Origin of the sequence: Burkholderia sp. WP42, assembly GCF_000745665.1 — a bacterium.
GTDB lineage: Bacteria > Pseudomonadota > Gammaproteobacteria > Burkholderiales > Burkholderiaceae > Burkholderia > Burkholderia vietnamiensis.
Map to the genome: position 1 here is coordinate 225,989 of NZ_JQJT01000006.1, position 57,005 is coordinate 282,993.

Genomic DNA, 57,005 nt, shown 5'->3' on the forward strand with positions numbered 1-57,005 from the left:
GTTGAACAGCGGGCCGCCCGAGTTGCCGGGGTTGACCGGCACGTCGGTCTGGATGAACGGCGTGTAGTTCTCGTCCGGCAGCGCGCGCGACTTCGCGCTGATGATGCCGGACGTGACCGTGTTGTCGAAGCCGTACGGCGAACCGATCGCGACGACCCACTGGCCGACCTTGCTGCGCGCCGGGTCGCCGATCTTCACGGTCGGCAGGCCGCTCGCGTCGATCTTCAGCACCGCGACGTCGGACTGCTTGTCGGAGCCGACGACCTTCGCCTTGTACTCGCGCTTGTCGGTCAGCTTGACGGTGACGACGTTCGCGCCGTCGATCACGTGCGCGTTGGTGAGGATGTAGCCGTCGGGACTGACGATGAACCCGGAGCCGAGGCTCGCGCTCGGCTGGTCGTCCGGCTGCGCGTCGCCGCCCATGCCCGGCACCTGGCCGTAGAAGTGCTTGAAGAACTGGTAGAACGGGTCGCTCGGATCCATAGGCAGCTGCGGCTGCTGCACGCGGCGCGACACCTGCTTGACCACGTGCTTCGCGCTGATGTTCACGACCGCCGGGCCGTAGGTTTCGACCAGCCCGGAGAAATCGGGAATGCCGGTCTTGGCCGCGGCCTCGGCCGGCATCAGCGCGGCGGCCTGCGCGGGCGTGATGATCTGCGGATCGGCATGGCGGGTGCCCGCGACGTAGCCGGCGGACAGCGCAGCAGCAACGGCGACCGCAACGGCGCCACGCGCAAGGAATCGGGTGTTCATCGTGAGACCTCCTCGTTGTTAGGTCGCAGCGTAACGACCCTGACTTAAAGGAGGCTTAATCGCCCTTAAGCGGGGCTTAAGCAGCCCCGCGCGAGAACGGTTACGCAGATGCCGACCGTGCCTGCGCCCCCGTGTCGGCCTCGCGGAACACGACGCTCACGAGCAGGCCGCCGGCGGCCGCATCGCCGAGCGACACCGTCGCGCGCTGCTGCGCCGCGACGCGCTTGACGATCGCGAGCCCGAGCCCGCTGCCCGACACGTCCGCCCGCGCGCGCGCCGAGCTGTCGCGATAGAAGCGGTCGAACACGCGCTCGCGCTCGTCGGCCGGGATGCCGGGGCCGCTGTCGGCGATCTGCACGCATGCGCGGCCGGCCGCGTCCTGCGTCAGCGACACGTCGATGCGCCCGCCGTCGGGCGTGTACTTCACCGCGTTGTCGAGCAGGTTGCCGAACATCACGCGCAATGCGCCGACGTCCGCGACGACGGTCGCCGCGCACGCCTCCTCGAAGCCGAGGTCGATGCCGCGCCGCTGCGCGAGCGGCGCGTGCGCGGCCACGCATTCGGCCAGCAGCGCGTGCAGGTCGATCGGCTCGCGCACCGACGCGCCGTCGGGCTCGGCGCGGGCGAGCGCGAGCAGCTGTTCGGTCAGGCGCGTCGCGCGCGTGACGCCGTCCTGCAGATCGGCGACCGCCTCGCGGCGCGCCGCATCGTCCTTCGCGCGCGCGACGAGCTGCGCCTGGATCTGCACGGCGGCGAGCGGTGTGCGCAGCTCGTGCGCGGCATCGGCGACGAACGCCTTCTGCGTGTCGAGCGCGGCCGACAGCCGCGCGAGCAGCCCGTTCAGCGCGCGCACCAGCGGCTGCACCTCGAGCGGCAGCCCCGCGTCGGGCAGCGGATCGAGCGCTTCCGGGCGGCGCGCCTCCACCGCGCGCGTCACGCGGCCGAGCGGCGCGAGGCCACGCCCGACGATCATCCAGACCGCCGCACCGAGGAACGGCAACAGCACGATCAGCGGCCACAGCGTGCGCAGCGCGACGTTCGCGGCGAGCCGGTTGCGCACCGACAGCGGCTGCGCGAGCTGCACGACGTTGTCGCCGACGATCGCGCCGTACACGCGCCATTCGCCGCGATCGGTGCGCTCGGTCGAGAAGCCGAGCTCCGCGCGCGGCGCGATCGGCGCGCGCGGATGCGAGAAGTACATCAGCACGCCGTTGCGATTCCAGATCTGGATCACGATGCCTTCGTCGCCGTTGGTGCGCGAGCCGAACACCTGCGAGAACGGTTCGGACGGCAGCGCCGCCGCGATTTCCTGCAGCTGGTAGTCGAACAGCTCGTTCGCTTCGGCGAGCGCCTGCCGGTAGATCAGCCAGCCGGCACTGCCCACGCCCGCGACGACGATCGCGAGCAGCCAGATCAGCAATTGATGACGAATCGACCTCACGCGTCAGCTTTCCTTGACGACCATGTAGCCGAGGCCGCGCACGTTGCGGATCAGGTCCGAACCGAGCTTCTTGCGCAACGCATGGATGTAGACCTCGACCGTGTTGCTGCCGATCTCTTCGCCCCAGCCGTACATCTTCTCCTCGAGCTGGCTTTTCGACAGCACCGCGCCGGGCCGCACGAGCAGCGCCTCGAGCAGCGCGAATTCCCGCGCGGACAGCGCGACGGGCGCGCCGTCGAGCGTCACCTGGTGAGACGCCGGATCGAGCGTGAGCGGGCCATGGCGAATCAGCGATTCGCTGCGGCCGGCCTGGCGGCGGATCAGCGCGCGCATGCGCGCGCCGAGTTCGTCGAGATCGAACGGCTTGACGAGGTAGTCGTCGGCGCCCGCGTCGAGGCCCTTCACGCGATCGGCGACCGCATCGCGCGCGGTGACGATCAGCACCGGCAGCGCCAGGCCGCGCGCGCGCAGCGTGCGCAGCACGTCGATGCCGTCGCGCTTGGGCAGGCCCAGGTCGAGCAGCAGCAGGTCGTACGTCTCGCCGCCGAGCGCCGTGAGCGCCGCGTCGCCGTCCTGCACCCAGTCGACCGCGAAGCCGTCGGCGCGCAGCGCCTTGCGCACGCCGTCGGCGATCATGCGGTCGTCTTCAACAAGCAGAATGCGCATCGGAACCGGAACCCATGGGACGAGTGAAACATGGCGACCATTGTAGCGCCGCGGCTCGCTTGCGCCGTCTGCAATGCAACAGTAAGGCGACACGCGTGTGGCGCATGCGCACTTGTCTCTACAATGTGCGCTCCGGCGCCGCGCGCCCCTGCTCGAAGCCTCGTGTCTTTCCCGTATTCGCCCATGCCGATTTCCGCTCTGTCCGCCCGGTTCGTCAGCCGCACCCGTCTGTGTGCGCGCACGGCCGCCGTCGTCGCCGCCTGCACCGCGCTTGCGTTCGCGCCGCCCGCGCATGCCCGCAAGAAACTCCACAAGGACGCACGCAAGACCGTCGTCGTGTCGCCCGCCGCGCGCGCGGCCGGCCTGCCGGCATCCGTGCTGGTCGCGCTGCAGCGCGCGAACGTGCCGGCGTCCGCGATCAGCGTCGTCGTCGAGCGCGTCGGCGACCCCGAGCCGCTGATCGCGTGGAACGGTAGCCGGCCGATGCTGCCGGCGTCGACGATGAAGCTGGTCACGACGTTCTCCGGCCTGTCGATCCTCGGCCCCGACTACCGCTGGCGCACCACCGCGTACGCGGACGGTCCGATCGACCCGGACGGCACGCTGCAGGGCAACCTGTACATCAAGGGCACCGGCGACCCGAAGCTCGTGCCCGAAGAGCTGATCGACCTCGTCGACAAGATCCGCAAGGCCGGCGTGCGGCGCGTGGCCGGCCGCCTCGTGCTCGACAAGAGCTATTTCGCGGCGTCGACGCGCGACCTGCCGTCGTTCGACGACGACGTGAGCGCGCCGTACAACGTCGGCCCCGATCCGCTGCTGTACGCGTTCAAGGCCGTGTCGTTCACGGTCACGCCGGGCGACGACGGCAAGGTGGCCGTCGACGTGCTGCCGCCGCTCGCGAACCTGTCGATCGACAACCAGCTCGTCGAAGGCGGCGGATCGTGCGGCGCGGCGGCCGCGGCCGCACGCCCGACGCTGTCGGGCGCGGGCACGGCGGGCGGGATCATGACCGCGTCGTTCTCCGGCGACTATCCGCTGCGCTGCGGCGCGCACACGACCAATCTCGCGATCCTCGACCACACGGCGTTCTTCGCGCGCGGCTTCCTCGCGCTGTGGCAGCAGGACGGCGGCACGATCGCGGGGCCGGTCGACGAAGGCAAGGTGCCGAACACCGCGCGGCCGCTCGCCGTGCACCACAGCCCCGTGCTCGGCAGCATCGTGTACGACATCAACAAGTTCAGCAACAACGTGATGGCGCGCAACCTGTTCCTCACGATCGGCGCGGTGGCCGGCAAGCCGCCCGCGACGCCCGAGCAGTCGAGCCGTGCGATTCACGCGTTCCTGCAGAGAAACGGGATCGCGATGCCCGAGCTCGAACTGGAGAACGGCTCGGGGCTGTCGCGCGACGAGCACGTGAGCGCGCTGTCGCTCGCCGCGCTGCTGCAGGCCGCGAACGCGAGCCCGGTCGCGCAGACGTTCATCGATTCGCTGCCGATCGCCGGCATCGACGGCACGATGAAGAACCGGCTCACCAACGCGGGCGTGCTCGGCAATGCCCACATCAAGACCGGCACGCTGCGCGACGTGCGCGCGATTGCCGGCTACGTCGCGGGCGCCGACGGACAGAGCTACGTCGTCGTGAGCTTCATCAACGACGAGCACGCGGAAGCCGCGCGCGCCGCGCACGATACGCTGCTCGAATGGATCTACGCGGGCGCGCATTGACGGTGTCATGCGGGGCGGTGCTGTAGCTTGGGTTCGGTTGAGCTGCGGCCTGCTCCGTTGATCCGTTGCTCGGCCTGCGGCGCTGCATGGGCGGCTGGCGGCATGTGGTGTCAGCCGGCGGCTACCGATGGCTGCCGGTGTCCTCTTTCTGCTACCTGAGTGCTCCCTCTGACGCGTGCTTCGTGCTGCCTGCTGTTGCCTACCGGCGCCCGCTGCACGCGCTAGTGCCGCACTAGCCGCCACGTACGAAAGCGCGCTGCGACACGCCTCACCCTCGCCCGCCAATAACCCCATCCCGCATCCTCCGCGCGACCGTCGAAAGCACCGGCCGCGGTTTGAAACGGCCACGGCCACAGGCACGCCGCGCACCGCCCGCACGCCATGCCGGCAAAACGGTGCCACACCGCCCGGCCCCGTGCGACGCGGCTTCCGTAGAAACCCTGTCCTCTGAGGGAACCCTCTACGCTGCCCCCTCGCCTAGCGCGTGGCGATTGCGTAGGCTGTTGGCCTGACGATATCTACAACGGGCCACGTGCCCGGCCTGACGGCCTGCAGGGGAAAGGAGGAGACACGCCCATGCGATTCGACGTCGAATTGCTTCTGCTCGCGCTGGCGCCCGTCTTCCTGCTGTGCATCGCGTGGGAAGCCTGGCACCTCGCCCGCACGCGCGCACAGGACCACGTCTATGCGTGGCGCGACACGCTGTGCAACGCGGCGCTCGCGCTGATGCACCAGGGCGCCGACAAGCTCGCATGGTTGTTCGTGATCCCCGTTTATGCGTACTGCTACGCACATTTCCGGCTGTTCACCTGGCACGACGGCTGGCTGTCGTTCGCCGTGCTGTTCGTCGGCCAGGACTTCCTCTACTACGTGTTCCATCGCGCGAGCCACCGCGTGCGCTGGCTGTGGGCCGCGCACGTCGTGCATCACTCGTCCGAACGGATGAACTTCTCGACCGCGTTCCGCCAGAGCCTGATGTATCCGGTCGCGGGCATGTGGGTGTTCTGGCTGCCGCTCGCGTTCGTCGGCTTTCCGCCGCAGCAGATCGTCGGCATCGTGCTGATCAACCTCGCGTTCCAGTTCTTCGTCCATACGCAGGCGATCGGCAAGCTCGGCTGGCTCGAATACGTGCTGAACACGCCGTCGATCCATCGCGCGCACCACGCGCGCAACCCGCGCTACATCGACCGCAATTACGCAGGTGTGCTGGTGATCTGGGATCGCCTGTTCGGCAGCTACGTCGACGAATCGGCCGACGATCCGCCGCAATACGGAATCGTCGAGCCGCTCGGCTCGAACAACCCGCTCGTCGCGACGTTTCACGAGTGGGTGTCGATGGCGGCCGACGCGTTGCGCGTACACGGATGGCGCAACCGGCTGCGCGCGATTTTCGGCCCGCCCGAATGGGCGAGCGCTTATCATGCGCAGATCGCCGAGGCCGCAAACCATGATCCGCGCACCGTGCCGCTTGCGGCCGTGCGCGACCAATAAACCGCTTCAGCCAACGGCCGCCGTGCCGCCCGAACCTGAGCGGGCACACGGCAGATGCACAACACATCGGGCCATATCTACGAGGAGATCCATCGATGCAGTCACGACAATCCACTCCGTCGCGCAACCGTCAACGCCTGCTGCGCACCGCCCAGGTCGCGATCGCGGGCGCCGCGCTCGCGCTGCTCGCCGCCTGCGGCGGCGGCGACGACAACAGCAGCAGCGCATCGAACACGCCGCCGTCCGGCGTGAAAATGCAGGTCGTGTCGTTCGGCGACAGCCTGTCGGACGTCGGCACCTACTCGCAGATCAAGCTCGGCTTCGGCGGCGGCCGCTTCACGACCAACCCGGGCCAGGTGTGGACGCAGAACGTCGCGCAGTACTACGGCGACACGCTGCAGCCGGCGAACCAGGGCGGCTTCGGCATCCCGTTGCAGGCGACCGGCGGTCTCGGCTACGCGCAGGGCGGCTCGCGCGTGACGCTGCAGCCCGGCATCGGCCATGCGGACGCCAGCGTGCCGAACCCCGACTATGCGCAGGCCACCACCACGCCGATCGCCGATCAGGTCAAGCAGTACCTGGCGCAGCACGGCAGCTTCAACGCCGGCCAGATCGTGCTGATCAACGGCGGCGCGAACGACATCTTCTATCAGGCGCAGGTCGCGCAGGCGCAAGGCAACACGCCGGCCGCGCAACTGGCGGCCGCGCAGGCGATCGGCCTCGCCGCGCAGCAGCTCGGCGGCCTCGTCCAGCAGATCGTCGCGGCCGGCGCGACGCACGTGTTCGTGTCGAACGTGCCGGACATCGGCGGCACGCCGCTTGCGCTGCAAGGCGGCACGCAGGCCGCGCTCACGCAACTGTCGGGCCTCTTCAACCAGACGCTGGCCGGCACGCTCGCCGCGCTGCAGGTCGATCCGACCAAGTACGCGTTGGTCGATACGTTCACGTGGCAGGACGGCATCGCGGCCAACTACCAGGCGAACGGCTTCAGCGTGAAGAACACCGACACCGCGTGCAACCTGAAGGCGATGGTCCAGGCGGCCACGCAGTACGGCGTCGCGAACGCGAACGCGTTCGGCTCGTCGCTGTTCTGCTCGCCGCAGACCTACACGGTCCCGAACGCGGACCAGACCTACATGTTCGCCGATACCGTGCACCCGACGACGCGCCTGCATGCGCTGTTCGCGCAGTACGTCGAGCAGCAGATCGCGAAGTCCGGCGTCGGCAAGTAACGCGCCCGCGGCACGCCGATACGAAAACGCCTGACCGGCGAGTCGCCGGTCAGGCGTTTTTCATTGCAGTGCGCGTCGAAGCGGCCGAAGCGAGCCGGGTCAGTCGGCCGCGTCCCCCGCATCGAACGCCGCGGCCGCGCGGCCGAGCCGGTCGTTGACCGCGATCCACTCGACGGTCTCGGGCAGCTTCTCGACGAGAATGCGTGCGACCTGCGCGCGATCGAGCGCGCGCAGCATCCCGTACAGATCGCGCGCATATGCGTGCGGATCTTCGGGCGCGGCGATGAAGTGCACGCCGTCCGCCTGCGCCCAGCGCCCCGCACGCGACGCGCGTGCGACGAGCGCGACGCGTTCGCCGTCCGCCTGCGCGGCCGCGAGCAACGGCTCGAGCGCGTCGAACGGCAGCAGCGCGAGCGGCGTGCGCGGCGCGTAATGCGCCTTCAGCGTGCCGGACGCGCGCGGCGCGGTCGCGTCGCTGCCGTCGGGCAGACGCGGCGCGCGGCCGAGCACGTCGGCGATCTGCTGCGGCGTCACGTGACCGGGCCGCAACAGCGCGGGAAAGCCGCGCGACAGATCGACGATCGTCGATTCGATCCCGACTTCGGACGCACCGCCGTCGAGCACGTGCACGGTGTCGCCGAATTCGTCGCGCACGTGCTGCGCCGTGGTCGGGCTCACGTGGCCGAAACGGTTCGCGGACGGTGCGGCCACGCCGCCGTGGCCGCCGCGGCGCGCGCTGAACGCGGCCAAGAGCGCCTGCGCGACCGGATGCGACGGACAGCGCAGACCGACCGAATCCTGGCCGCCGCTCACGGCATCCGGGATGCGCGGATGGCGCTTCAGGATCAGCGTCAGCGGGCCCGGCCAGAACGCGTCGATCAGTGCCCGCGCATCGGCCGGAACGTCGGCGGCCCAGTAGCCGGGATCGCCGCCGGGCGGCAGATGCACGATCACCGGATGGTTCGCCGGACGCCCTTTCGCCGCGTAGATGCGCGCGACGGCTTCCGGATTCGCCGCATCGCCGCCGAGCCCGTACACGGTTTCGGTCGGGAACGCGACGAGCTGCCCGGCGTCGAGCAGCGCCGCGGCCGCGTCGATCTGCGCGGGCGTCACCGTATTCGGGAGCGCGATGGACATCGGCCGGCGCCTCAGTCGAGCGGCACGCGCAGCAGCTGCGCACACGCGTTGGCGGCCGCGACCGCGTCGTCGCGCGTCTCGGCCGTGAAGTTCACGTGACCCATCTTGCGGCCGACGCGCGCCTCTTCCTTGCCGTACAGATGCAGATGCGCGGCCGGCATCGCCGCGACCGTGTCCCACGGCGGCGTGACCGGCTCGGCATCGGCGCCGTTCGGGAACCACACGTCGCCGAGGATGTTCAGCATCGCGGCCGGCGAATGCTGGCGCGGGTTGCCGAGCGGCATGCGCGTCATCGCGCGCACCTGCTGCTCGAACTGGCTGGTTGCGCACGCATCGACCGTGTAGTGGCCGGAGTTGTGCGGGCGCGGCGCCATTTCGTTCGCGACGAACGAGCCGTCTTCCAGCACGAAGAATTCGACGCACAGCACGCCGACGTAATCGAGCTTGTCGGCGATCCGGATCGCGGCCTGCTGCGCCTCTTCGACACGCGCGGCATCGGCGGCCGGCGCCGGCACCACCGTCAGTGCGAGGATGCCGTCGTGATGCACGTTCTGCGCGAGCGGGAACGCGGCCGAGCGGCCGTCCACGCCGCGCGCGATCAGCGCCGACACTTCGTATTTCAGCGGCAGGCGCTTTTCGAGCACGCACGGCACGCCGCCGAGCGCCGCGTGCGCGTCGCGCGCTTCGCGGGCGGTGCTCACGCGCACCTGCCCCTTGCCGTCGTAGCCGAGCCGCGCGGTCTTCAGGATGCCGGGCAGCACCGCATCGAGCGCGGCATCGTCGAGGGCGGCGAGCGCGGCCGGCGACTCGATCACGACGTGCGGCGCGACCGGCACGCCGGATGCCTCGATGAAACGCTTCTCCGCGATGCGGTCCTGCGCGACTGCCACGCAGCGGCCGGCCGGCGCGACGAACGTCGTGCGCGCGAGGAAATCGAGGCTCGCGGCCGGCACGTTCTCGAATTCCGTCGACACGGCTTCGCACAGCGCGGCCAGCTCGGCGAGCGCGGCTTCGTCGTCGTAGGCCGCGCGCAGATGGCGGTCGGCTACCGACCCGGCCGGGCTCGCCGGATCGGGATCGAGCACGGCGACGCGATAGCCCATCGACTGGGCGGCAAAGCAGAACATGCGGCCGAGCTGGCCGCCGCCGACCATGCCCAGCCACGCGCCGGGCAGGATCGGGGAAACGGAATCAGGAGTTGCGGTCATGTCAGTGATCGATCGCGGCGGGCGCGGCCCGCCGCAGTGGGGAAAGTCAGGCGGCGCGCGCGACGCGCGGCCGCCGGCGCGCCGTCAAGCGAGCGGCGGCAGCACCATCGCGTGCGCGGCTTCGTTCTGACGCACACGGAACGCGGCGAGCCGGTTCGCGTAGTCGACCGACGTGCCGGACAGGATCGACACCGCGAACAGCGCGGCGTTCGCGGCGCCGGCCTCGCCGATCGCGAACGTCGCGACCGGCACGCCCTTCGGCATCTGCACGATTGAGTGCAGCGAATCGACGCCCTTCAGGTACTTGCTGGCGACCGGCACGCCGAGCACCGGCACCGTGGTTTTCGCGGCCAGCATGCCGGGCAGATGCGCGGCGCCGCCGGCGCCCGCGATGATCGCACGCAGCCCGCGCTCGCGCGCCTTCTCCGCATAGTCGAACATCTCGTCGGGCATCCGGTGCGCGGACACGACCTTCGCTTCGTACGGCACGCCGAATTCCTGCAGGATCGCGACCGCGTTCTTCATCACGTCCCAGTCGGAACTCGAACCCATCAGCACGCCGACGAGCGGCGCGCTGTGCGTGTGGGCAGTCTGGACTTCAGTCATGTCGATGTGTCCTTGCTTACGCGAGCGGCTGGCCGGTGATGCGCTCGAGCGCTTCCTGGTACTTCGCGGCCGTCTTCGCGACGACGTCGGCCGGCAGCGCCGGCGCCGGCGCCGTCTTGCCCCACGGCTGCGCCTCGAGCCAGTCGCGCACGAACTGCTTGTCGAACGACGGCGGGTTGGTGCCGACCTGGTACTGGTCGGCCGGCCAGAAGCGCGACGAATCGGCGGTCAGCACTTCGTCCATCAGGTACAGCTTGCCGTGGTTGTCGAGGCCGAACTCGAACTTCGTGTCGGCGATGATGATGCCGCGCGTCGCCGCGTAGTCGGCCGCTTCCTTGTACAGGCGGATCGAGATGTCGCGGATCGTCGCGGCCAGCTCGGTGCCGATGCGGCGCTCGGTTTCCTCGAACGTGATGTTCTCGTCGTGCTCGCCGAGCTCGGCCTTCGCGGCCGGCGTGAAGATCGGCTCCGGCAGCTTCTGCGCGTTCTGCAGGCCGGCCGGCAGCGCCACGCCGCACACCGCGCCCGAGGCCAGGTATTCCTTCCAGCCGCTGCCGGCCAGATAACCGCGCACCACCGCTTCGATCATGATCGGCTCGAGACGCTTGACGACCGCCGCGCGGCCCTTGACCTGCTCGACTTCATCGGCCGCGACGACCGCTTCCGGCGCGTCGCCGGTCAGGTGGTTCGGCACGATGTGCGCGAGCTTGTCGAACCAGAAGTTCGCCATCTGGTTCAGCACGCGGCCCTTGTTCGGAATCGGCTCGCCCATGATCACGTCGAATGCCGACAGACGGTCGGTCGTGACGATCAGGAGCTTGTCGTTGCCGACCGCGTAGTTGTCGCGGACCTTGCCGCGACCGAGGAGCGGCAGCGAGCGGAGCGTGGATTCGTAAAGGGTAGACATCGTCTTTTCGCAGATAAGGAGCCAAACAAAAAGGGAAACGCCGTTCCCCGCGGCAGGCGGGAACGGCGGTCTTGCAATGCGTCGGCGAACCGCCGGCGCGAGCGCGCCGGGCGGTTGCCGGCCGGCCCTCGTTCGGCCGGACGGAACGGCTGCCGGGGCCGGATCAGGTCCGCCGCGGGCAGCCGCCGCGCCCGGCGACCACGCCGGGCAGGGCAATCGTACTACAGTCTCAGCGCACGACCTGCGCGAGCGCGCCGGACTTGTACTGTTCGGCGATCTTGTCGAGCGACACCGGCTTGATCTTCGCGGCCTGGCCTTCGCAGCCGAACGCGAGGTAGCGATCGACGCAGACCTTCTTCGCGGCTTCGCGCGCGGGCTTCAGGTAGTCGCGCGGATCGAACTTGCCCGGGTTCTCGAACAGGTAGCGGCGGATCGCGCCGGTGATCGCGAGACGCAGGTCGGTGTCGATGTTGACCTTGCGCACGCCGTGCTTGATGCCTTCCTGGATTTCCTCGACCGGCACGCCGTAGGTTTCCTTCATGTCGCCACCGAATTCGCGGATCTCGGCCAGCAGCTCCTGCGGCACCGACGACGAACCGTGCATCACGAGGTGCGTGTTCGGAATGCGTGCGTGGATTTCCTTGATGCGCTGGATCGACAGGATGTCGCCGGTCGGCTTCTTCGAGAACTTGTACGCGCCGTGCGACGTGCCGATCGCGATCGCGAGCGCGTCGCACTGCGTGAGCTTCACGAAATCGGCAGCCTGCTCCGGATCGGTCAGCAGCTGCTCGCGGGTCATCGTGCCTTCCGCGCCGTGGCCGTCTTCCTTGTCGCCCTTCATCGTCTCGAGCGAGCCGAGCACGCCGAGTTCCGCCTCGACCGTCACGCCGATCGAGTGCGCCATCTCGACGACCTTGCGCGACACGTCGACGTTGTACTCGTACGAGGCGACCGTCTTGCCGTCGGCTTCGAGCGAACCGTCCATCATCACGCTGGTGAAACCGCTGCGGATCGCGGCCATGCACACGGCCGGCGACTGGCCGTGGTCCTGGTGCATCACGACCGGGATGTGCGGATACGACTCGACCGCCGCTTCGATCAGGTGGCGCAGGAACGGCTCGCCCGCATACTTACGCGCGCCGGCCGATGCCTGCATGATCACGGGCGCGCCGACCTGGTCCGCCGCCGCCATGATCGCCTGGACCTGCTCCAGGTTGTTCACGTTGAAGGCCGGCAGGCCGTAACCGTGCTCTGCCGCGTGGTCCAGCAATTGACGCATTGATACGAGAGGCATTGTGGAACTCCTTGGAATGAAAACCGGTGCGCCCTGACGCCGGCGCGGCGCTCGCTCCCGCCTGAAACGGGGCGGCACGGCACGGCTGAGCGTCGAATAGCGGCATTTTATCGCGAAGCGCCGCCGATTCCGACCGCGCCGGCGCGCCCGCTCGCAATTTGTTACCTTCGCACGGCACAATCCGCCAAAAAACAGAAAAAAAGCCGCGCGGGGCATCCGACCCCACGCGGCTTTTCGGTCCAAACGGTGCCGGATCGACCGGGCCGACGGCCCGACGCAACCCGGCCGGCCCGGCGCTCAATAGTGCTCGCCGACCCGCACGATCTTCAGCGTATTGGTGCCGCCCGCCTGCCCCATCGGCTCGCCGACGGTCAGCACGACCATGTCGCCGTGCTGCACGTAGCCCTGCTTGACGATCATCTCGAGCGCCGCCTGCAGCGCGGCGTCGCGGTCGCTGTTGAAGTCGACGTGCAGCGGCGTCACGTTGCGGTACAGCGCCATCGTGCGCTCGCTGCCGACGCGCGGCGTCAGCGCGAAGATCGGCACGTGCGTGTAGTGGCGCGACATCCACAGCGCGGTCGCGCCCGATTCGGTCAGCGCGACGATCGCCTTCGCACCCAGGTGATACGCGGTGAACAGCGCGCCCATCGCGATCGACTGGTCGATACGCGTGAACGTGCGGTCGAGGAAATCCTTGTCGAGTTCGACGTGCTCCGATTTTTCCGCTTCGACGCACACCGCCGCCATCGTCTCGATCGTGACGACCGGATACTTGCCGGCGGCCGTTTCGGCCGACAGCATCACCGCGTCGGTGCCGTCGAGCACCGCGTTCGCGACGTCCGACACTTCGGCGCGCGTCGGCACCGGCGCGTGGATCATCGATTCCATCATCTGCGTCGCGGTGATCACGAGCTTGTTCGACTCGCGCGCCATCCGGATCATCCGCTTCTGCAGCGCCGGCACGGCCGCGTTGCCCACTTCGACCGCGAGGTCGCCGCGCGCGACCATGATCCCGTCGGACGCATCGAGGATGCTCTGCAGCGCCGGAATCGCCTCGGCGCGCTCGATCTTCGCGATCATCTTCGGCTTGATGCCGTACGGCGCGCCCGCGATGTTCGCGAGCTGGCGCGCCATTTCCATGTCGGTGGCATTCTTCGGGAACGACACGGCGACGAGATCCGCGCCGAGCGACATCGCGGTGCGGATGTCCTCCATGTCCTTCGCGGTCAGCGCGGGCGCCGACAGGCCGCCGCCCTGACGATTGATGCCCTTGTTGTTCGACAGCTCGCCGCCCACCTTGACGATCGTGTGGATCTCCTCGCCGAGCACGCGCTCGACGGTCAGCACGATCAGGCCGTCGTTCAGCAGCAGCAGGTCGCCCGGCTTCAGGTCGCGCGGCAGTTCCTTGTAGTCGAGGCCGACGCGCTCGTCGTTGCCGAGCTCGCAACCCGCGTCGAGGATGAACGCCTGGCCCGGCGCCAGCGTGGTCTTGCCGTTCTCGAACTTGCCGACGCGGATCTTCGGACCCTGCAGGTCGGCCATGATCGCGATCTCGCGGCCGACCTTGCGGGCGGCCTCGCGCACCATCTCGGCGCGCTGGCGATGATCGTCGGCCGTGCCGTGCGAAAAATTGAGCCGCACGACGTCGAGGCCCGCCTGCATCATCTGCAGCAGAATCTCCGGCGAACTGGAGGCCGGACCGATCGTGGCGACTATCTTGGTGGCGCGCTGCATGAAACTCCTCATCTGGATCAGGGTTGATGCGCTGGGTGAAACGCTGCGAGAGCCGGAATCGGCGAGCCCAGCGGCGGCCGTCCCGGGGAGCGTGCCGGTGCTTGCGCCCGGCATCGCTTTGTTCTGAATCTCATGGTGCTGCACGACCGCGTCGCCGGCGGCCGCCGCTGCGCGCGGGGTGGTGTCCGCCCGCGCGGGCGCGCGTTTGCGCTTGCCCGCGCCGGCCCGCTGCTCCGCTGTCGCGGAGCGCGCGGCCTTCGTCACCCCTGCGCGCACCGCCACGCTCAGGCCGCCCGCGTTTCCAGCACTTCCACCGCCGGCAGCTTCTTCCCTTCGAGGAACTCGAGGAATGCGCCGCCGCCCGTCGAGATGTAGCTGACCTGGTCGTGGATGCCGTACTTCGCGATGGCCGCCAGCGTGTCGCCGCCGCCCGCGATCGAGAACGCGGACGACTTGGCGATCGCGTCGGCAAGCGTCTTCGTGCCGTTGCCGAACTGGTCGAACTCGAACACGCCGACCGGGCCGTTCCACACGATCGTGCCGGCCTTCTCGAGCTGGCTCGCGAGCGCGCGGGCCGTATCGGGACCGATGTCGAGGATCATGTCGTCCGCTTCGATGTCGGCGACCTGCTTCACCGTGGCCGCGGCCGTCGGCGAGAATTCCTTGGCCGTCACGACGTCGGTCGGGATCGGCACCGACGCGCCGCGCTCGCGCGCCTCGTCGATGATCGCCTTCGCTTCGGCGACCAGATCGGCTTCCGCGAGCGACTTGCCGATCGACAGGCCGGCCGCGAGCATGAACGTGTTCGCGATGCCGCCGCCGACGATCAGCTGGTCGACCTTGCCGGCCAGCGACTTCAGGATGGTCAGCTTGGTCGACACCTTCGAGCCCGCGACGATCGCGACGAGCGGACGCGCGGGGTTGCCGAGCGCCTTGCCGAGCGCATCGAGTTCGGCAGCAAGCAGCGGGCCCGCGCAGGCGACCGGCGCGTACTTCGCGATCCCGTGGGTGGTGGCCTCGGCGCGGTGCGCGGTGCCGAACGCGTCGTTCACGTAGATATCGCAGAGCTTCGCCATTTTTTGCGCGAGCTCGTCCGAATTCTTCTTCTCGCCCTTGTTCACGCGGCAGTTCTCGAGCAGCACGACCTGGCCCGGCGCGACGTTCACGCCGTTCTCGACCCAGTTCGACACCAGCGGCACGTCGCGGCCGAGCAATTCGGCCAGACGCTTCGCGACCGGCGCGAGCGAGTCTTCCGGCTTGAATTCGCCTTCGGTCGGGCGGCCGAGGTGCGACGTGACCATCACGGCCGCGCCGGCGTCGAGCGCGGCGCGGATCGCCGGCACGGACGCGCGCACGCGCGTGTCTTCGGTGATGTTGCCGTGATCGTCCTGCGGGACGTTCAGGTCGGCGCGGATGAACACCCGCTTGCCGGCGAGCTGGCCGGCGGCGATCAGGTCGGTAAGACGCTTGACTTGGCTCATGGTGGACAGATTGAAGTAGTGGATGGGGAAAGGGGCTTCACGCTGGACGTGCGCGGGCTGCCGCGAAAGGGCGCCGGATGCGGCCGTGGCTGGCGGTTCGCATGACGCGCACGGGTAAAAATCTCGAACGGGCATTCTAGCCGATCCACCCGGCAGACTGACCGTGCGCGGCCGAATTCCGCCTATTTGGGAGCGCGGGCGGCCGGCGGCATGCTGCTGCAATGCAGCAATCCGCTGGCGCCGGCGCACCGGGCGCCGGCCGGCCGCCGCCGCGATTCATCAGAACAGGATCCGCAGCACGGTGAACACGAGCATGCCGCTGACGATCGTGCCGAGCATGCTGCGGCGCCACAGGAACCAGCCGAGGCCGGCGAGCGCCGCGTAAAACGGATGATTGGTCAGCGCGAACGACAGGCCGGCCGGCGTCTCCAGCACGTCGGGCAGCACCACGGCAACCAAGGCGGCGGCCGGCGCATAGCGCAGCGCGCGCTGCGCGCGCTCGGGCAGCACGGTGCGCTCGCCGCCGATCAGGAACAACGCGCGCGTGACGGCCGTGACGATGGTCATCCCGACGATCACGAGCCAGATTTCGGTCGCACTCACTCGCTCTCCTTCTCGTGCACGATTTCGGTACGGATGCGCCGCCAGTCGGCGCGCTCGACGAAGAAATCGGCGGTGCAGCCGGCGGCCAGCGCCGCGAGCACCGCGATCGGCAGCGCGAGCCGGTACGGCAGGTCGAACAGCACGAGCGACACGATGCCGGCCACCGCGACCGCCACGAGCGTCGAGCGGTTCGCGACCGCCGACACCATGATCGGAATCAGCGCGAGCGTGCCGGCCAGCTCGAGCCCCCAGCTCGCCGGAAAGAAGCTCGCGAGCAGGATGCCGGCGAGCGACGACGCCTGCCACGACGCCCAGCTCGCGAGCGCCATCCCCCAGAAGTACGCCTCCTTGCCCGGCACGTGGCCGTAGGCGAAGCCCTGCTTCTGGAACAGCAGGTAGATCACGTCGCCGTTGAAATAGCCGATCGCGACGCGCCGCCACAGCGGCAGGTAGGAGAAATGGGGAGCGAGGCCGGCGCTGAAGATCACGAAGCGCATGTTGACCATCGTGGCGGTGAGCAGGATCGTCCAGAGCGGCAGCTTCGCGACGAGCAGCGGCAGCACCGCGAGTTGCGACGAACCCGCGTACACCAGGATCGACATCGCGCTCGCCTGCCCGAGCGTCATCACCGACTTGCTCATCGCGATGCCGGTGACGAGCCCCCAGGAGAGGATCGCCATCAAGGTCGGGGAATAGTCGCGCGCGCCCTGGATCAGCGCGAAGCGGTCGGTGGCGGACAAGCGAGCGAGCATGGGGAGGCGGGCCGCAGCGGGCGGTTCGTCCGGGCTCCGGCGTCTCCTGCCGGCACGGCCCGTCGTCGTTGGAATCGGTACCGGACGATTATAGCCCCGGCCCCATGGCGACCGACCGGATCGGCGCCAAATGACGCTAAAATAAGCGTCTTTCCGGTTCAACGCTGCACAACCACCGCAGCACCCCACTGCTTCCAGGAGAATCCTATGTCAATGGCCGACCGCGACGGCAAGATCTGGATGGACGGCAAGCTGATCGACTGGCGCGACGCCAAGATCCACGTCCTGACCCATACGCTGCACTACGGCATGGGCGTCTTCGAGGGCGTGCGCGCATACAAGACGGCCGACGGCAGCACCGCGATCTTCCGCCTGCGCGAGCACACGAAGCGGCTGCTGAATTCGGCGAAGATCTTCCAGATGGACGTGCCGTTCGACCGGGAAACGCTCGAAGCCGCGCAGCTCGAAGTCGTGCGCGAAAACAAGCTCGAATCGTGCTACCTGCGCCCGATCATCTGGGTCGGCTCGGAAAAGCTCGGCGTGTCCGCGAAGGGCAACACGATCCACGTCGCGATCGCGGCCTGGCCGTGGGGCGCCTACCTCGGCGAGGACGGCCTCGCGAAGGGGATTCGCGTGAAGACGTCGTCGTTCACGCGCCACCACGTCAACGTGTCGATGGTGCGGGCAAAGGCGTCGGGCTGGTACGTGAACTCGATTCTCGCGAATCAGGAAGCCACGGCCGACGGCTACGACGAAGCGCTGCTGCTCGACGTCGACGGCTACGTGTCGGAAGGCTCCGGCGAAAACTTCTTCCTGGTCAACCACGGCAAGCTCTACACGCCCGACCTGTCGTCGTGCCTCGACGGCATCACGCGCGACACGATCATCACGCTCGCGAAGGACGCCGGCATCGAGGTGATCGAGAAGCGCATCACGCGCGACGAGGTCTACACGGCCGACGAAGCGTTCTTCACGGGCACGGCCGCCGAAGTCACGCCGATCCGCGAGCTCGACAACCGCACGATCGGCAGCGGCGCACGCGGCCCGGTCACGGAAAAGCTCCAGTCGGCGTTTTTCGATATCGTGTCGGGCAAGAACGCGAAGTACGCGCACTGGCTGTCCAAGGTCTGAGCGCGCCGCGCCGCCGACCGCCCACAAAAAGAGTGATTAGAGAAAGTCTCATGAGCGAAATCAAGGAAATGCCGCTGGTCGAACTGACGGCCAAGGACCTCCCCGCGTATTGCCCGAACCCGGCCATGGCGCGCTGGAGCGCGCACCCGCGCGTGTTCATCGACGTCTCGCACGGCGAGGCACGCTGCCCGTACTGCGGCACGCGCTACAAGCTGCGCGACGGCGAGGTGGTCAAGGGCCACTGAGCCCGGCCGCGGGCCTGCGGGCCCGTCGCACGCGAGGCGGCGCCGCCGGAGTTTCCGGCGCGCCGCCCTTTTCCCTTTCTGACAACCCGAACGCGGTGCATGCGCGCCGTGCTTCATTACGACATCGGAAGTCGACCTGATGCGTCGAGCGCTGGTTATCGCACCGAACTGGATCGGTGACGCATTGATGGCGCAGCCGCTTTTTGCGCTGCTGAAGAAGCTCCATCCCCGCATCGCGATCGATGCCGTCGCACCCAGCTGGGTGGCGCCGGTGCTCGAGCGGATGCCGGAGATCCACGATGTCCACGCGACCGATCTCACCCACGGCAAGTTACAGCTGCTGCGCCGCTGGCAACTCGCGAGCGACCTGCGCGACGTCGGCTACGACGCGGCGTACGTGCTGCCGAATTCGTTGAAGTCGGCCGTGATCCCGTGGCTCGCGAACATCCCGCTGCGGATCGGCTACACGGGCGAGCACCGCTACGGCTTGCTGAACGTGCGGCACGCGAACCCCGACAAGTCGGCCGAGCGGCCGCCGATGACGACCCACTACGCGGCGCTCGCCTATGCGCCGGGCGCGAAGCTGCCCGAGTCGATGAAGACGCTGCCCGCGCCGCGCCTCGACGCCGATCTGAACGAGACGGCGCGCGTGTCGGCGCGTTTCAATCTCGATACGCGCAAGCCGCTCGTCGTGTTCTGCCCGGGCGCCGAATACGGCCCGGCCAAGCGTTGGCCGCCCGAGCATTTCGCGACGCTGGCGACGATCGTCCACCAGTCGTTCCCGTATACGCAGATCGTCGCGCTCGGCTCGCAGAAGGACGCCGCGGCCGCGCAGGCGATCGCCGACCACGCGCCGAACGTGCGCAACCTGTGCGGGCAGACGTCGCTGTCCGAGGCATGCGCGCTGATCGCGCGCGCGAACGCCGTCGTCACCAACGATTCCGGGCTGATGCACGTGGCCGCGGCGCTGCGCCGGCCGCTCGTCGCGCTGTACGGGTCGACGGATCCGCGCCACACCCCTCCGCTGTCGGAGCTGGCGAAGGTACAATGGCTGCATCTCGAATGCAGTCCCTGCTTCGAACGCGAATGCCCGCTCGGCCATCTGAACTGCCTGCGCGAGCTCGGCCCGGAGCAGGTATTCGGCGACTTGCGCGGCATGCTCGTCGGGCAGCGCTGACCCTGGCCGGCGGCGTCGCACGACGCGCCGGGCAATCCGATTCACCGGTGTACGGCGGCCTCATCCGGGCCGCCGTGCTGAATACGGCGCGCGACGCGCGCGAGAGATAACCCCGATGCCACGTTTTGCCCGCCTTTTCGAAGCCGCCGCCGATACGCTGAACGCTTACTACCAGGCCGTCGCCGACGCCAATCTCGACGCGCTGCTGGGGTTGTGGATCGACGAGGACTTCGCCAGCTGCGTGTGGGCCGACGGCGAGCATCTGCACGGCCTCGACCAGATCCGCAGCGGCCTCGCGAACCGGCTCGCCACCCGCCCGGTGACGATCGAGCCGCTCGACATCCGCGTGTACGACAGTCTCGGCACCGTCGTCTATACGATCGCCGAGGCCCATCAGCAGGCCGACCTGACGGCCGAACCCGACATGGTGTTCGCGACGTACGTGATGATTCACGAGCGTGGCGAGTGGCGCATCGCGCATATCCACGCGAGCCCGATTCCCGAACAGGCGGCCGGACAATTCGCCGCGAAGATCCGTCACGGGCAGGGTCCGCTGCACTGACGAAGCAACGTAGCAACGCACTAGCAGGGCGATCATGAGTACGGCCTCCCCGCCTACCTCGCCGCTGACCGGGGCCTCGGCCCCCGCCGACGACCTACTGCGCTATCGCGCACCGCGCTGGCTGCCGAACAGCCATGTCCAGACCATCGTGCCCGCGCTGTTCGCGCGGCGTCCGGCCGTCGCGTACCGACGCGAGCGCTGGGAAACCCCCGACCACGACTTCATCGATCTCGACTGGGTCGCGCACCTCGACAGCGCGGCGCCGGCGCCCGATGCGCCGCTGTTCGTGCTGTTCCACGGCCTCGAGGGCAGCTCCGGCTCGCACTATGCGCTCGCGATGATGGCCGCCGCGCAGGCGAACGGCTGGCACGCGGTCGTCCCGCACTTTCGCAGCTGCAGCGGCGAGCTGAATCGCCAGCCGCGCTTTTATCATCTCGCCGACAGCGCCGAAGTCGACTGGATCCTGCGCCGGCTCGCCGCGCAGCATCGCGGGCCGATCGTCGCGGCCGGCGTGTCGCTCGGCGGCAACGTGCTGCTGCGCTGGCTCGGCGAGCATCGCAGCGACACGTCGATCGTGCACGCGGCCGCGGCGATCTCGACGCCGATCGACGTGCATGCGGGCGGCCGCGCGCTGTCGCAGGGCTTCGCGATGGTCTATACGCGCAGCTTTCTCAAGACGCTCAAGCGCAAGGCACTCGCGAAGCTCGATCAATATCCGGGGCTGTTCGACCGCGACGCGATGCTGCGCGCCGTCACGATGCGCGACTTCGACGAAGTCGTCACCGCGCCGCTGCACGGCTTCGCGAACGCCGACGACTACTGGACCCAAGCCACCACGCGCCCGCTGCTGCGCGCGATCGACGTGCCGACGTTGATCCTCAATGCACGCAACGATCCGTTCCTGCCCGAATCCGCGCTGCCGAGCGCCGCCGACGTGTCGCCGGCCGTCGAGCTCGATCAGCCGGCGCACGGCGGTCACGCGGGATTCATGACCGGGCCGTTCCCCGGCCGACTCGACTGGCTGTCGGCGCGCGTGTTCGGCTATTGCTCGAAATTCGTCGACCATGGATGACATCGTCCGACAGGCCATCGCCAAATGGCCGAACGTTCCGCACTGCACTGGCTGGCTGCTGCTCGACCGGCGCGGCGCATGGCGGCTGCGCGACGACGCCGCGCAGGCCGCCGGCGAGCTCGGCTCGCCCGTGCGGCATGACGCGCTGAACGCATTCATCTCCCGCAACTACGCATGCGACGCGCATGGCCAGTGGTTCTTCCAGAACGGCCCGCAGCGCGTCTATGTCGAGCTCGCCTATACGCCGTGGGTCGTGCGCCTCGTCGAACGCGACGGGCAGCTCGAGCTCGTCGATCACACCGGCGCGCCGTTCGAGCCCGAGGCCGCGTGGCTCGACGATGCGGGCGGCGTGCTGTTTCGTGCGGCGGGTGCGGCGGGCGCTGCGAACGCGCCGCCGCGCGTCGCGGTGCTGCACGATCACGATCTCGGCCTCTTTGCCGATCACGCCGATTTCGACGCGACGCCGCCCGTGCTGCGCTGGCGCGACGGCCGCACGCTGCCGCTCGGCAGCATCGCTCGCGCCGACGTGCCCGCGACCTTCGGCTTCGTCGCGAGCCCCGCGCAGCGCGCACGCGACACCCCAGCCGCCGCTGCAGCGGATCCGGGCGGCGGCGAAGGCTGAAGCACGGTCGCCACATATGTGTGAAGGCCGTCAGCCGCGGCCGTTCTTCTCGTCTTCGCGCTCTTCCTTGTAGCGCGCCTCGAATTCCAGCAGCCGCGCGCCGATGATCGACTGATCGTAGAACGACACGTCCTTCGCGTCGCGCGCCTCCTTCAACTGGCGAATCGCCGACGGCCACGCGCCGTCGAGCGCCAGCTTCTCCGCGAGCGCGCGGCGCCGCGTGAGCACGTCGCCCTTGCCGTCGCTCGCCTTCGCGAGGTAGTCCCACCAGTCCGGCTGCTCGGGGTCCGCGTCCGCCTGCGTGCGGGCCAGCGTCTGCGCTTCGGCGAAGCGGCGCGCCGCGATCAGCGCCTGCAGGTGCGCGACGATCGCCGCATGCGACGCGGGCCAGCGGCGTTGCGCGAGCGCCGCCAGCCGCACCGCGTCGTCGTTACGACCCGCGCGGCGCGCGAGATCCGCGGCCAGCACGTCGAGGCTCGGCGAACTCGTCGTCGGATCGTCGGCGCGCCGTTCGCCGGCTTCGAATGCGCCGCGCGCCGCCGCGAGCGCGCGGTCCGCGGCGTCGTACTGGCCGAGCAGCGTGTTCGCGAGCGCGATGCCGTAGTGGTTCGCCGCGACGTTCGGCGCGGTGCGATCGTCGATCTCGAGCTGCATCCGGTGCGCCTCGGCGGCGATGTCGGTCGGCGCGCGGTTCTGCAGGACCCGCAGCCGCGCGCGCACGAAGCCGTATTCGGCCGACTGACGCGGTTGCCGGTACGGCGCGCGGCGGGCGCGATCTTCCATGTCGGCGATCCGCTCGCCCGTCAGCGGGTGCGTGCGCGCGTAGGCCGGCACGCCCGCGTCGCCCATCGACGCGCGATCGAGCCGCTCGAAGAAGCCCGGCATCCCGTACGGATCGTAGCCGGCGCCCGCGAGCAGCTGGAAGCCGACGCGATCGGCCTCGCGCTCGGCCGAGCGCGAGAAACGCAGCTGGTTGTCGACCGCGTATGCCTGGCCGCCCATCGCGATCGCGCTGCCGAGATCGCCGCTGCGCGCGAGCACGCCGGCCAGCACGCCGAGCAGCATCGTCGCGAGCGCCGTGTAGCCGGTCTTTTCGTTCGCGCCGATCATGCGGGCGATGTGCCGCTGCAGCACGTGGCCCATCTCGTGGCCGACCACCGACGCGAGTTCGGATTCCGTCTGCGTCGCGACGACCAGGCCGCTGTTGACGCCGATGAAGCCGCCCGGCATCGAGAACGCGTTGATCTGCGGGTCGCGCACCGCGAACAGGTCGAAGTCGGGCATGTAGCCGCCGATGAAGCGCGCGGCCGCCGCGGCCGCGAGCCGCGCCGCCATCGCGTTCAGGTAGTCGCGCACGAGCCAGTCGTCGAGATAGTCGGGGTCGCGCCGCACCTCGCGCATCACGCGCTCGCCGAGACGGCGCTCGGCCTGCGGCGTGAGCGAGCCGCCGGAGCCGTCGCCGAGATCGGGCAGTTCCAGTGCGCGCAACGGCGCGCGCAGGTTCGCGACGGGCGCGGAGGCGCCGTCGGCGCCGGAGAACCGGCTTTCCGCGCCGCCGTAGGTGCCGAACACGCCGGTCGCGATGCCGGACGGGACGGTGGAGATCGACGGCGACGCGCCGGCCGCCGACTCGAGCGGCGGCGCCGACGCGCGCTGCGCATAGCCGTTCGGCGGCAGCACGAGCGCCGCCGACAGCAACACGGCAAGCAACTGTTTGACACGCATGGCAGAGTGAAAGCGGCGCCTTCCGCGCGCCCGGCGCGCATCGCGGCGTGTGGTCCGAATAATCGGGTCATTGTACCGGGGCGATCGCGACGGTTCGTTGCGGCGCATCGGCCGCCGGTGCGCGCGGCGCCGTCGAGGGCGCTGAGGCCGCAGAGGCCGCAGAGGCCGCAGAGGCCGCTGCTATGATAGGCGCCCGTTGAAACGTTGGATCGGCGCGGAGAGCGGGAAGCGGATAGCGGATCGAACGCCCCGGCCGGTCGTGAAGCAGGATCGATGTACGCGCTCGCACGCGCGTGCGTTCCACTGGAGCCAGACATGTCAGGACTTACCCACTTCGACGCCGCCGGCCATGCGCATATGGTCGACGTCGGCGGCAAGCAGGAAACGCAGCGCGTCGCGGTTGCACGCGGCACGATCCGGATGTTGCCCGCGACGTTCGCGCTGATCCGCGACGGCAAGGCAAAGAAAGGCGACGTGCTCGGCGTCGCGCGGATCGCCGCGATTCAGGGCGCGAAACGCACGGCCGATCTGATTCCGCTGTGTCATCCGCTCGCGCTGACGCGCGTGGCGGTCGACTTCGAACTCGACGACGCGCTGCCCGGCGTGCATTGCGTCGCGCAGGTCGAGACGTTCGGGCGCACCGGCGTCGAGATGGAAGCGCTGACGGCCGTGCAGGTCGGGCTGCTGACCGTGTATGACATGTGCAAGGCCGTGGATCGCGGGATGGTGATCACCGATGTGAGCGTCAGGGAGAAGCGCGGCGGGAAGTCGGGCGATTGGACGGCGGAGGATGCGGGGGGTTGAGGGCGAGAAAGGCTGTCGGTCCGCGAGGGGAGATTCCAGCGCCTTTATCTCATACAATTGGTGGATTCCACACGAGAGAGCGTGTGACCAGCAGAACAAAAAGAGTGAGTCCTGGTAATGAATTCGAACATGTTGAGAAGCGCGATGCTGGGCAGGCCGGTCCAGCATGAGCGCCTTGTCAAACTAGATACGCCGCTTGGCCCCGACATACTGTTGCCGCACCGCGTCAAGGGGTGGTCGCGACTCGGGCGCCAATTCGAGTTTATCGTCGATGCGGTTTCCGTATCCGACAACATCGAGCTCAAGAAGCTGATCGCGCAGCCGGTGACGCTGTGGATACAGCAGAGCGATCAATCGTACGCGCCTCACCACGGCTACGTGCATTCCGCTCGCCGGCTCGGGTCGGACAGCGGTGTCACGTACTACCAGATTGCTTTTGCATCGTTCCTGCATTTCCTTAAGTTCCGCCGCGACCAGCGCATCTGGCAGGATCAGTCCGCGGAAGACATCATTGCCGACGTACTGAACCAGCATCCGCAGGCAAAGGGACGCTTCGCCTTCAGGCTCTACCAGCCGGTACCAATTCGCTCGTTCTGCATGCAGGACGAGGACGATTGGAATTTCGTGCACCGGCTGATGGAATCCGAAGGCCTGTACGGTTTCTGGGAACAGGACCGAGACGGCAAGTCGCACCGGTTCGTCATCGTCGACCGCCTCGACGCGCTGCCCGCGCTGTCGCCACGAGTAGTGCATTTTCATCGCGCGGGTACAAGCGACGAAGCCGACACACTCGTCCATTTCTCTGGCACTCGTACGCTGCGGAGCGTCGAGCGCGCCACGCGCACGTTCGACTACAAGCAGCCGCCCACCGCCGCGAATCCGAAGGCCACTCACACGCCGACGATCGCGAACCAGGGCGACCTCCCGCAGCAGCTGGAGGTCTATGAATACACGGGCGCGCATACGTATGCCGAGCAATCCCGCGGCGACCATCTGTCGAAGCTCTGGATGGAGGATCAGGAGTCGCGCGCGAAGCGTTTTCACGGCGTCGGCGGCGTGCGGCGCATGGACGCGGGGCGCACGTTCCAATTCGCCGATCACCCCGAACACGACAAGGACGATCCCGGCCAGCGCGAATTCGCCGTAATCGAGACGGCGTGGGTCATTGTCAACAACCTCCCCGTGGCGGACGAGCAGGCGGTTTTTCCTCATAGCCTGAAGGCGGAGATCGACAGCATCGTGCACGCGACAGATTCCGCCCTGTCGCGCGTCCGTCATTCCGATGGTAGCGAGGGCTTCTTTCAGATTCGCGTGGAAGCACAGCGCACGACCGTACCGTTTCGCAGCCCGTTCGAGCATGCGAAGCCGACGATGCATTTGCAATCGGCGATCGTCGTCGCACCGCAGGGCGAAGAGGTTCACACGGATGCACTAAACCGTGTCAAAGTCCGCTTTCATTGGGATCGCCTGAACGACGGTGACGAGAAGGCGTCGTGCTGGCTACGTGCCACGACGTCGGATTCCGGAAATGGCTACGGCGCCGTTCATCCACACCGCAGCGGCGAGGAGGTGCTGGTCGACTTCGTCGGCGGCGACTGCGATCGACCGATCATCGTAGGCAAGGTCTATAACGGCGCAACAAGTCCGCAATGGCACAGCAACGGCATCCTGTCCGGATATCGCTCCAAGGAATATGCGGGCGTCGGGTACAACCAGTTGGTCCTCGACGATGCGACGTCGCAGAATCGCGTACACCTGTATAGCAGCCAGACCAATGCGCATCTGCATCTCGGCTATTTGATCGAGCACGCAGGCAATAATCGCGGCAGCTATCTCGGCAGCGGCTTCGACCTGCGGTCGGACGCATATGGCGCAGTGCGCGCGAACCGCGGCCTGTACGTCACGACGCACGAGAAGCAGCCGGCAAGCCAACCGCTCGACGTTCAGGAAACGCAGCAACAGCTCGTTCGGGCGGAAGGCCTGATGGAAGCCATGTCGGATGTCAGCACGCAGCATCGAGCGGAGCCGCTCGAGTCCGGGCATTCGGCACTGAAGCAGTTCACCGATGCAACTCAACGCAGCGTGACCGGCAGCACGTCGGGCGGCAGAACCGCCGGCGGCGGCACGGGCATCGCCAATGCGTTCAAGGAACCTGTGATGCTGTTCGGCAGTCCGGCAGGCATCGGGATGTCGACACAACAATCTGTGCATGTTGCTGCGGACCGGCACATCAACGTCGTCAGCGGGCAAAGCACGCATGTCGCCGCGGGGAAATCGCTGGTCGCCAGCGTGATCGACCGCATCAGCCTGTTCGCCCAGAACGCCGGGATCAAGCTGTTCGCCGGCAAGGGCAGGGTTGAAGTGCAAGCACAGGCTGACAACATCGAGCTGACCGCCCAGAAAACGCTGAAGCTGATCGCGGCCACCGGGGCACTCGAAGGCGCTGCGGCGAACGAGATCCTCTTGACGTCCGGCGGCGCTTACATCCGGATCGCGGACGGCAACATTGAAGTCCATGCGCCCGGCAAGATCGACGTCAAGGGTGCGCAACACGCATTCAGCGGGCCCACGCATCTGGCGCAAACGATGCCGACACTGCCCAACTCGACGGGCAACTACGATCAGGCCTTCATCGCGCACTGGGCCGGCACCGACATCCCGGTTGCGAACACTCGGTATCAGATGTTTTCGAACGGGAAGTTGATCTCAGAAGGCGTCACCAACGCGGCCGGTGAGACGGGGCTCACGCAGAGCCACGTGCCGCACGACGTCGTCGTCAAGTTTTTGGGGAAATCGAATGGCTGACGGGCAACCGGACAAGAACGTACTCGGCACCGGCTCCGGGATGCTGACGCCGACGGGCTACAAGGATCGTCCAAAGGTGGCGATCAATATCTGCGACAAGTACGCACCACCGGCCGCAGATTCCATTGTCGGCACGTGTCCCTTCTACTACCAGCCGCTGCACGGCGAGTACTGGGAGACGGTCGAAAAGGTCAGCAAATCGAGTGCATGGGAAACCGTGAAGAAATTCGCGACCTCGTGGGATCCATGGAAAGACAAGGAAGTCGCGCGCCGCCTGCTACATCGACGGGAAAAGCTGATCGAACTGAAAAGTACAGATTCCGACTGGTCGCGCCACGGCAATTTCATGATGCGCCATATCGGTTGCGGGCACAAACCGCCCGATTACTACGTGAGTTACGGCTATTACTATTGTTCGGACTACGGCAAGAATCTTTATCCCACTCTAACGGCTCAAGGAAAGAAATGGCTGGAAAACGCCCGGTGGTGGCTTCAGCGCTACATCGAAATCGGGCTGCAGCAAAACATGCAGGGAGACCAGATCGCATTCAAGAGTGCGAAGCCGGGCAACGGTGAGCTTTCAATGCAAGTGGAACGATACGAACTCGAACTCGAAAACAACGGGGACACGTTCAAGACTTTCGCCTTTGTCACCCACCCGTTGGCTTATCTGGACGGTGGGCTGGCCGGTCTACCGGTCGCGGATCTAACCAAGATCGGCATGCGGCCGAATCTTCAGGAATGGGGCGATGGCCGGACGCTCAAGCAAGCGTGGGACGCGGGTATCCCGGTCGCCAAACAAAAGGCGCACGATTGGAGTTCGGAAGCGGCCGACCAGGCGCGAGAGTGGGGCTCAGACGTGGCCAGGAAAGCACGCGAATGGAGTTCGGACACGTCCGACGAAGTCAGCCGGGCGCTGGAACGTTTGCTAAACAAGTGACATGCTAAAACTCAAACGATGGAAATGGATCGCCGGGAGCCTCGTTGCCCTGGCCATTGCAACATACGGGTACGTAAATATGGCAACGAGCTGGGAAACGATCTCGACCAACTTCATGCGGAACGACACACCGTATGGCGGCGGCAGCTTCCGCATCAAGGGCAACGACGTGATGAGCGTCAAGCTCGCCAATCCCCAGGTGACATTCAAGCCCACCGCTGAATCGAACGAACCGCAGCGGCCCGAGCCGACCGAAGCCTGGATGAACGACACAGGCGAGCTGCTGAACCGCATGACGATCAGCTTCCTTCGCGGGACCATCGACGGCGGGATGAAACGCCAGTTCCAGCAAGTCGGCCAGAATGCCGCATGGTGGTATTCGCCAGACTGGTCGGTTCAGTTCATCAGCACCTCATGGATGAACTACAAGGCACCGGAGGCACATGGCGGCGATGCGCCTCAGACGACGAAGCTGTGGAAATCGCTCAACGGCGGCCAAACGTGGTCGCAACTGCAATGGCCCGAAAACCAGAACATCGGCCGCCTGCTGTTCGTCGATCCGCAGCGCGGCTACGCGATCGGCTGGGGCCCGCGAGTATGGCGCACCGCGGACGGCGGCAACACGTGGCAGGCGATCGACGTGCCGGTCGATGCGCGCGTCGCCGGCAAGACGCGCAAGAATTTCAATGCGGTGAGCCTCGGCCCTGACGGTGTGCTGCGTGTCGCCTACTCCATCGCTCCGACTGCAGAGACGCCGGCGCACAGCGTGATCGGCCGGCTCGACTGGGAGCAGCACGCCTTCGTGACCGAAACCGAACTGCCGGGCCAGGTCATCACTGCGCTCGATACCACGCCGGGACCGGCGCCACACTATTCGCTGTACGCGCTGTCACGTCTGGACAAGCCGCAGAACGGCGAGAGTCGCGACAACGGCCGCCGGGTGGGCGCCATTTCCATGTGGACGAACGACCATCCGGAGTCGGTGCACCAACTGCGCACGTTCGACGAGACGCTCAGGCTCGACAGCCTGAGCGTCGGCCGTGACGGCCTCCTGCTCGTCTATGCCACCGACCCGAACTCGGGCAGTCGCGGCGGTGCGCCGATCGACCTCACGTTCACCAGCACCGACGGCGGCAAGTCGTGGGATCAAACCGCCGACAAGGTTGCACAAGGCGGTTACTTCGACGCGCAGACCAACACGCTGTACTGGTTGCACGGATATACGCTGAAAAAGCGCACCTTCTGATCGCGCGAACGGCGCGCTCGCGCGCCGATAGAGCGAACCTGCTGCCGCGACACCGAGCGTAGGCCCACTCGACGAAGCGGCGAAGCGCGACGTGGCCGCGGCGCGCCGGCAGGCAGTCAACGACCACAACCGCCCGGTGCGCCACACCACGATCACCCGCACCAGCCCCCACTACTCCCCGCGCCGCGGCTCGAACACGAATGGTTGCGTGAGCAGGAACGGATTCGCGGTCGCGCCGGTCTGCGCGCAGCTCGCGTGCGTCATCGCGTCGACGGCCGCGCGATCCGCCGCCGCGTTGCGGCTGCTCGTCGTCACGGTCACGTTCTGCGCTTCGCCGGACGTCGTCATCAGCGCGCGTACGAGCACGGTGACTCGGCGCGTAAGCGGCTTCGCATTGTCCGGATAGACGGCGCGCGGAATGTGGCAGGTCAGCTTGCTTTCCTGCGACGACGACAGCATCGCGCAGCCGGAAAACAGCACGGCGACGGCCGGCAGGATCAGAAAGGTCGAGCGAAGGGCCATGGTCGAATATCGTTCTTCAGTACTGTTCCCGGCGAGCGTCGCGCCGGCGGACATCGTCCGCCGCACCGCCAGCATCGCCCCGCGCCGCGGCCATCGGACCGGCGCCCGCTACGGCCGCAGGCCGCGCGTGGCATCGGCCGCGATCGTTCCAGGCAGGCTCCCGGATCTGCGGACCTGCGCTCGCTCGTGCGGCCGACATCGCCGCGCGCACGCGAACGCTTCCGCGCATTGTGCACGTGCCGTCTTTCCCGTGGCGACGATTTGACAATGGTTGACGCGAATCGCGCGATTCCGTCGCTACCCGTTCGCGACGGGAAGCAATGTGCGCGCCGTCACGAGCCGCCACCGCACCGCCGCTTCACCGCGATCCAGCGCGCGCCGGGACTTCCCGCCCGGCGCGGCGCGCGTTATTCCGAATCGTCTTCGGAGTCGTCGTCTTCCGCGTCGGCCGGCACTTCACCGTACTTCGCGACGACGGCTGCCTTGAACGTCTTCAGCCCCGGCTGCTCGTCGCACAGCTTGTACAGCAACGCCAGTTGCTGCGGCCAGTCCTTCAATTCCTTCGCGAACACATGCAGCCGCTCGACCGTATCGAGCGCGTCGGCTTCGCGACCGGCCAGCGCCTGCAGCGCCGCATAACGGCGCAGCACCGTCTCGCCGGGCAGCAGCGCGATCGCCCGCTCGTGCGCGGCGAGCTTCAGCGGCAGGTTGTCCGGCGAAATCGTCAACAGCGTCGCCGCCCCGTAGTCGCCCCACGCGCCGAACAGCAACGACGGCGCATCGCGATACTGCACGGCCGGCTCGGTGCCGTAATACAGCACTTCGGCGCGCTGGTAGTCGCGCAGCACCGGCACCGCCGCCAGCACGCCGCCGACCGACAGCACCGCAAACAGCGCGAACGCCGCGCGGCCGGGCAGCCAGCGCAGCGGCTTCACGTCGAGCAGCCCGATCACGAACATCGCCGGCAGCAGGAAGAACATGTACTGCTGCGGATACTCGACGAGCGCGTGCATCAGCAGCACGCCGATCAGCGCGAAACCGAACACGCGCGTGCTCGACTGCGGCGCGCGCACCGCGCGCACGAACCACGCGACGAGCGCCAGGGCCAGCACGCCGAGGCCGACGAGGCCCGACTTCGCGAGCAGGTCGATGAAGATGTCGTGCGAGTTGTTCGCGATCTCGACGCCGCCGAGCGCGCGCGCAAGCGCGAACTGGTGCGACGGGAATTCGCCCCAGCCGACGCCGAGCAGCGGATGCTCGCGGAACATCGCGAGCCCGTACTTCCACAGCGCAAGGCGCGGCGCAATCTGGCCCGCGTCGCGCATGCGCTCGGCCGCCGATTCGGCGAGCCCCAGATGGAAATGCACGTTGGCCCAGCGCACCGCGACGTTCACCGCGACGAACGCCAGCGCCAGCACGACCGGGATCAGCCACGCACGGCGATTGCCCGGCGCACGGCGCGACTCGACCCATGCCATCCAGAAACCGGCGACGACCATCACCGCAACCTGCAGCCACGGCCCGCGCGACACGGTCAGCGCAAGCCCGGCCGACAGCACGATCGACAGCGCGAGCCATGCCCACACCGCGAGGCGGCGCGTCTGCACCAGATAAAGCGCGCCGGCGAGCGCGAACGCGATATAGGTCGCGAGGTGGTTCGCCTGCGCCATGTTGCCGTACGGCCGGCGGTCGTCCGCGATGTTGTACACCACGACGAACGGCGACAGCGCGGACTCGAAATGGAACAACTGGACGATCTGGGTCGCAACCGCGAACACCCCGCCCACGAGCAACGCGCCCGCCATCATCCGGGCGGTGGCTTCGGCGAGACCCTCGCGCGCGAGCGTGTAGCCGGCCTGCATCGCGACCAGCGCCGCGGCCAGATAGCCCAGCGCCAGCCAGTTCATCGACGGCACCTTCAGCGGCAACAGCGCGACCTGCGCGAGCAGCACCGCGCCAAACCCGAGCGGCGCGACGAATGCGGCCGGCGCCGCGAACGGTTCGGCCGGGCGGCCGGTGCGCGCGAGCAGCACGACGGAAACCCCGACCAGCAGATACAGCACCAGCGCGGCGAACTCGGAATAGAACGTCGGAATCGGATACGTATGGTTCGTGATCGAGTACGGCACGATCAGCGCGACAGCCAGCGCAACGAGCGACAACGAGCGGGAAAAAGTAGAAGGCATGAGCGAACCGGATGTCAGCAACCGGCGCACTATACAAAACTTTCCCCACTCTGTGCGGGAGCCGTCGCCCCGGCAGCCGCCATGTGCGGCCGGCCCGGGCCGGCCGGCACCCCGCGATGCGTGCCGCCCGCACCATCCCGCGCATGCCTGCCGTTACGCGCGGCATTCCGCCGGTGCATATTTCGCAGGCAAGGTCGCCGCCTCGGCCGGCATCGGGCCTGCGCCGGGCGCCGGCAGCGACGAAGCGTCCTTGCCGCCGGCAAAACACTCCCACGCGATCGCGCCGGCCTGCATCGTCCCCATTTTGAGCGGCACGCGTGCGGTCGGCGCGTCGGCCTTGTCCGGCGCCGACGGCACCAGCACCAGCGTATTCGCGCCCGCCGCGGCGACGCGGGCCGTGAACGCAACCGTGATCTGGCCGGTGTCGCCGTCGATCCGAACGGATTCGACGTTGCGGGTCGCGGCCGGCGCGCTGTAGCCGCCGTCGAGGGCCGCGCCGCTCGCGGCGTTGTCGGCCACCGCAAGGCGCGCGGACGACGCAAGGGCGAGCCCCTCGCCCACCCGCGAACGCGCGAGGTAATCCTGATAAGCGGGTATCGCGTAGGCGGCGATCACGCCGACGATCGCGAGCACGATCATCAGCTCGATCAGCGTGAAGCCGGCCGGATGCCAGCGCGGCACCGGCCGGCGCGCGCGCCGCATATCGGCGGCAAAGCGACGAAACAGGGAAACGGAAAAGGCTTCGAACATGACTGGCTCCAGAAACGAAAAACGCCTGCCGAATCGGGCAGGCGTTTCGATCGTAGCCAGCGGGCCGCGCGGCCGACACTCGGCCTGACGGCCAACCGTCAATGCGCTTGCGGGATGCCGCGGCGGCGCCGCAGCAGGAAGCCGGCGGCGACGACGAACAGCGCGCCGGCAATGCTCGCGCCGTAGATCGCGGCCGGCGTATCGAGCACCGGCCAGCCATCGCCGACCGGATCGTGGACCATCAAACCGCCCGCGATCCAGCCGAGCAGGCCGGCGCCGAACGCGACGATGATCGGGAAGCGATCGAGCAGCCGCAGCACCAGCGTGCTGCCCCACACGATGATCGGCACGCTCACGATCAGCCCGAAGATCACCAGCGCCAGCCGGTGCTGCGGATCGGCCTGCTCGGCCGCGCCCGCGATCGCGATCACATTGTCGAGGCTCATCACGGCGTCGGCGAGCACGATCGTCTTCACCGCGTCCCACAGCCGATCGGCCGGCTTGACGCTGTCGTGCGCGTCGGCGGCCGGCGCCATCAGCTTGATGCCGATCCACAGCAACAGCAGGCCGCCGCCGAATTTCAGGAACGGCACGTCGAGCAGTGTGACTGCAAATGCGATCAGCGCGACGCGCAGCATGATCGCGCCGGCCGTACCCCACACGACGCCGCGCAGCCGCTGATTGGCAGGCAGGTTGCGGCACGCGAGCGCGATCACGACCGCGTTGTCGCCGCCGAGCAGGATGTCGATGACGACGATCTGCAACACGGCGCCCCAGTGCAGCGACGTCAGGAATTCAGGCATGAGTGGCGGCAGGTGCAGGATGACGGCCGCCCGACGGGCGGCCCGGTTGGTCGTCGGCACACGCAGTGCGCATGCGCCCCGGCTTACAAATTAATTTCGCGAGCATAACAAAAAACGCCGGCTGGGCCGGCGTTTCTTGCAGGACGAACCACGCGGAACTTACAGCGCCTTCTTGAGCAGACGGCCCATTTCCGACGGGTTGCGCGTGACGGTGATGCCACACGCTTCCATGATTTCCAGCTTCGCTTCGGCCGTGTCCGCACCGCCCGAGATCAGCGCGCCGGCGTGGCCCATGCGCTTGCCCGGAGGCGCCGTGACGCCCGCGATGAAGCCGACCACCGGCTTCTTCATGTTGTCCTTGATCCACTGAGCGGCGTTGGCTTCGTCCGGACCGCCGATTTCGCCGATCATCACGACCGCATCCGTATCCGGATCGTCGTTGAACATCTGCATCACGTCGATGTGCTTCAGACCGTTGATCGGGTCGCCGCCGATACCGACCGCCGACGACTGGCCGAGGCCGAGTGCCGTCAGTTGCGCAACGGCTTCATACGTCAGCGTGCCCGAACGCGACACGACGCCGATGCGGCCCTTGCGGTGAATGTGGCCCGGCATGATGCCGATCTTGAGCTCGTCCGGCGTGATCGTGCCCGGGCAGTTCGGCCCGAGCAGCAGCGTCTTGCGGCCTTCGCGACGCATGCGGTCCTTCACTTCGATCATGTCGCGCACCGGAATGCCTTCGGTGATGCAGATCGCGAGATCGAGGTCGGCTTCGACCGCTTCCCAGATCGCTGCAGCTGCGCCTGCCGGCGGAACGTAGATGACCGACACGGTCGCGCCGGTTTCAGCCTTCGCTTCCTTGACGCTTGCGTAGATCGGAATGCCTTCGAAATCTTCGCCGGCCTTCTTCGGGTTCACGCCCGCGACGAACGCTTCGCGGCCGTTTGCATATTCACGGCAGGCGCGCGTATGGAACTGACCGGTCTTGCCGGTAATGCCCTGCGTGATGACCTTCGTGTCCTTGTTGATCAGAATCGACATGTATTTTGACCTCTGTTCGATTGGCGTCGCGTGCACACCGCGCCGCCATGCGTGTTCATTGAGCGCGCTTACTTGCCTGCCGCAGCCGCGACGACCTTCTGCGCAGCCTCTTCCATGCTGTCTGCCGAGATGATCGGCAGGCCCGAATCGGCCAGCATCTTCTTGCCGAGGTCCTCGTTCGTGCCCTTCATGCGCACGACGAGCGGCACGTTCAGGTTCACGGCCTTCGAACCGGCGATCACGCCTTCCGCGATCACGTCGCAGCGCATGATGCCGCCGAAGATGTTCACGAGGATCGCCTTCAGGCCCGGGTTCTTCAGCATCAGCTTGAACGCTTCGGTGACCTTCTCGGTCGTCGCGCCGCCGCCGACGTCCAGGAAGTTCGCCGGCTCGCCGCCGAACAGCTTGATCGTGTCCATCGTCGCCATCGCGAGGCCTGCGCCGTTCACGAGGCAGCCGATGTTGCCGTCGAGCGAGATGTACGCGAGATCGAACTTCGATGCTTCGATTTCAGCCGGATCTTCTTCGTCGAGATCGCGGTACGCGACGATTTCCGGGTGGCGGAACAGCGCGTTCGAGTCGAAGTTGAACTTCGCGTCGAGTGCGGTGACCTTGCCGTCGCCGGAAACGTTCAGCGGGTTGATTTCGGCGAGCGACGCGTCGGTTTCCCAGAATGCCTTGTACAGGCCTTGCAGGATCGTGCGCGCTTGCGGGATCGATGCAGCCGGCACGCCGATCTTCGCGGCGAGGTCGTCCGCCTGCGCGTCGAGCAGGCCCGTCGACGGCTCGACGATGACCTTGTGGATCAGTTCCGGATGCTTTTCCGCAACTTCCTCGATGTCCATGCCGCCTTCGCTCGAACCCATCAGAACGATCTTTTGCGACACGCGATCGACGACGAGGCTGACGTACAGCTCCTGCTTGATGTCGGCGCCTTCTTCGATCAGCAGACGGTTGACCTTCTGGCCTTCCGGACCCGTTTGGTGCGTAACGAGCTGCATGCCGAGGATCTGGTTCGCGTATTCGCGAACCTGCTCGATCGTCTTCGCAACTTTCACGCCGCCGCCCTTGCCGCGACCACCCGCGTGAATCTGAGCCTTCACGACCCACACCGGGCCGCCCAGCTCTTCTGCCACCTTGACGGCCTCGTCAACCGAGAACGCCGGCTTGCCGCGCGGTACCGCGACTCCGAATTTCCGCAGGATTTCCTTACCCTGGTACTCGTGAATCTTCATGCGTGATTCCCTTCAGTCTGAGAGATGGATGAAATGTCGCTTAAGACGCTTCTTCGAATGATTTCCGTTCATTCCTTCGTGCTGCCTTCAACGCGCATATCGGGCCGGATCGGACCATACCAGCGCGGGTAGTACTGCCGCACGACTTCGCCGTCGAACCGCAACGCCTGGCAGCGGCCGAGCTGGAACGGCGGCTCGACGTGCTCCACGCCGTGGCCCGGCCCTTCGCCGCCTTCCTCGCGCACGTTCCACACGTCACCGGCGAACGCCTGGATCGCCGCCGTCGGCAGCACGGCGCACAGTTCGGTGAGGTGGGAGCAGCCTGCGACGCCGGCGAGCAGCCGGTTCGCGTTACGGCGGAAATTGCGGAAGAGGTTGAGCCCGATGAGGGCCCGATAGGCGGGAGGAGCAGATTGGCAGTGACCGGGATAGGGAACCCATTCCGAGGACGCTTCGGCGTCGACGACATTGAGGTCACGATCGATGGTCACGCGCAGCCAGAGTTCGTGAATCGGCAAGCCCTGGGGCCGAATGCCCGACGCAAGCGCAACATCGCGCGGCTTGTGATCGGTCAGGCAGGCTTCGATGTCCCACAAGCCGTCGCCGCGCTCGTAGGCTTCCGCTCGGATTGCGCGTCGATGTCGCAACTGACGGGGCACGGGCTCGGATAGCGGCATGCTGGAGGTTGAGGCCGAAGAGGAAAACCCGTGGATTTTAGCATATTGGGTATCTGAGGCATGGGCGCGCGACGGCGGGTATTCCCGCCTGTCCGGAAGCGGTTGCGTTGCAGCAAAATCGCGCGCAGCGCGCGCGACGGAGCCCGTCAGTCGTCGATCGGGAGATCGTCGCCGGCCTTCAGCAACTTCACGATGGTCGCGCTCGAGAAGCCCCGCGCCGCGAGAAAGCGCGCCTGCTTCGCGCGCTCCGCCGGAGTTTGCGGCAGCGCACCGAATTTCTTGCGCCAGACGGCCTGCGCGCGGGTCAATTCGGTCTCGCGCAATTGAGCATTCACTTCTTCGACGAGCGTGTCGCCGACTGCATGGCGCTTCAGTTCGCTCACGATGCGCGCGACGCCGACACGCGATGCGCGACGATGCACGAGGCTCTCGGCAAAGCGCGCGTCGGACAGCCAGCCTTCCTGCTCCAGCGCATCGAGCACCGGCTCGACGGATTCGTCCTCGCCGACGTACGGTGCGAGCTTGCGGGCCAGCTCCGCGCGGCTGTACTCGCGCCGCGACAGATAGCCGAGCGCGCGGCCCTTCAGCGAGCGCGGCGGCTTCGACGATTTGCGCTCGGCGGTGGCGGAAGGCTCGCCGGCAGCACCGCCGGACGCGCGACGCGTGCGGCGCGGATGCTGACTGCTGCGCGTGTAGACATCTTCCGTGACCGGCGCCGCGGCATCGGCCGCGCGCGCGCCGAGGATGCCGATGCCCGACACGCGCCGACGCGACCGATCGTGCGCATCGAACGATTCGTCGTCGTCGAACGGATCGACCGGCGGCGCAATCTCAAACGAAACGAGGGCATCGTCGGATGCCCTCGTTTCGGTGCGATGCGCGGCACGACCGGCCGCGCTGCGCCGGTCGGTGCCCGAGGATGCGGCTCGCCGGCCGGAGCGCCCCGTCACGTCGGACGTGTCGCTCGCTTCCGGTTCGCCGGCCTGCCCTCGGCGCCCTGCCATCACTCTTCTTCGTCCATCGCCTCGGCTTCGTCGACCACGCCATCGGGCATCGCGACGACACCGAGCGACTCGCGAATGCGGTTCTCGATCTCGCGTGCGATTTCGGGATTCTCGCGCAGGAATTCACGCGCGTTGTCCTTGCCCTGACCGATCTTCTCGCCGTTGTAGCTGTACCAGGCGCCGGCCTTGTCGACGATTTTCGCCTGCACGCCGAGATCGATGATCTCGCCCTGACGCGAAATGCCTTCGCCGTAGAGGATGTCGAAGATCGCTTCGCGGAACGGCGGCGATACCTTGTTCTTGACGACCTTCACGCGGGTTTCGTTGCCGATCACCTCGTCGTTCTTCTTGATCGAGCCGATCCGGCGGATGTCCAGACGCACCGACGAATAGAACTTCAGTGCATTGCCGCCCGTCGTGGTTTCCGGGTTGCCGAACATCACGCCGATCTTCATCCGGATCTGGTTGATGAAGATCACGAGGCAGTTCGTGCGCTTGATCGTGCCCGTCAGCTTGCGCAGCGCCTGCGACATCAGACGCGCCTGCAGACCCGGCAGCGAATCGCCCATCTCGCCTTCGATTTCGGCCTTCGGCACCAGTGCCGCGACCGAGTCGATGACGATCATGTCGATCGAGCCCGAGCGCACGAGCGCGTCGGTGATTTCGAGCGCCTGTTCGCCGGTGTCCGGCTGCGAGATCAGCAGCTCAGGCACGTTCACGCCGAGCTTCGCCGCGTACTGGACGTCGAGCGCGTGCTCGGCGTCGATGAAGGCTGCCGTGCCGCCCAGCTTCTGCAGCTCGGCGATCACCTGCAGCGTGAGCGTGGTCTTGCCGGACGATTCCGGACCGTAGATTTCGACCACCCGGCCGCGCGGCAGGCCGCCGACGCCGAGCGCGATATCGAGGCCCAGCGAGCCCGTGGAGACGACCTGGATGTCTTCCTTCACGTCGCCGTCGCCCATCCGCATGATCGACCCTTTGCCGAACTGCTTCTCGATCTGCGCGAGTGCGGCCGCCAGCGCCTTGCTCTTCTCGGCGGTCATCCCGGAGCCCTTCTTGCTATCTTCCATGAATCGTCCTTTGCTATGATGAGCAGCGTCTGTCAGAGGCGCGCCCGCTTCAAGCGCTGCCCACGAATGCAGACACTGTATAAAAAAACAGTGTTTTATGCAAGCCCGCAATGCAGGCTGCGTTGTACACGGATCAGTTCGGAGACAGCCGCGCCGGCGCGCCCGCCCGCCGGCCATCGGTCAGCAACATGCGAATTCTCATCGCCGAAGACGACAGCATACTCGCGGACGGCCTCACCCGGTCACTCCGCCAATCGGGCTATGCGGTCGACCACGTGAAGACCGGCGTCGACGCCGATACCGCCCTGTCGATGCAAAGCTTCGACCTCCTGATCCTCGATCTCGGGTTGCCGAAAATGTCCGGGCTCGACGTGCTCAAGCGCCTGCGCGCGCGCAATTCCAACCTCCCCGTGCTGATCCTGACGGCCGCCGACAGCGTCGACGAGCGCGTGAAGGGGCTCGACCTCGGCGCCGACGACTACATGGCCAAGCCGTTCGCGCTCAACGAGCTCGAGGCGCGCGTGCGCGCGCTGACCCGGCGCGGCGCGGGCGGCGGCCCGACCGTCGTGCGCCACGGCTCGCTCGCGTTCGACCAGGTCGGCCGCATCGCGTATGCGAACGAGCGCGTGCTCGACCTGTCCGCGCGCGAGCTCGGGCTGCTCGAAGTGCTGCTGCAGCGCATCGGCCGGCTCGTGTCGAAAGAGCAGCTCGTCGACCATCTGTGCGAATGGGGCGAGGAAGTCAGCAACAACGCGATCGAAGTGTACGTACACCGGCTGCGCAAGAAGATCGAGCCGAGCGGCGTGCGCATCTCCACCGTGCGCGGCCTCGGCTACTGCCTCGAGAAAGCCGCGCCCGCGGCGCCGGCCGACCCGGCTGCCGCTGCGCCGCCCGCGGCGGCCGGCACGCCGCTGCGCTGAGCCCGGCCGTCGCCGCGATGGCCTCGCCGGTCCATTCCCGCCCTTCGGCCGGCGAGCAACCGTCCGCCGCCGACGCCGCGCGCGATGCGCGCTACGAGAACCCGTTCGCGCCGCCCGACGAAACCGAGACGCCCGACGCCGCGCGCCCGCGCTCGCTGTTCGGCGAGATCCTCGACTGGATGCTCGCGCCGCTCCTGTTGTTGTGGCCGATGAGCATCGCCGTCACCTATCTGGTCGCGAAGACGATCGCCAACGGCCCGTTCGATCGCGCGCTGGAGACCAACGCGTACGTGCTCGCGCGGCAGATCCACCCGGTCAACGGCGTCGCCGAGCTGACGCTGCCGCAGCAGACGCGCGACTTCCTGCGCGCGGACAACGTCGACAGCGTGTATTTCCAGGTGCTCGGCACGCGCGGCGAGCTGGTCGCGGGCGAGGCCGACATGCCGCTGCCGCGCGAAGAAGACCGGCCGCCGCCGGGCGTCGTCGTGTTCCGCGACGATCTGCTGCGCGGCAACGACGTGCGCGTCGCGTACACGACCGTCGCGTTGCCGACGCCGGGCGGCCCGCAGCCGATGCTCGTGCAGGTCGGCGAGACGCTCGACAAGCGCAACGCGCTCGCGAACGACATCATCAAGGGCGTGATCCTGCCGCAGTTCGTGATCCTGCCGCTCGCGATCCTGCTCGTCTGGTTCGGGCTGTCGCGCGGGCTCGCGCCGCTCAACGCGCTGCAGGCGCACATCCGCGCGCGGCGGCCCGACGACCTGTCGCCCGTCGAGGCGCAGCGCGCGCCGCCCGAGATCGAGCCGCTCGTCACGTCGTTCAACGATCTGCTGGCGCGCCTCGAACAGAACATGGCGCTGCAGAAGCGCTTCATCGCCGACGCCGCGCACCAGATGAAGACGCCGCTCGCCGGGCTGCGCACGCAGGCCGAATTCGCGCTGCGTCATCCGGTGCCGCCCGACGTGCAGCGCTCGCTCGAGCAGATCGCGACCAGTTCCGAACAGGCCGCGCGGCTCGTCACGCAACTGCTCGCGCTGGCGCGCGCCGAGAACCGCGCGAGCGGGCTGACGTTGGAGCCGGTCGAGATCGCCGAGCTCGCGCGCCGCACGGTGCGCGACTGGGTGCAGGCCGCGCTCGCGAAGGGGATGGATCTCGGCTACGAAGGCCCGGACGACGACGCGCCGCTCAACGTCGACGGCAACCCCATGATGCTGCGCGAAATGCTCGGCAACCTGGTGGACAACGCGATCCGCTACACGCCCGACGGCGGCCGCATCACGGTGCGCGTGCGCGCCGAGCGCGACGCGCAGCGCGTCCACCTCGAAGTGGAGGACACCGGCCCCGGCATCCCGGCGGCCGAACGCGGCCGCGTGGTCGAGCGCTTCTACCGGATCCTCGGCCGCGAAGGCGACGGCAGCGGCCTGGGGCTGTCGATCGTGCGCGAGATCGCCGAGCAGCACGGCGGCACGCTGACGCTCGACGATCACGTGTACCAGCAGACGCCGCGCCTCGCGGGCACGCTGGTGCGCATCAGCCTGCCGCTGTCAGGCAGCGCTGCGGATTAACCCTGACAGGCGCGTGACGAATCGCGGCGAAACCGGTGTTTTACCGCCTGTTTGCGGCACGATCGGGCCGCGAAACCACCGATTCGTCGCGGGTTAACGCGCAGTCAATTTGTGCATGCGAGTCAGTGCGCCGTAAGTTTCCGTGCCAATAATCGTCGTCAGGCCCGCCCTCCCAAAGCGGCCGCACATCTATATCAAGGGACTTGGAGACGATTCATGGCAACGCTAGGCGAGCAAATTTCGCACTCGCCGATGACGGGCGAAGAAAAGAAGGTGATCTTCGCGTCGTCGCTCGGCACCGTGTTCGAGTGGTACGACTTTTATCTGGCCGGATCACTCGCGGCCTACATCAGCAAGAGCTTCTTCTCCGGGGTCAACCCGACTGCCGCGTTCATCTTCACGCTGCTCGGCTTCGCGGCCGGCTTCGCGGTGCGCCCGTTCGGCGCGATCGTGTTCGGGCGCCTCGGTGACCTGGTCGGCCGCAAGCACACGTTCCTCGTGACGATCGTGCTCATGGGCATCTCGACCTTCGTGGTCGGCTTCCTGCCCGGCTACACGTCGATCGGCATTGCTGCGCCGGTGATCTTCATCGCGATGCGGCTGCTGCAGGGCCTTGCGCTCGGCGGCGAGTACGGCGGCGCGGCGACCTACGTCGCCGAGCATGCGCCGGCCAACCGCCGCGGCTTCTACACGGCGTGGATCCAGACCACCGCGACGCTCGGCCTGTTCCTGTCGTTGCTCGTGATCCTCGGCGTGCGCACCTTCATCGGCGAGGAAGCGTTCGGCAACTGGGGCTGGCGCGTGCCGTTCGTCGCGTCGATCCTGCTGCTCGCGGTGTCGGTGTGGATCCGGATGCAGCTGAACGAGTCGCCGGTGTTCCTGCGCATCAAGGCCGAGGGCAAGACGTCGAAGGCGCCGCTGACCGAAGCGTTCGGCCAGTGGAAGAACCTGAAGATCGTGATTCTGGCGCTCGTCGGGCTGACCGCCGGCCAGGCCGTCGTCTGGTACACGGGCCAGTTCTATGCGCTGTTCTTCCTCACGCAGACGCTGAAGGTGGACGGTGCAAGCGCGAACATCCTGATCGCGATCGCACTGCTGATCGGCACGCCGTTCTTCCTGTTCTTCGGCTCGCTGTCGGACAAGATCGGCCGCAAGCCGATCATCCTCGCCGGCTGCCTGATCGCGGCGCTCACGTACTTCCCGCTGTTCAAGGCGCTCACGCACTACGCGAACCCGCAGCTCGAACTCGCGACGCAGAAGGCGCCGATCACGGTGCTCGCCGATCCGGCCACCTGCTCGTTCCAGTTCAATCCGGTGGGGACGTCGAAGTTCACGAGCTCGTGCGACATCGCGAAGAGCGCGCTCGCGAAAGCCGGCCTGAACTACGAGAACGTCGCGGCGCCGGCCGGTACGATGGCGCAGATCAAGGTGGGCGACACGGTGATCCCGGCCTATGACGGCAAAGCCACCGATGCGAAGGCGCAAGGCGCGGCGTTCGACAAGACGCTCGCGTCGACGCTGAAGGGCGCCGGCTACCCGGCGAAGGCCGATCCGGCGCAACTGAACTGGCCGATGACCATCGTGATCCTGACGATCCTCGTGATCTACGTGACGATGGTGTACGGGCCGATCGCCGCGATGCTGGTCGAGATGTTCCCGACGCGGATCCGCTACACGTCGATGTCGCTGCCGTATCACATCGGCAACGGCTGGTTCGGCGGCTTCCTGCCCGCTACCGCGTTCGCGATCGTCGCGGCGAAGGGCGACATCTATTCGGGGCTCTGGTATCCGATCGTGATCGCGCTGGCGACGTTCGTGATCGGCGTGCTGTTCGTGAAGGACACGAAGAACTCGAACATCTACGCGCAGGATTGACGACGGGCGTGCGGGCGGTGTTTCGCCCGCGCGGTCGGCGCCGGCATGAGGCGGTCGGCAACTTTTTTCAGGGAAGATCGAAAAAGGTGTTGACAGCCGGGCGGTAGATCTACATAATTCAAGTCTTCGGCGAATTAGCTCAGTCGGTTAGAGCGACGGAATCATAATCCGCAGGTCCGGGGTTCGAGTCCCTGATTCGCCACCAAATGCGAAAGCCCTGTAAATCTTTGATTTACAGGGCTTTTTCACTAAGGGCTCTGCGGCTTCGCTGCGAGCCCTTTTCTTTTACCGGCCCCTCGCGGTGCAAATTCGGTGCAATACGCGGTGCAGACCTCACGGAAGGAGCACCATGGCAGCACTGACAAAAACCCCCTCTGGCACGTGGAAGGCAACCATCCGACGCGTTGGTTGGCCGACCGTCGCCAAGACATTCCGCACGAAGCGCGATGCCGAGGATTGGGCGCGGCGCACCGAGGACGAGATGGTACGCGGCGTGTTCATCCAGCGCGCGCCCTCGGAAAAAACCACGGTAGCGGACGCCCTCGACCGCTACGAGCGGGAAATCGTCCCCACCAAGAAAACCAGCACGCAGCGTCGGGAATCTCGCCAAGGGTGCAGGCGAAATCGCCAAGGGCAAAGCCGCGAACATCGCGGATATCGCCAAGGAACGAATCGCGCAGACGACGGGCAGCAAAATCGCATCGGCAATTTCGAGCAAGAGCGGCGCCGGCATCGACGCCGGACCGAGTTTCGCCGGCGACAGTCTCGGTGGGGGCCAGCAAAATGCGACGGCCGGCACTACCACGAACGACGAGGTAGCCGCGTTCGTGAACAGGCAACGCCCAACGCAAGACGATGCTTAGAAAGTGCACCGACCGGCGGCAATCTTCCTGGACGACGAAGGCCCTAGCCTCGACGTTCCCTTGTTCATTACGAAGACCAACGCTCGCGACCTATTCGGCCTTCGTCCCGGTGAGACGTTAGCCCAAGCAGTAGCGCGCAAGGCGTCGGAGGGCTAGATGCGTAGTTGGTTGACACTTGAGGGACCAGGCCTTGGCACTTACCACGGGTGCAAGTGCCCCGTCCCACCAGCGAGTCGCAACAGGAACCAAACAGGGCCCTACATCCCTCATCTGTCAACAACCCGAAGATGCGGACTTTATTCTTCAACTGCCGGCGTGGCAGCAGGGATTACAAGCAATAGTTCGGATTCGTCCACCAAGTTGAACGTCGGTCGCTTGCCGGATAGCCGCTCGCTGCTATCCAGGATGATCTGCACGCCCTCGCCACGCTTGTCCATCATCGCACTACGCCCACTCAGGTCTCGCTCATTGTCAGGCACCGAGCACTTGGCAAGCAGGCTTGTAATTGCCTCGTTACGAGCCGCTTGCCGATATGGCAGACTTTCCACTGTCATCGTATTTGGAATGGCTCCCGGTGAATAAAGCTCAAGTCGGTCTGAGAACAAGCGCAGCCTGATCTTCGCGCCATGAATAGAGTAGTCTCGGTGTGCAACCGCATTAACTAGCGCCTCGAATACCGCCGTCATGTCGTACTGGGGAAGGTCATGACGCCCCTCCTGCTTGCTTGCAAACACTTGCATATTCTTCTTGACGAAATGACAAGCTGTCAGGACCTGCGCGTCGAGCGGACCAGTGATATCTTGGGCGTCGAGTTGGTAGGCCGCATCGCCCTGCGGCAGCACCTCGGTTCCGCGATACGCCACGGCCTGAATGAATGCGTTGGGTAGCCAGTGACGTGGATCTGCGCTTGCCATCAAAACGCCTGCGACCGTGGGGCGTATCGCGCCGTCCGCATCCGGTCGGGCCATGGCGAGCTTGTCCAGCAAGACCTCGCGACGGTCCTGAACACGAGCGCTGGCAAAGCGCTGCCAGAGTTCAGTTGTCAAGTCATCTAAGGTGGCGCCGGGCACTGGCTGCTCGTCGAAGCGAATGATGCGAGCCTGGCTACGCTGCTGGAACAAGCGAGCCAAATAGTCGGGAGCCATCTCTCGTTTGGCGCTGCCTACACGATGCAGATATCCCCCTGGGCTACGATGCACAAATAGGCTGCTTGGCACCTCGATCTTCAATACCGGCAGTTGCTCTCCCGTGTTGCTCGGCAAAGTCAAACGCTCGATCACCGGTGCTAGCGGAGGATTAATGCTGTCCACGCACAGTTCCCGAACGAAGTGCTCTACCAAGTCTAAGCGCTCCAGTGGAATGCCTAGAACCTCTCGCGCGTCATCTACGCCGAGGACACATACGCCACCACGGCTGTTTGCAAACGCCGCTAGTTCATCTGCCATGGCATCACGATGAGGAGCCGTCACTCTCTGGCCAGCAAAGCGCACCTCTTTGAGTTCAAGGAAAGAGTCTTCGCCAAGGCGGATTTTTTCGAGCAATTCGGCAGCGTTGTCGAACATTTCATACCTCCCTTCCCAAACGTTGATAGCGACGCTCAAACGCCTCCTTGCCACCTTCCATCACCTGGCAAACTTCATCGCGCATCGTCTGGTCTTGCAGAGAGCCAGTTTGCTTGACGAAGCACTGGTTATTGAAGTCCAACACATGGATCAACTCGGCGTCGCCATTCACGACGATGTTCGGGTTGTGGGTCACGATGATGAGTTGCCGACGTAGCTTGTTCGAGCGGATTTGTTGAACCACCAATCCGTAGATCAGATGGTTGTCTAGATCGTCCTCGGGCTGGTCCAACACGAGTGGTTCGCTACCATGAGCCAGCAAGAAGGCGAGCATGGCAGCAGCGCGCTGACCCGCTGATGCCTGACCGATGGACTGAAAGTCACGGCCGTCCCCCTTACGGCTGTACTCGACTTGCAAACCGTCCTCGGGAAACCAGCACAGGATATGATCCAGGAACTCCGGTCGCTTGTCCGCCTCGGCCTTCAAGTACTTGTTGAACCAGCTACCGAAGTCACCTTGGCCCCGGCACGCCTTCGCAAGACGCTTCTTCATTTCTTGGATAGCACTCTCAAATACAGGGGTATCCCATTCGCCGGCCTTTTCAGTAAGTTCCGTTGGTAGCAAAAGGTCGGCTACCAGCCCTTTCGCCGGCGCCCCCCCTTCTGCTTCTTGGTAGAGATCATCCGTGTACTTACCTTCGGCCGCGCCCAGCAAATCTCTAAGCGAGCGCTCGATTGCACGCGCATCCCGGCTGTACGGAATAAGTGCCATCCGCACGTATGGGTTGCCTTCGAGAGAGGATTTCAGAAAATCATCGCGACGGGTGCTGATCGCCTTTCGGGCAGACTTGACTTCCTGCAGCTGGATTTGTGCCTTTTCTTTGAGCGCATCTCGCTGTTTTTGCAATGCGTCCAAGCGCTTGACCTCGTTTTCCAGCCGCTGCTTCTCCTGCACAAGACGCCCGTATTCGCTCGGGTCATTCACCCCTTGCTGCTGCAAATCCGTCTTCAGCTTGTCGTACGCCGACTTGGCGCCCGCCACTTGCTTCGCCCAACTGGAGCCTTCCAGTTCAGCATTGAATGCGCGGCTCTGCTCATCCAATTGCGTAGCAGCACGTTCAACTTCTGTCCGGGCCTTGCTGATCGCCGCCTGAAGCTTCTGTACGACCTGCAGAGCCGAGTCATCAGTAGTCGCATCGAACAAACCTTCGGGTAAGTCTTCTGCCAGCAGCTCTTGGGCAAAACCCTTCAAGCGTCTTGCCAACTCGGCGGCATTTTGAAATTGGCGCTCCAACTCTCGGCTCTGCCGATTGGTCCGCTGGAAATTTTTCAACACTGCCGCATGATCCGCTCCTTCGAATCGGGCCAGCTTGCGCTGAATATCTTGCAGGCTGAGATTCAGGGTATCGCGGCCTTGCAGCTTGCCATCGAGCTCGCGCGTTTGTGCGCGCGTCGCCAAGAAGCTACGCTTCGCCTCGTCGAAAGCTGCTTGCTGTGCACTTGTACCGGCCGCATCGTCGATAACCTTTAACAAAGCCTGTTGGCTGTCACCGGCAAGTGCCGCGATTTGCCCTTGGCTGAACAAACGGATCGGAAAACGCTGATCGTTGATGACCTGGCTGTGCGAAGGCTTGAATTCCTTTAGCGAGTCATCCCACTCCTCGACCACATGTCCTTGGCCATCTTGCCGCCAAATCAGGCGGTAGGACGTACCGTCCCGACTAACAAGGACGCAAATCTGCGTTTCAGCGCGCAAGCCACCTTCGTCATTACGGTTCCTCGCGGCCTTATTGAATCGAGCGAAGGTCTGACCAGCCTCTGAGCTTGGCGCCAGTTCCTTCTCGCGCCGGTAAGCGAGCCGCAATGCGTGTACGACCGTTGACTTTCCCGTACCACGCCCGCCGATCAGCGCATTGAAATAGGGGTTGAGCGCTATCATGGCCGGCTTACCGCGCCCCATAAATCGGGCGTCTGAAATCTCGATGGATTCGATAAAATGCTCGGGTTTGTCGAAAGGAGCGAAACCGTCACCATCGTCGCTGCGGCGGACTGACACCCCGTGTTGACCGTCCAGCAAAGCAAGACGCAAGCCTTCCAAGCTGGGCCTAGCCATCTTGACCCATGTATAGCGAGAGCCCGGAACGGCTGCGCCCTGAAAAGTGTGGCAATCGCTGCCGACGACCTTAGCAAACGAGAGCTTGAGCTCGTCTAGAACCATTGGCGCCAAGTGGGCCTGATCGCACCACTCCAAGGCAAGGATGCCGGGCTCCTGTAGCACCTGCTTCACCGTGGTCGGGTCGAGTTTGCATTTGCGCGTTCCTGGCTGGATCTGGAGCAAACCTTTGTCACTGTCGACATGAGCCGGTATCGCGACTCCGCCAGCCGCCAAAACTTCTTCGACGACTTTCGCGGCCCCTTCGCGGGTTACACCATCACTGTCGCCTCGCGTGCCGTCGTAACGCACGACCGCCAATAAGTCGCTGACTGTTTGGCTGCTGACAGATGGGTCAAAGATTGCCAGCAAATGGAAGCCACCCTGCACCGAGATTTCCACGCCAGGGAAGAGATGTAGTTCCCGGAATCCAACCGGAGCAGTTCCGGCATCCGCTTCACTCTTCATCCGCGTGTAGGTCGACAACAGCCTGTCGATCCACTCGCCGCTGTTGTGGTCTGTCACGGCCACACAGTCGATCTCAGCTCCCATGTACTTGAGCAGCCATTTCTCCGGCGTCATCTCATCCGGCGTGCCGATGGCCCGTTGCCATGCGTCTGTGTCTTTGGACGCCGGCGTATGCGTGTGGAAATCAAACTTCCACCACCGGGCGCCGGGATAAGCCCAGTTCTGAGTCATGAAGATTCCTCGTTTTTTGCCATCACTCTTCCGCTTGCGCCGTCAATATTCGCAAGAGAGCTTGTACTTCTGCATGGAAAACGCTGGCATCAAACTCGCCTAGCTCGCATGTGAAGCCCCTCCCTTTACCGAGTCGTTGTCTTTTCGATCGAGTTTCAGGTTGTGGGCCCGTGCATAGTCGAGGACCAGAATTTCAATCATCGAAGCTACCGAGCGTCGCTCGCGCTCGGCCGCCATGCGGAGCAATTGCTTGATGTCGGCAGAGGTACGGATGGAAAGGCTTTCATCCTTCAGGCGTGACATGGCGTGATCTCATCAATGAGGCAAGCAAATGTACTGCCTTTCGCTTTAATTTGCCAGTACAAGAAGCCGCAGCGTTTTGGCGACGCGCGAGGTGCATCGAGATACGGGTGCAGGCTCTATACCGCACCATCCCAACGAATGGTGGGGACTCTTCGTCGCTCTGCTCCGCCTGAGGAGCGGAAGCGGCGATCTGATCGCGAACCATCGGCAGTGCATCAGCGGTGCGATGCTCAGTTTTTCCCAGCTTCGATAAACTACGGTAAACTACTGACGGCAAACAACTTTTGATTGCGGTCGTTTACGGTCGAATTCTCTTAGTTTTCAGCAACTTACCGCGTCACACGCCGAATCATAATCCGCAGGTCCGGGGTTCGAGTCCCTGATTCGCCACCAAATGCGAAAAGCCGCTGTTCCTTTCGGAACAGCGGCTTTTTTCATTGCGCGCTACCGCCCCACCCGCATCCCCGCGCCGCCCACCACCATCACGGCGAGCGCGTCCCGCGCATCAAACCACCACCGCCCCCCTCTGCACCTCCGTCCCTCCGGCCCGCCCCTTCCCGCGCCAGTTCTCCCCGCCCTCCAGCGACGGCGTCGCCTCGAACAGCTCCGCGATCCAGTCAGCGAACACGCGTACCTTCTGCGACAGATGCCGGTTGTGCGGATAAACGATCGAGATCGGCTTGGGCTTCGGATTGCACTCGGGCAGCACCTCGACCAGCGAGCCGTCGCGCAGATGCGGCAGCACCATGAACAGCGTCGGCTGGATCATCCCGAACCCTTCGAGGCCGCTCGTCACGTACGCATCCGAATCGTTCACGGTGACGGTGCCGGCCATCCGCACCTCGACCGGCTTGCCGTCGATCATGAACACCCACGGAATCGGACGCGCGCCGTGGCTCGCCCGGAAATTCACCGCATGATGGTCGGCCAGATCGGCGATCTCCTGCGGCTCGCCATGACGCGCCAGATAGTCGGGCGACGCGCAGGTCACGCGCTTGAGCATGCCGATCCGTCGCGCGACCATCGACGAATCCTCCAGCGGACCGACGCGGATCATGCAGTCGATCCCCTCCTCCACCGGATCCACATAGCGGTCGGAGAGCCCGAGATCGAGCGCGATGTCGGGAAAGCGCTGCCGAAAGATCGACAGCGACGGCAACACCACACGCCGCCCGAGCGAGTTCGGCATATGCACGCGCAGCACGCCGCTCGGCTTGCGGTTGCCGGTCTGGAAGCTCGCGTCGACTTCGGCGATCTCCGCGATGATCTTCATGCAGTGCTCGTAGTACGCCGCACCTTCCGGCGTCAGCGACAGCCGGCGCGTCGTCCGATGCATCAGGCGCACGCCGAGCAGCGCCTCGAGATTCTGGATGATCGTCGTCACCGACGCGCGCGGCATCGCGAGCGTGTCCGCCGCGCGCGTGAAGCTGTTCGCGTCGACCACGCGGGTGAAAACTTCCATTGCCTGAATGCGGTCCATGCTGCGCCCCTGTACGAATCGCCAACAGGGCAGAATAGAGCGCCCACCGGCCGCGGCACAAGCCCCGGCCCATTGTTCTGCAAGCCCGAACAGTACGCGCCGCCTCGGCCTCAAAGTGCGCGACTTCCATGCGATTGCCTCGCATCGCACCCGACCACATCCGGTAATCGCATCGCGAGCATCCCGCCTCGCCCCATCACCGCACGAAGCGCTCCCGATACCCCTGCGGCGACACACCGAGCACACGCACGAAACTGCGCCGCAGCGTCTCCTCCGACCCGAAGCCGCAGCGCGTGGCGATCCGCTTGATCGGCCAGTCGGTCTCGCCAAGCAGCCGTTGCGCCGCTTCGATCCGGATCTGTTCCACCGCCCGCGCGGGCGTGCGGCCGGTGCCCGCGCGATAGTGACGCACGAAGCTGCGCTCGCTCATGCTGACGCGCTCGGCAAGCGCGGGCACCGACAGATCGGCCGCGAGGTGTTCGGCGATCCACGCATGCAGTTCGCCGAAGCGGTCGTCGGTGCGCTGCATCGACAACATCGCGCTGAACTGCGCCTGCCCGCCCGGCCGCTTCAGGAACACGACGAGTTCGCGCGCGGCGTCGAGTGCGATCGCGCGCCCGAGGTCCTCTTCGACGAGCGCAAGCGCGAGATCGATGCCGGCCGTCACGCCGGCCGACGTCCACAGCGCGCCGTCGCGGATGAAGATCGGATCGGGCTCGACGCGCACGTTCGGATAGCGCGCGGCGAATTCGTCGCAACGCGCCCAGTGCGTGACGGCGCGCCGCCCGTCGAGCAGGCCGGCCTCCGCCAGCAGGAACGCACCGGTGCATACGGACGCGACGCGTCGCGCGTGCTGCGCCTGCCGGCGCACCCAGCGCACCGTGCGCGCATCCCGCGACGCCGCATGCACGCCCTTGCCGCCGGCGACGATCACCGTATCCGGCCGTCCGGCCGAGCGCAGCGAATCGGCCATCACGACGAGCCCGGCGGACGTCTCCACCGGCCCGCCATCGGCCGCCACGACGCGCGGCGCGTAGGGCGCCGGTTGCCCGCGCTCCTGCGCGAGTTCGTTGACCGACGCGAACACCTGCAACGGCCCGCTCACATCCAGCAACTGCGCACGAGGGAACGCGAGGACGACGATCGAACGGGGAGCGGCATGCATGGCGATTGGCTGAAAACGTGGGCGATATGGCAATTTCGCCAAACACTACGCGCCTAGAATCGATCTGTCCATCGTGCGCCGGCAGCGGCGCTTGTCCTTCTCTTCCGGAGTGTTCGCATGACCCTGCATATCGGCCTTCTCGTGTTTCCGGGCGTCCAGCAACTCGATCTCACCGGCCCGCACGACGTGCTGGCGTCACTGCCCGATGCGGCCGTCCATCTGGTCTGGAAATCGCGCGACACCGTCGCATCGAGCAGCGGCCTCGCGCTCGCGCCGACCTGCACGTTCGACGATTGCCCGCCGCTCGACGTGATCTGCGTGCCGGGCGGGATCGGCATCAACGAGTTGCTGCTCGATGCGCAGACGATCGCGTTCGTGCGCCAACGCGCGGCCACCGCGCGCTACGTCACGTCGGTGTGCACCGGCGCGCTGCTGCTCGGCGTGGCGGGCTTGCTGAAAGGCCGCCGCGCGACGACGCACTGGGCGTTTCACTCGTTGCTCGAGCCGCTCGGCGCGGTGCCCGTGCGCGAGCGCGTGGTGCGCGACGGCAATCTGATCACCGGCGGCGGCGTGACGGCCGGCATCGATTTCGCGTTGACGATCGCGGCCGAACTCGCCGGCGTCGAAGAAGCGCAGTCGATTCAACTCGCGCTCGAATATGCGCCGGCGCCGCCGTTCGACGCGGGCTCGCCGGATACCGCGCCGGCGTCGGTCCTCGAGCGCGTGACGCAGCGCTCGGCGGCCGGCCTCGAAAAACGCCGGCAGACGATCGACGCGGCATTGCGCGCGATGGCGCGATAGTGCGATAACGCGTCGAATCCACGACGTCCTGATCCGAGGCCGCACGGCCTCGTCGCTCCCTGCGAAATTCCAACCGCACCTGCGAACCCGTCGATGAACATCATCCGCAGCACGACCTTCACCGCTGCGCGCCCGTGGGGCGCGCTCGACATCGCGAACCTGAACGGCATCACGGTCCGGCTGCACTGGACCGATCGGCCGTATCGCTGGCACGTGAACGACGGCGAAGAAGTATTCGCCGTGCTCGACGGCCGCGTCGAGATGCGCTATCGCGAAGCCGGCATCGAACGCGCGACGGTGCTCGAAACGGGCGACCTGTTCCACGCGACGATCGGCACCGAGCACGTCGCGCATCCGCTCGGCGAAGCGCGCATCCTCGTGATCGAATCCGCAGGCAGCGTTTGACCGCGCGCGCCACGCCGGTTCGTCGGTCGCGGCTGGCCGGTTCAGATTGCGACGTGCCGCCACGGCGAGCGCATTCGCACGCAGCGTGCTGTAACACGCACGCGCGCTGCACCGAACACCCATCACCGGCGCCGCGTTCGCGCCGCCGCGCGCTCGCTCAGAAGAACAACGATACGCACAGCGCCGCGCCGCACAGATACGTACCGAACGCGCCGGTGAAGCGCACCGGATTGGGTCTGGCCATCGTCGGCCAGACAATCAATCCGACCACCAGCAGGCAGCGGCACACGGTCGCCGCGACGATCAGCGACAGGATCGCGCGAGACGGCGCATGCGCGCCGACATACAGGAACAGCACCGCGAGGAACGGCGCGTATTCGGCCGTGTTGCCGTGCGCGCGCACGACCTTGTGCAACCGGTCGGTCGGATCGGGCAGACATCCCGAACCCGTGGTGTGAAGAAAGCGCGACACCGACACGACGAGCCCGAGCCCGAACAACAGCAGCCCGAGAATCGCCGTACAAAAGAGCGCGACGGGATGGATCGACATGGTGGTCCTCGCCAATGCGGGCACGGCGGCACGGCGCCGCGGTCCGCCGATCGTACCGCAGCGGCGCCGCGCCACCCTTGCCGCAACCCGTAGTACCGTCGCGCGGCAACGGGATCGAACCCGATTTGTCGCCCGCGCCCCACGCACGGACGCGGTGCAGCGCGCCCGGCCGACGGCCCGCGCCGGGCACGTGCGTTGCATCCGCGCATCTCGGTAGTGAACACCCTTGGCAGCCCGCTGCGGAGGACTACACTAGTCCTTTATGAGGTGCGGCCGGAGCCTGCGCCTTCAGGGAGACGCCGCCATGAATCGGCCGCTGAATCGCATCCTGCCGCGCATGACCGGGAGTGCATCGGTCTGGACGTGGGTCAAGTGGTCTTTGCTGGCCGCGCTGCTGATCGCGATCGCGATCGTCGCCCGGCTGGTGATAACCGAGATCCAGACGTCGCGCCTGCAAGCGCACTACCTGTCGGAACTCACCCGCGACCTCAGCTACACGGTCGAGGCCGGCCCGAGCGACCACATCCGCTTCCCCGCCAACGGCCCGTACGACGAGCGCCTCGGCTACTCGATGATTCCCGCGTTTCAGCAACGGCTGCTCGCCCGCGGCTTCGTCGTCGGCAAGCAGGCCCGCGACTCGCAGCGGATGCTGTCGCTCGCCGATCGCGGGCTGTTCCTCCCGTATGAAGAGAAGGACCAGTCCGGGCTGATGCTGTTCGATTCGACCGGCGCGCCGCTGTTCGCGACCGTGTTCCCGCAACGCGTGTACGCAGATTTCGACGCGGTGCCGCGCGTGGTCGCCGACGCGCTGATGTTCATCGAGGATCGTTATCTGCTCGACCCGAACCAGCCGAACCGCAACCCGGCGATCGACTGGGGCCGCTTCAGCCGCGCGCTGGCGGACCAGGCGATGCACGTGGTCAACCGTCATCAGGCGCGCCCGGGCGGCAGCACGCTCGCGACGCAGATCGAGAAGTTCCGCCATTCGCCCGACGGCCGCACCGCGACGCCGCCCGAGAAGCTGCGGCAGATCGCGTCTGCGTCGGTGCTCGCGTACCTGAACGGCCCGCAGACGATGCTCGCGCGCCGCGCGATCCTGGTGCGCTATCTGAATTCGGTGCCGCTCGCGGCGCGCGCGCACGTGGGCGAAATCACCGGCATCGGCGACGGCCTCGCCGCGTGGTACGGCCGCGACTTCAACGACGTGAACCGGATCCTGTCCGCGCCGACCACCGGCGACAACGTCGACGCACAGGGCAAGGCGTTCCGCGAGGTGCTATCGCTGATCATCGCGCAACGCGCACCGTCGTTCTTCCTGAATCGCGGCTATCCGGCGCTGCAGAAGCTGACCGACAGCTACCTGAGGCTGCTCGCGAACGGCGGCGTGATCTCGCCCGCGCTGCGCGATGCGGCGCTCGCCGCGTCGATCGAGCGCAGCGCGCCGCCGCCGGCCGCGCGCGTGCGGTCGTTCGTGTCGCGCAAGGCGGTGTCGTCGGCGCGCGCGTCGCTGTTGTCCGCGCTCGGCATCAGCGACCTGTACCAGCTCGATCAGCTCGACCTCGAAGCGACCAGCACGCTCGACAACGGCGTGCAGCAGGCGGTCGCCGAACGCCTCGCGCAGGCGTCGACGCGCGACGGCGCGCAGGCCGCCGGCCTGTACGGCTTCGAGATGCTCGCGCCGAAGGACGATCCGTCACACCTGACGTACAGCTTCACGCTGTACGAGCATCGCAACGGCGCGAACCTGCTGCGCGTGCAGACCGACAGCGTGAACCAGCCGTTCGACGTGAATCGCGGCGGCCGCATCAACCTCGGCTCGACGGCGAAGCTGCGCACGCTGATCACCTACCTGCAGATCGTGACCGAGCTGCATGCGCGCTACGGCGGCCTGTCGAACGCGCAGCTCGCGCAGGTGAAGCTCGATTCGCTCGACGGCTTGTCGCGCTGGGCCGTCGACTACCTGTCGCATACGCGCGAGCGCTCGCTGCAGGCGATGCTCGACGCGGCGGTCGAGCGCAAGTATTCGGCGAGCCCCGACGTGTTCTACACGGGCGGCGGCGCGCAGGTGTTCTCGAACTTCGAGAAGTCCGACAACGGCCGCATCCTCACGCTGCATACGGCGTTCGAGCATTCGGTGAACCTCGTGTTCGTGCGGCTGATGCGCGACATCGTGCACTACGAGATGCTGAAGGCGGCCGGCCCGTCGTCGTCGTGGCTCGGCGACCCCGAGCAGCGCAAGCACTACCTCGCGCAATTCGTCGACGGCGAAAGCAAGGTCTACGTGAAGCGCTACTACACCCGCTATGCGGGCAAGGCGCCCGACGACGCGCTCGCGCTGATGTTGCGCGACGTGCGCAAGTCGCCGGCGAAGATCGCGACGGTGCTGCGCAGCGTCGCGCCGAACGAGCCGCGCGCGTGGTTCGATGCGCAGATGCGCGCGCAGTTGAAGGGCACGCCGGCCGCGACGCTGTCCGACGACGATCTCGCCGCGCTCTACGCGAAGTACGCGATCGACCGCTTCAACCTGAACGACCGCGGCTACATCGCGAGCGTCCATCCGCTCGCGCTGTGGACGCTCAACTATCTGCGCGCGCACCCGAACGCCTCGCTCGGTGACGTGCAGCGCGACAGCCGCGACGCACGCGTCTACACCTACTCGTGGCTCTACAAGACGCGCTACCACGCGACCCAGGACCGGCGCATCCGCCACATGGTCGAGCTGCGCGCGTACGAAGAGATCACGAAGGCGTGGCGCGCGCTCGGCTACCCGTTCGCCGAAGTCACGCCGTCGTACGCGGCCGCGATCGGGGCATCGGGCGACCAGCCCGACGCGCTCGCGAAGCTGATCGGGCTGATCGCGAACGGCGGCCAAAACGCGCCGACCGAGACGATCACGCGCCTCGATTTCGCTAAGGGCACGCCGTACGAAACCCGCTTCGTGCGCGCGGCCGCGCAACCGCAGCCGTTGCTGCCGCCGGAGATCGTCAACGTGGCGCACACGCTGCTGCGCGACGTGGTGCTGAACGGTACGGCACGGCGCCTCGCGGGCGGCTTCACGCTACCCGACGGCAAGACGCTCGAGGTGTACGGCAAGACGGGGACGGGCGACCAGCGCTTCAACGTGTACGCACGCGGCGCGCGGCTGATCGAATCGCGCAAGGTCAACCGCAGCGGCACGTTCGTGTTCGTGCTGGGCGACCGCTTCTTCGGCGTGCTGACCGCGACCGCGCACGAGCCGTACGCGGCGCGCTACGACTTCACGAGCGCGATGGCCGTGCAACTGCTGAAGTCGATGGCGCCGGCGCTCGCGCCGCTGATCGAGCGGCCCGTGACGGCCGGCACGCGGACGGCCGGCGACGCACCGCAGGCCGAAACGCCGCAGCCGCTACCGTCGTGACGGCCGCGGCGCGTCGCGCGCCGGTGCCGAGCTGCGCCGCGCGCTTCAACGCGAGCGGCCGTCGTAATGCGTGACCGGCAGCACGTCGGGATCGACATCCTCGAGACACCGCACGTTGATGCAGACCATCTCGGTGCCGTTCGGATGCGTGGCCTCGGCGAAGGTGTGGATCCCGCAGCGCTTGCAGAAGCGATGCCGGATCGTGTGCTGGTTGAACGTATAGGTGGCGAGGTTGTCGTCGGGCGTCGAGAACGTGACGTGAGCGCGCGGCACGAACCACAACAGCGCGCCCTTGCGCCGGCAGATCGAGCAATTGCAGGCCATTACGCCCTGCAGGTCGCCTTGGGCGTCGAACTTCACGTCGCCGCAATGACAGCTTCCGCGATACAGCATGGTGATCTCCGAAGCGGCACCGGCGCATCGACGCATGACGGCGGGACGCCGTCACGCGGATGCGCTCGAGCGAGCACAGTAGCGCGCCGCCGCGCCGGCCGCAACGTACTGCGAGCCGCCGCGACGTCAATCGCGGCAGCCGCGACGAACGCGTCACATGACCGCGCCGACCGGCATTCCGCTCGCGACGAATCGGTCTGAACGCAGCGCGCGCAGCCGCCGACGGCG

Annotated in this window: 49 protein-coding genes, 2 tRNA genes and 1 pseudogene (1 of these 52 cut by a window edge); 23 read left to right on the top strand and 29 right to left on the bottom strand. The window is 66.6% G+C overall.

All coding sequences use genetic code 11. The features are described 5' to 3' along the window. The 3 genes from EX20_RS03270 to EX20_RS03280 form a co-directional block, all read right to left on the bottom strand. Nucleotides 1-753: the 5' portion of a DegQ family serine endoprotease gene (locus EX20_RS03270; RefSeq protein ID WP_011885898.1), read on the bottom strand. Its footprint begins 732 nt before the window's first position; 753 of the gene's 1,485 nt are visible here — the first part of the coding sequence; the start codon lies at nt 751-753; its stop codon lies beyond the left edge, outside the window. Between the two features lie 100 nt (nt 754-853). Then, nucleotides 854-2,194, bottom strand: a complete 1,341-nt coding sequence (locus EX20_RS03275; RefSeq protein ID WP_011885899.1) for an ATP-binding protein — start codon at nt 2,192-2,194, stop codon at nt 854-856. Between the two features lie 3 nt (nt 2,195-2,197). Beyond that, nucleotides 2,198-2,860, bottom strand: coding sequence for a response regulator (locus tag EX20_RS03280; protein ID WP_011885900.1), 663 nt, complete (start codon nt 2,858-2,860; stop codon nt 2,198-2,200). Nucleotides 2,861-3,043: 183 nt separating this feature from the next. Between EX20_RS03280 and dacB the strand changes: the two genes are divergently transcribed. The 3 genes from dacB to EX20_RS03295 all read left to right on the top strand — a co-directional run bounded on the left by dacB (nt 3,044) and on the right by EX20_RS03295 (nt 7,308). Beyond that, a complete protein-coding gene (gene dacB / locus EX20_RS03285; RefSeq protein WP_034192662.1) occupies nt 3,044-4,585 on the top strand; it encodes a D-alanyl-D-alanine carboxypeptidase/D-alanyl-D-alanine endopeptidase in 1,542 nt (513 codons plus the stop codon). A 576-nt stretch (nt 4,586-5,161) separates the two neighbouring features. Beyond that, nucleotides 5,162-6,076, top strand: a complete 915-nt coding sequence (locus tag EX20_RS03290; RefSeq protein WP_011885902.1) for a sterol desaturase family protein — start codon at nt 5,162-5,164, stop codon at nt 6,074-6,076. Between the two features lie 95 nt (nt 6,077-6,171). Then, a complete protein-coding gene (locus EX20_RS03295) occupies nt 6,172-7,308 on the top strand; it encodes an SGNH/GDSL hydrolase family protein (protein ID WP_034192663.1) in 1,137 nt (378 codons plus the stop codon). Between the two features lie 99 nt (nt 7,309-7,407). On the opposite strand, the gene EX20_RS03300 is transcribed toward EX20_RS03295, so the two are convergent. From EX20_RS03300 to pyk, 6 genes are all read right to left on the bottom strand, one after another. Then, nucleotides 7,408-8,445, bottom strand: coding sequence for an L-threonylcarbamoyladenylate synthase (locus EX20_RS03300; protein WP_011885904.1), 1,038 nt, complete (start codon nt 8,443-8,445; stop codon nt 7,408-7,410). Nucleotides 8,446-8,456: 11 nt separating this feature from the next. Beyond that, the gene (locus EX20_RS03305; protein WP_011885905.1) at nt 8,457-9,653 is read right to left on the bottom strand and encodes a 5-(carboxyamino)imidazole ribonucleotide synthase; all 1,197 of its coding nucleotides are present in this window, start codon (nt 9,651-9,653) and stop codon (nt 8,457-8,459) included. An 84-nt stretch (nt 9,654-9,737) separates the two neighbouring features. Beyond that, nucleotides 9,738-10,259 carry a 5-(carboxyamino)imidazole ribonucleotide mutase gene (gene purE, locus EX20_RS03310; protein WP_011885906.1) on the bottom strand — a complete coding sequence of 174 codons (522 nt, stop codon included), beginning with the start codon at nt 10,257-10,259 and terminating at the stop codon, nt 9,738-9,740. A 16-nt stretch (nt 10,260-10,275) separates the two neighbouring features. Continuing rightward, on the bottom strand, nt 10,276-11,166 hold the full coding sequence (locus tag EX20_RS03315) for a phosphoribosylaminoimidazolesuccinocarboxamide synthase (RefSeq protein ID WP_034192664.1): 891 nt from the start codon (nt 11,164-11,166) through the stop codon (nt 10,276-10,278). Between the two features lie 229 nt (nt 11,167-11,395). Then, nucleotides 11,396-12,460 (bottom strand): class II fructose-bisphosphate aldolase, encoded by a 1,065-nt coding sequence (fba, locus tag EX20_RS03320; RefSeq protein WP_014723568.1) that lies wholly within the window; start codon nt 12,458-12,460, stop codon nt 11,396-11,398. Between the two features lie 297 nt (nt 12,461-12,757). After that, the gene (pyk, locus tag EX20_RS03325; RefSeq protein ID WP_011885909.1) at nt 12,758-14,194 is read right to left on the bottom strand and encodes a pyruvate kinase; all 1,437 of its coding nucleotides are present in this window, start codon (nt 14,192-14,194) and stop codon (nt 12,758-12,760) included. Between pyk and EX20_RS33130 the strand changes: the two genes are divergently transcribed. Beyond that, on the top strand, nt 14,193-14,321 hold the full coding sequence (locus tag EX20_RS33130) for a hypothetical protein (RefSeq protein ID WP_257785811.1): 129 nt from the start codon (nt 14,193-14,195) through the stop codon (nt 14,319-14,321). The two genes, pyk and EX20_RS33130, sit on opposite strands and share 2 nt — an antisense overlap. 157 nt (nt 14,322-14,478) lie before the next feature. On the opposite strand, the gene EX20_RS03330 is transcribed toward EX20_RS33130, so the two are convergent. The 3 genes from EX20_RS03330 to EX20_RS03340 form a co-directional block, all read right to left on the bottom strand. Further along, nucleotides 14,479-15,675, bottom strand: a complete 1,197-nt coding sequence (locus EX20_RS03330; protein ID WP_011885910.1) for a phosphoglycerate kinase — start codon at nt 15,673-15,675, stop codon at nt 14,479-14,481. Between the two features lie 279 nt (nt 15,676-15,954). Beyond that, nucleotides 15,955-16,278, bottom strand: coding sequence for an AzlD domain-containing protein (locus EX20_RS03335; protein WP_011885911.1), 324 nt, complete (start codon nt 16,276-16,278; stop codon nt 15,955-15,957). Further along, nucleotides 16,275-17,030, bottom strand: a complete 756-nt coding sequence (locus EX20_RS03340; RefSeq protein WP_011885912.1) for an AzlC family ABC transporter permease — start codon at nt 17,028-17,030, stop codon at nt 16,275-16,277. The genes EX20_RS03335 and EX20_RS03340 overlap by 4 nt, the downstream gene beginning before the upstream one ends. A 207-nt stretch (nt 17,031-17,237) precedes the next feature. Between EX20_RS03340 and EX20_RS03345 the strand changes: the two genes are divergently transcribed. From EX20_RS03345 to EX20_RS03370, 6 genes are all read left to right on the top strand, one after another. Next, complete coding sequence (locus EX20_RS03345) at nt 17,238-18,161, top strand: branched-chain amino acid transaminase (RefSeq protein WP_034192665.1); 924 nt, start codon at nt 17,238-17,240, stop codon at nt 18,159-18,161. 50 nt (nt 18,162-18,211) lie between these two features. Further along, nucleotides 18,212-18,406, top strand: a complete 195-nt coding sequence (locus EX20_RS03350) for a zinc-finger domain-containing protein (RefSeq protein ID WP_006749970.1) — start codon at nt 18,212-18,214, stop codon at nt 18,404-18,406. A 139-nt stretch (nt 18,407-18,545) separates the two neighbouring features. Continuing rightward, complete coding sequence (gene waaF, locus EX20_RS03355) at nt 18,546-19,583, top strand: lipopolysaccharide heptosyltransferase II (RefSeq protein WP_034192666.1); 1,038 nt, start codon at nt 18,546-18,548, stop codon at nt 19,581-19,583. A gap of 115 nt (nt 19,584-19,698) precedes the next feature. After that, the gene (locus EX20_RS03360; RefSeq protein WP_006749968.1) at nt 19,699-20,145 is read left to right on the top strand and encodes a nuclear transport factor 2 family protein; all 447 of its coding nucleotides are present in this window, start codon (nt 19,699-19,701) and stop codon (nt 20,143-20,145) included. A gap of 34 nt (nt 20,146-20,179) precedes the next feature. Then, complete coding sequence (locus EX20_RS03365) at nt 20,180-21,217, top strand: hydrolase (protein ID WP_011885915.1); 1,038 nt, start codon at nt 20,180-20,182, stop codon at nt 21,215-21,217. Then, on the top strand, nt 21,210-21,839 hold the full coding sequence (locus EX20_RS03370; protein WP_034192667.1) for a DUF2946 family protein: 630 nt from the start codon (nt 21,210-21,212) through the stop codon (nt 21,837-21,839). Before EX20_RS03365 ends, EX20_RS03370 begins: the two co-directional genes overlap by 8 nt. Before the next feature lie 30 nt (nt 21,840-21,869). Here the strand turns inward: EX20_RS03370 and EX20_RS03375 are convergent, their stop codons facing one another. Then, on the bottom strand, nt 21,870-23,564 hold the full coding sequence (locus EX20_RS03375; protein WP_014723571.1) for a M48 family metalloprotease: 1,695 nt from the start codon (nt 23,562-23,564) through the stop codon (nt 21,870-21,872). Between the two features lie 315 nt (nt 23,565-23,879). Here EX20_RS03375 and moaC point away from each other — a divergent pair, with 315 nt between their 5' ends. From moaC to EX20_RS03395, 4 genes are all read left to right on the top strand, one after another. Continuing rightward, nucleotides 23,880-24,368 carry a cyclic pyranopterin monophosphate synthase MoaC gene (moaC, locus tag EX20_RS03380; protein WP_034192668.1) on the top strand — a complete coding sequence of 163 codons (489 nt, stop codon included), beginning with the start codon at nt 23,880-23,882 and terminating at the stop codon, nt 24,366-24,368. Nucleotides 24,369-24,485: 117 nt separating this feature from the next. Continuing rightward, nucleotides 24,486-27,173, top strand: a complete 2,688-nt coding sequence (locus tag EX20_RS03385) for a type VI secretion system Vgr family protein (RefSeq protein WP_034192669.1) — start codon at nt 24,486-24,488, stop codon at nt 27,171-27,173. Next, nucleotides 27,166-28,113: a hypothetical protein gene (locus EX20_RS03390; RefSeq protein WP_034192670.1), complete on the top strand. Its 948-nt coding sequence runs from the start codon at nt 27,166-27,168 to the stop codon at nt 28,111-28,113. Before EX20_RS03385 ends, EX20_RS03390 begins: the two co-directional genes overlap by 8 nt. 79 nt (nt 28,114-28,192) lie before the next feature. Beyond that, complete coding sequence (locus EX20_RS03395; protein ID WP_034192671.1) at nt 28,193-29,359, top strand: WD40/YVTN/BNR-like repeat-containing protein; 1,167 nt, start codon at nt 28,193-28,195, stop codon at nt 29,357-29,359. Between the two features lie 171 nt (nt 29,360-29,530). On the opposite strand, the gene EX20_RS03400 is transcribed toward EX20_RS03395, so the two are convergent. From EX20_RS03400 to recA, 9 genes are all read right to left on the bottom strand, one after another. Beyond that, nucleotides 29,531-29,881 (bottom strand): TonB family protein, encoded by a 351-nt coding sequence (locus EX20_RS03400; RefSeq protein ID WP_034192672.1) that lies wholly within the window; start codon nt 29,879-29,881, stop codon nt 29,531-29,533. 407 nt (nt 29,882-30,288) lie between these two features. Continuing rightward, nucleotides 30,289-32,067: a PglL family O-oligosaccharyltransferase gene (locus tag EX20_RS03405; protein ID WP_034192673.1), complete on the bottom strand. Its 1,779-nt coding sequence runs from the start codon at nt 32,065-32,067 to the stop codon at nt 30,289-30,291. Between the two features lie 153 nt (nt 32,068-32,220). Further along, nucleotides 32,221-32,817 carry a pilin gene (locus tag EX20_RS03410; protein WP_034192674.1) on the bottom strand — a complete coding sequence of 199 codons (597 nt, stop codon included), beginning with the start codon at nt 32,815-32,817 and terminating at the stop codon, nt 32,221-32,223. Nucleotides 32,818-32,915: 98 nt separating this feature from the next. Continuing rightward, entirely contained in the window at nt 32,916-33,620 is a 705-nt protein-coding gene (locus EX20_RS03415; RefSeq protein WP_034192675.1) for a TerC family protein, read from the bottom strand. A 159-nt stretch (nt 33,621-33,779) separates the two neighbouring features. Beyond that, nucleotides 33,780-34,661, bottom strand: coding sequence for a succinate--CoA ligase subunit alpha (sucD, locus tag EX20_RS03420; RefSeq protein WP_011885924.1), 882 nt, complete (start codon nt 34,659-34,661; stop codon nt 33,780-33,782). 68 nt (nt 34,662-34,729) lie between these two features. Next, nucleotides 34,730-35,896 (bottom strand): ADP-forming succinate--CoA ligase subunit beta, encoded by a 1,167-nt coding sequence (gene sucC, locus EX20_RS03425; protein WP_011885925.1) that lies wholly within the window; start codon nt 35,894-35,896, stop codon nt 34,730-34,732. 68 nt (nt 35,897-35,964) lie between these two features. Beyond that, entirely contained in the window at nt 35,965-36,573 is a 609-nt protein-coding gene (locus EX20_RS03430; protein WP_011885926.1) for a DUF2889 domain-containing protein, read from the bottom strand. Between the two features lie 146 nt (nt 36,574-36,719). Beyond that, nucleotides 36,720-37,577, bottom strand: coding sequence for a recombination regulator RecX (gene recX, locus EX20_RS03435; protein WP_034192676.1), 858 nt, complete (start codon nt 37,575-37,577; stop codon nt 36,720-36,722). Beyond that, on the bottom strand, nt 37,577-38,647 hold the full coding sequence (gene recA / locus EX20_RS03440; protein ID WP_011885928.1) for a recombinase RecA: 1,071 nt from the start codon (nt 38,645-38,647) through the stop codon (nt 37,577-37,579). The genes recX and recA overlap by 1 nt, the downstream gene beginning before the upstream one ends. Before the next feature lie 188 nt (nt 38,648-38,835). Here recA and EX20_RS03445 point away from each other — a divergent pair, with 188 nt between their 5' ends. From EX20_RS03445 to EX20_RS33240, 5 genes and pseudogenes are all read left to right on the top strand, one after another. Then, nucleotides 38,836-39,567 (top strand): response regulator transcription factor, encoded by a 732-nt coding sequence (locus tag EX20_RS03445; RefSeq protein WP_011885929.1) that lies wholly within the window; start codon nt 38,836-38,838, stop codon nt 39,565-39,567. 17 nt (nt 39,568-39,584) lie between these two features. After that, complete coding sequence (locus EX20_RS03450) at nt 39,585-41,132, top strand: sensor histidine kinase (RefSeq protein ID WP_034192677.1); 1,548 nt, start codon at nt 39,585-39,587, stop codon at nt 41,130-41,132. 216 nt (nt 41,133-41,348) lie between these two features. Continuing rightward, complete coding sequence (locus EX20_RS03455; RefSeq protein ID WP_011885931.1) at nt 41,349-43,007, top strand: MFS transporter; 1,659 nt, start codon at nt 41,349-41,351, stop codon at nt 43,005-43,007. A 128-nt stretch (nt 43,008-43,135) separates the two neighbouring features. Then, nucleotides 43,136-43,212, top strand: a tRNA-Met gene (locus tag EX20_RS03460). Between the two features lie 144 nt (nt 43,213-43,356). After that, nucleotides 43,357-43,611 (top strand): annotated as a pseudogene (locus EX20_RS33240) (site-specific integrase); the annotation flags it as partial. A 555-nt stretch (nt 43,612-44,166) separates the two neighbouring features. Here the strand turns inward: EX20_RS33240 and EX20_RS03465 are convergent. From EX20_RS03465 to EX20_RS03475, 3 genes are all read right to left on the bottom strand, one after another. Continuing rightward, nucleotides 44,167-45,432 (bottom strand): ATP-binding protein, encoded by a 1,266-nt coding sequence (locus EX20_RS03465; protein ID WP_034192678.1) that lies wholly within the window; start codon nt 45,430-45,432, stop codon nt 44,167-44,169. Nucleotide 45,433: 1 nt separating this feature from the next. Then, entirely contained in the window at nt 45,434-48,283 is a 2,850-nt protein-coding gene (locus EX20_RS03470; RefSeq protein WP_034192679.1) for a TrlF family AAA-like ATPase, read from the bottom strand. A 99-nt stretch (nt 48,284-48,382) separates the two neighbouring features. Then, nucleotides 48,383-48,586 (bottom strand): hypothetical protein, encoded by a 204-nt coding sequence (locus EX20_RS03475; protein ID WP_034192680.1) that lies wholly within the window; start codon nt 48,584-48,586, stop codon nt 48,383-48,385. A gap of 303 nt (nt 48,587-48,889) precedes the next feature. Between EX20_RS03475 and EX20_RS31685 the strand changes: the two genes are divergently transcribed. Further along, a tRNA-Ser gene (locus EX20_RS31685) sits at nt 48,890-48,979 on the top strand. Between the two features lie 112 nt (nt 48,980-49,091). Here EX20_RS31685 and EX20_RS03480 read toward each other — a convergent pair. Both EX20_RS03480 and EX20_RS03485 read right to left on the bottom strand, forming a co-directional pair. Further along, nucleotides 49,092-50,066: a LysR family transcriptional regulator gene (locus EX20_RS03480; protein WP_011885933.1), complete on the bottom strand. Its 975-nt coding sequence runs from the start codon at nt 50,064-50,066 to the stop codon at nt 49,092-49,094. Between the two features lie 196 nt (nt 50,067-50,262). After that, the gene (locus EX20_RS03485) at nt 50,263-51,231 is read right to left on the bottom strand and encodes a GlxA family transcriptional regulator (protein WP_011885934.1); all 969 of its coding nucleotides are present in this window, start codon (nt 51,229-51,231) and stop codon (nt 50,263-50,265) included. 117 nt (nt 51,232-51,348) lie between these two features. Here EX20_RS03485 and EX20_RS03490 point away from each other — a divergent pair, with 117 nt between their 5' ends. Further along, on the top strand, nt 51,349-52,032 hold the full coding sequence (locus EX20_RS03490) for a DJ-1/PfpI family protein (RefSeq protein WP_034192681.1): 684 nt from the start codon (nt 51,349-51,351) through the stop codon (nt 52,030-52,032). A 93-nt stretch (nt 52,033-52,125) separates the two neighbouring features. Continuing rightward, the gene (locus EX20_RS03495; RefSeq protein ID WP_034192682.1) at nt 52,126-52,437 is read left to right on the top strand and encodes a cupin domain-containing protein; all 312 of its coding nucleotides are present in this window, start codon (nt 52,126-52,128) and stop codon (nt 52,435-52,437) included. 157 nt (nt 52,438-52,594) lie between these two features. Here the strand turns inward: EX20_RS03495 and EX20_RS03500 are convergent, their stop codons facing one another. Next, nucleotides 52,595-52,987 (bottom strand): MAPEG family protein, encoded by a 393-nt coding sequence (locus EX20_RS03500; RefSeq protein ID WP_011885937.1) that lies wholly within the window; start codon nt 52,985-52,987, stop codon nt 52,595-52,597. 304 nt (nt 52,988-53,291) lie between these two features. Between EX20_RS03500 and EX20_RS03505 the strand changes: the two genes are divergently transcribed. Then, nucleotides 53,292-56,384: a biosynthetic peptidoglycan transglycosylase gene (locus EX20_RS03505; RefSeq protein WP_034192683.1), complete on the top strand. Its 3,093-nt coding sequence runs from the start codon at nt 53,292-53,294 to the stop codon at nt 56,382-56,384. A gap of 45 nt (nt 56,385-56,429) precedes the next feature. Here the strand turns inward: EX20_RS03505 and EX20_RS03510 are convergent, their stop codons facing one another. Next, nucleotides 56,430-56,777 (bottom strand): GFA family protein, encoded by a 348-nt coding sequence (locus EX20_RS03510; protein WP_011885939.1) that lies wholly within the window; start codon nt 56,775-56,777, stop codon nt 56,430-56,432. Nucleotides 56,778-57,005: the final 228 nt, after the last annotated feature.

Excerpts from the sequence above, each read along its gene's own strand:
- EX20_RS03280 (WP_011885900.1), bottom strand. The coding sequence starts at position 2,860 with ATGCGCATTCTGCTTGTTGAAGACGACCGCATGATCGCCGACGGCGTG.
- dacB (WP_034192662.1), top strand. The coding sequence starts at position 3,044 with ATGCCGATTTCCGCTCTGTCCGCCCGGTTCGTCAGCCGCACCCGTCTG.
- EX20_RS03290 (WP_011885902.1), top strand. The coding sequence starts at position 5,162 with ATGCGATTCGACGTCGAATTGCTTCTGCTCGCGCTGGCGCCCGTCTTC.
- EX20_RS03295 (WP_034192663.1), top strand. The coding sequence starts at position 6,172 with ATGCAGTCACGACAATCCACTCCGTCGCGCAACCGTCAACGCCTGCTG.
- EX20_RS03300 (WP_011885904.1), bottom strand. The coding sequence starts at position 8,445 with ATGTCCATCGCGCTCCCGAATACGGTGACGCCCGCGCAGATCGACGCG.
- EX20_RS03305 (WP_011885905.1), bottom strand. The coding sequence starts at position 9,653 with ATGACCGCAACTCCTGATTCCGTTTCCCCGATCCTGCCCGGCGCGTGG.
- purE (WP_011885906.1), bottom strand. The coding sequence starts at position 10,259 with ATGACTGAAGTCCAGACTGCCCACACGCACAGCGCGCCGCTCGTCGGC.
- EX20_RS03315 (WP_034192664.1), bottom strand. The coding sequence starts at position 11,166 with ATGTCTACCCTTTACGAATCCACGCTCCGCTCGCTGCCGCTCCTCGGT.
- fba (WP_014723568.1), bottom strand. The coding sequence starts at position 12,460 with ATGCCTCTCGTATCAATGCGTCAATTGCTGGACCACGCGGCAGAGCAC.
- EX20_RS33130 (WP_257785811.1), top strand. The coding sequence starts at position 14,193 with ATGAAACTCCTCATCTGGATCAGGGTTGATGCGCTGGGTGAAACGCTG.
- pyk (WP_011885909.1), bottom strand. The coding sequence starts at position 14,194 with ATGCAGCGCGCCACCAAGATAGTCGCCACGATCGGTCCGGCCTCCAGT.
- EX20_RS03330 (WP_011885910.1), bottom strand. The coding sequence starts at position 15,675 with ATGAGCCAAGTCAAGCGTCTTACCGACCTGATCGCCGCCGGCCAGCTC.
- EX20_RS03340 (WP_011885912.1), bottom strand. The coding sequence starts at position 17,030 with ATGCTCGCTCGCTTGTCCGCCACCGACCGCTTCGCGCTGATCCAGGGC.
- EX20_RS03345 (WP_034192665.1), top strand. The coding sequence starts at position 17,238 with ATGTCAATGGCCGACCGCGACGGCAAGATCTGGATGGACGGCAAGCTG.
- EX20_RS03350 (WP_006749970.1), top strand. The coding sequence starts at position 18,212 with ATGAGCGAAATCAAGGAAATGCCGCTGGTCGAACTGACGGCCAAGGAC.
- waaF (WP_034192666.1), top strand. The coding sequence starts at position 18,546 with ATGCGTCGAGCGCTGGTTATCGCACCGAACTGGATCGGTGACGCATTG.
- EX20_RS03360 (WP_006749968.1), top strand. The coding sequence starts at position 19,699 with ATGCCACGTTTTGCCCGCCTTTTCGAAGCCGCCGCCGATACGCTGAAC.
- EX20_RS03365 (WP_011885915.1), top strand. The coding sequence starts at position 20,180 with ATGAGTACGGCCTCCCCGCCTACCTCGCCGCTGACCGGGGCCTCGGCC.
- EX20_RS03370 (WP_034192667.1), top strand. The coding sequence starts at position 21,210 with ATGGATGACATCGTCCGACAGGCCATCGCCAAATGGCCGAACGTTCCG.
- EX20_RS03375 (WP_014723571.1), bottom strand. The coding sequence starts at position 23,564 with ATGCGTGTCAAACAGTTGCTTGCCGTGTTGCTGTCGGCGGCGCTCGTG.
- moaC (WP_034192668.1), top strand. The coding sequence starts at position 23,880 with ATGTCAGGACTTACCCACTTCGACGCCGCCGGCCATGCGCATATGGTC.
- EX20_RS03385 (WP_034192669.1), top strand. The coding sequence starts at position 24,486 with ATGAATTCGAACATGTTGAGAAGCGCGATGCTGGGCAGGCCGGTCCAG.
- EX20_RS03390 (WP_034192670.1), top strand. The coding sequence starts at position 27,166 with ATGGCTGACGGGCAACCGGACAAGAACGTACTCGGCACCGGCTCCGGG.
- EX20_RS03395 (WP_034192671.1), top strand. The coding sequence starts at position 28,193 with ATGGCAACGAGCTGGGAAACGATCTCGACCAACTTCATGCGGAACGAC.
- EX20_RS03400 (WP_034192672.1), bottom strand. The coding sequence starts at position 29,881 with ATGGCCCTTCGCTCGACCTTTCTGATCCTGCCGGCCGTCGCCGTGCTG.
- EX20_RS03405 (WP_034192673.1), bottom strand. The coding sequence starts at position 32,067 with ATGCCTTCTACTTTTTCCCGCTCGTTGTCGCTCGTTGCGCTGGCTGTC.
- EX20_RS03410 (WP_034192674.1), bottom strand. The coding sequence starts at position 32,817 with ATGTTCGAAGCCTTTTCCGTTTCCCTGTTTCGTCGCTTTGCCGCCGAT.
- EX20_RS03415 (WP_034192675.1), bottom strand. The coding sequence starts at position 33,620 with ATGCCTGAATTCCTGACGTCGCTGCACTGGGGCGCCGTGTTGCAGATC.
- sucD (WP_011885924.1), bottom strand. The coding sequence starts at position 34,661 with ATGTCGATTCTGATCAACAAGGACACGAAGGTCATCACGCAGGGCATT.
- sucC (WP_011885925.1), bottom strand. The coding sequence starts at position 35,896 with ATGAAGATTCACGAGTACCAGGGTAAGGAAATCCTGCGGAAATTCGGA.
- EX20_RS03430 (WP_011885926.1), bottom strand. The coding sequence starts at position 36,573 with ATGCCGCTATCCGAGCCCGTGCCCCGTCAGTTGCGACATCGACGCGCA.
- recX (WP_034192676.1), bottom strand. The coding sequence starts at position 37,577 with ATGGCAGGGCGCCGAGGGCAGGCCGGCGAACCGGAAGCGAGCGACACG.
- recA (WP_011885928.1), bottom strand. The coding sequence starts at position 38,647 with ATGGAAGATAGCAAGAAGGGCTCCGGGATGACCGCCGAGAAGAGCAAG.
- EX20_RS03445 (WP_011885929.1), top strand. The coding sequence starts at position 38,836 with ATGCGAATTCTCATCGCCGAAGACGACAGCATACTCGCGGACGGCCTC.
- EX20_RS03450 (WP_034192677.1), top strand. The coding sequence starts at position 39,585 with ATGGCCTCGCCGGTCCATTCCCGCCCTTCGGCCGGCGAGCAACCGTCC.
- EX20_RS03455 (WP_011885931.1), top strand. The coding sequence starts at position 41,349 with ATGGCAACGCTAGGCGAGCAAATTTCGCACTCGCCGATGACGGGCGAA.
- EX20_RS03465 (WP_034192678.1), bottom strand. The coding sequence starts at position 45,432 with ATGTTCGACAACGCTGCCGAATTGCTCGAAAAAATCCGCCTTGGCGAA.
- EX20_RS03470 (WP_034192679.1), bottom strand. The coding sequence starts at position 48,283 with ATGACTCAGAACTGGGCTTATCCCGGCGCCCGGTGGTGGAAGTTTGAT.
- EX20_RS03475 (WP_034192680.1), bottom strand. The coding sequence starts at position 48,586 with ATGTCACGCCTGAAGGATGAAAGCCTTTCCATCCGTACCTCTGCCGAC.
- EX20_RS03480 (WP_011885933.1), bottom strand. The coding sequence starts at position 50,066 with ATGGACCGCATTCAGGCAATGGAAGTTTTCACCCGCGTGGTCGACGCG.
- EX20_RS03485 (WP_011885934.1), bottom strand. The coding sequence starts at position 51,231 with ATGCATGCCGCTCCCCGTTCGATCGTCGTCCTCGCGTTCCCTCGTGCG.
- EX20_RS03490 (WP_034192681.1), top strand. The coding sequence starts at position 51,349 with ATGACCCTGCATATCGGCCTTCTCGTGTTTCCGGGCGTCCAGCAACTC.
- EX20_RS03495 (WP_034192682.1), top strand. The coding sequence starts at position 52,126 with ATGAACATCATCCGCAGCACGACCTTCACCGCTGCGCGCCCGTGGGGC.
- EX20_RS03500 (WP_011885937.1), bottom strand. The coding sequence starts at position 52,987 with ATGTCGATCCATCCCGTCGCGCTCTTTTGTACGGCGATTCTCGGGCTG.
- EX20_RS03505 (WP_034192683.1), top strand. The coding sequence starts at position 53,292 with ATGAATCGGCCGCTGAATCGCATCCTGCCGCGCATGACCGGGAGTGCA.
- EX20_RS03510 (WP_011885939.1), bottom strand. The coding sequence starts at position 56,777 with ATGCTGTATCGCGGAAGCTGTCATTGCGGCGACGTGAAGTTCGACGCC.